This window comes from Wenjunlia tyrosinilytica, assembly GCF_014646055.1.
GTDB lineage: Bacteria > Actinomycetota > Actinomycetes > Streptomycetales > Streptomycetaceae > Wenjunlia > Wenjunlia tyrosinilytica.
Window position 1 is genome coordinate 113484 of record NZ_BMMS01000014.1, and the last position, 55653, is coordinate 169136.

Annotated in this window: 55 protein-coding genes and 1 pseudogene (1 of these 56 cut by a window edge); 31 read left to right on the top strand and 25 right to left on the bottom strand. The window is 70.2% G+C overall.

Translation table 11 applies throughout. The features are described from left to right. On the bottom strand, positions 1-1578 hold the 5' portion of the coding sequence (locus tag IEY86_RS17425; protein WP_189132627.1) for a bifunctional glycosyltransferase/CDP-glycerol:glycerophosphate glycerophosphotransferase. 690 nt of this gene lie to the left of the window's left edge; 1578 of the gene's 2268 nt are visible here — the first part of the coding sequence; it begins with the start codon at positions 1576-1578; the stop codon falls past the left edge of the window. Between the two features lie 436 nt (positions 1579-2014). On the opposite strand from IEY86_RS17425, the gene IEY86_RS17430 reads away from it, so the two are divergent. Continuing rightward, the gene (locus IEY86_RS17430; protein ID WP_189132628.1) at positions 2015-2815 is read left to right on the top strand and encodes a SigB/SigF/SigG family RNA polymerase sigma factor; all 801 of its coding nucleotides are present in this window, start codon (positions 2015-2017) and stop codon (positions 2813-2815) included. Between the two features lie 85 nt (positions 2816-2900). On the opposite strand, the gene IEY86_RS17435 is transcribed toward IEY86_RS17430, so the two are convergent. Beyond that, the gene (locus IEY86_RS17435; RefSeq protein ID WP_189132629.1) at positions 2901-3809 is read right to left on the bottom strand and encodes a glutamate ABC transporter substrate-binding protein; all 909 of its coding nucleotides are present in this window, start codon (positions 3807-3809) and stop codon (positions 2901-2903) included. Between the two features lie 146 nt (positions 3810-3955). Continuing rightward, positions 3956-4516 (bottom strand): antibiotic biosynthesis monooxygenase, encoded by a 561-nt coding sequence (locus IEY86_RS17440; protein ID WP_189132630.1) that lies wholly within the window; start codon positions 4514-4516, stop codon positions 3956-3958. Between the two features lie 235 nt (positions 4517-4751). Here IEY86_RS17440 and IEY86_RS17445 point away from each other — a divergent pair, with 235 nt between their 5' ends. Then, the gene (locus tag IEY86_RS17445) at positions 4752-5906 is read left to right on the top strand and encodes an alpha/beta fold hydrolase (RefSeq protein ID WP_189132631.1); all 1155 of its coding nucleotides are present in this window, start codon (positions 4752-4754) and stop codon (positions 5904-5906) included. Between the two features lie 16 nt (positions 5907-5922). On the opposite strand, the gene IEY86_RS17450 is transcribed toward IEY86_RS17445, so the two are convergent. The 3 genes and pseudogenes from IEY86_RS17450 to IEY86_RS17455 all read right to left on the bottom strand — a co-directional run bounded on the left by IEY86_RS17450 (position 5923) and on the right by IEY86_RS17455 (position 7863). Next, positions 5923-6333, bottom strand: a complete 411-nt coding sequence (locus IEY86_RS17450) for a hypothetical protein (protein WP_189132632.1) — start codon at positions 6331-6333, stop codon at positions 5923-5925. A 61-nt stretch (positions 6334-6394) separates the two neighbouring features. Further along, positions 6395-6550: pseudogene (locus IEY86_RS36530) on the bottom strand (isoprenyl transferase); the annotation flags it as partial. A gap of 221 nt (positions 6551-6771) precedes the next feature. Next, positions 6772-7863, bottom strand: coding sequence for an AraC family transcriptional regulator (locus tag IEY86_RS17455; RefSeq protein WP_189132633.1), 1092 nt, complete (start codon positions 7861-7863; stop codon positions 6772-6774). Positions 7864-8087: 224 nt separating this feature from the next. On the opposite strand from IEY86_RS17455, the gene IEY86_RS17460 reads away from it, so the two are divergent. Further along, entirely contained in the window at positions 8088-8831 is a 744-nt protein-coding gene (locus tag IEY86_RS17460; protein WP_189132634.1) for a LuxR C-terminal-related transcriptional regulator, read from the top strand. Here IEY86_RS17460 and IEY86_RS17465 read toward each other — a convergent pair. Then, positions 8815-10104 (bottom strand): beta-ketoacyl-[acyl-carrier-protein] synthase family protein, encoded by a 1290-nt coding sequence (locus IEY86_RS17465; RefSeq protein WP_189132635.1) that lies wholly within the window; start codon positions 10102-10104, stop codon positions 8815-8817. The two genes, IEY86_RS17460 and IEY86_RS17465, sit on opposite strands and share 17 nt — an antisense overlap. A 396-nt stretch (positions 10105-10500) precedes the next feature. Between IEY86_RS17465 and IEY86_RS17470 the strand changes: the two genes are divergently transcribed. Continuing rightward, the gene (locus IEY86_RS17470) at positions 10501-12357 is read left to right on the top strand and encodes a fatty acyl-AMP ligase (RefSeq protein WP_189132636.1); all 1857 of its coding nucleotides are present in this window, start codon (positions 10501-10503) and stop codon (positions 12355-12357) included. Between the two features lie 87 nt (positions 12358-12444). Beyond that, complete coding sequence (locus IEY86_RS17475; RefSeq protein WP_189132637.1) at positions 12445-14226, top strand: fatty acyl-AMP ligase; 1782 nt, start codon at positions 12445-12447, stop codon at positions 14224-14226. 59 nt (positions 14227-14285) lie between these two features. Here IEY86_RS17475 and IEY86_RS17480 read toward each other — a convergent pair whose 3' ends face one another. The 6 genes from IEY86_RS17480 to IEY86_RS17505 form a co-directional block, all read right to left on the bottom strand. Further along, positions 14286-14633 carry a hypothetical protein gene (locus tag IEY86_RS17480; protein WP_189132638.1) on the bottom strand — a complete coding sequence of 116 codons (348 nt, stop codon included), beginning with the start codon at positions 14631-14633 and terminating at the stop codon, positions 14286-14288. Positions 14634-14647: 14 nt separating this feature from the next. Beyond that, on the bottom strand, positions 14648-16393 hold the full coding sequence (gene ctaD, locus IEY86_RS17485; RefSeq protein ID WP_189132639.1) for an aa3-type cytochrome oxidase subunit I: 1746 nt from the start codon (positions 16391-16393) through the stop codon (positions 14648-14650). 464 nt (positions 16394-16857) lie between these two features. Then, positions 16858-17124 carry a DUF4235 domain-containing protein gene (locus IEY86_RS17490; protein ID WP_189132640.1) on the bottom strand — a complete coding sequence of 89 codons (267 nt, stop codon included), beginning with the start codon at positions 17122-17124 and terminating at the stop codon, positions 16858-16860. After that, on the bottom strand, positions 17121-17528 hold the full coding sequence (locus tag IEY86_RS17495; RefSeq protein WP_189132641.1) for a DUF3618 domain-containing protein: 408 nt from the start codon (positions 17526-17528) through the stop codon (positions 17121-17123). The genes IEY86_RS17490 and IEY86_RS17495 overlap by 4 nt, the downstream gene beginning before the upstream one ends. Next, on the bottom strand, positions 17525-17947 hold the full coding sequence (locus IEY86_RS17500; RefSeq protein WP_189132642.1) for a phage holin family protein: 423 nt from the start codon (positions 17945-17947) through the stop codon (positions 17525-17527). The genes IEY86_RS17495 and IEY86_RS17500 overlap by 4 nt, the downstream gene beginning before the upstream one ends. Before the next feature lie 72 nt (positions 17948-18019). Beyond that, a complete protein-coding gene (locus IEY86_RS17505) occupies positions 18020-19099 on the bottom strand; it encodes a YihY/virulence factor BrkB family protein (protein WP_189132643.1) in 1080 nt (359 codons plus the stop codon). Between the two features lie 144 nt (positions 19100-19243). On the opposite strand from IEY86_RS17505, the gene IEY86_RS17510 reads away from it, so the two are divergent. The 13 genes from IEY86_RS17510 to IEY86_RS17570 all read left to right on the top strand — a co-directional run bounded on the left by IEY86_RS17510 (position 19244) and on the right by IEY86_RS17570 (position 26626). Next, positions 19244-19486: an acyl carrier protein gene (locus IEY86_RS17510; RefSeq protein ID WP_189132644.1), complete on the top strand. Its 243-nt coding sequence runs from the start codon at positions 19244-19246 to the stop codon at positions 19484-19486. Positions 19487-19615: 129 nt separating this feature from the next. Continuing rightward, positions 19616-20344: a VOC family protein gene (locus IEY86_RS17515; protein WP_189132645.1), complete on the top strand. Its 729-nt coding sequence runs from the start codon at positions 19616-19618 to the stop codon at positions 20342-20344. A gap of 189 nt (positions 20345-20533) precedes the next feature. Continuing rightward, the gene (locus IEY86_RS17520; RefSeq protein ID WP_189132646.1) at positions 20534-20866 is read left to right on the top strand and encodes a gas vesicle protein GvpO; all 333 of its coding nucleotides are present in this window, start codon (positions 20534-20536) and stop codon (positions 20864-20866) included. A gap of 14 nt (positions 20867-20880) precedes the next feature. Continuing rightward, positions 20881-21315, top strand: coding sequence for a gas vesicle protein GvpJ (gene gvpJ / locus IEY86_RS17525; protein WP_189132647.1), 435 nt, complete (start codon positions 20881-20883; stop codon positions 21313-21315). A gap of 3 nt (positions 21316-21318) precedes the next feature. Continuing rightward, a complete protein-coding gene (locus tag IEY86_RS17530) occupies positions 21319-22065 on the top strand; it encodes a GvpL/GvpF family gas vesicle protein (RefSeq protein WP_189132648.1) in 747 nt (248 codons plus the stop codon). A gap of 1 nt (position 22066) precedes the next feature. Next, positions 22067-22336, top strand: coding sequence for a gas vesicle protein GvpG (locus IEY86_RS17535; RefSeq protein ID WP_189132649.1), 270 nt, complete (start codon positions 22067-22069; stop codon positions 22334-22336). Beyond that, positions 22329-23243 (top strand): histone protein, encoded by a 915-nt coding sequence (locus IEY86_RS17540; protein WP_189132650.1) that lies wholly within the window; start codon positions 22329-22331, stop codon positions 23241-23243. Before IEY86_RS17535 ends, IEY86_RS17540 begins: the two co-directional genes overlap by 8 nt. A gap of 6 nt (positions 23244-23249) precedes the next feature. Continuing rightward, entirely contained in the window at positions 23250-24254 is a 1005-nt protein-coding gene (locus IEY86_RS17545) for an SRPBCC family protein (protein ID WP_189132651.1), read from the top strand. A 9-nt stretch (positions 24255-24263) separates the two neighbouring features. Beyond that, positions 24264-24614 carry a gas vesicle protein gene (locus tag IEY86_RS17550; protein ID WP_189132652.1) on the top strand — a complete coding sequence of 117 codons (351 nt, stop codon included), beginning with the start codon at positions 24264-24266 and terminating at the stop codon, positions 24612-24614. Then, on the top strand, positions 24611-25441 hold the full coding sequence (locus IEY86_RS17555; RefSeq protein ID WP_189132653.1) for a GvpL/GvpF family gas vesicle protein: 831 nt from the start codon (positions 24611-24613) through the stop codon (positions 25439-25441). The genes IEY86_RS17550 and IEY86_RS17555 overlap by 4 nt, the downstream gene beginning before the upstream one ends. Then, positions 25428-25655, top strand: a complete 228-nt coding sequence (locus IEY86_RS17560) for a gas vesicle protein (protein WP_189132654.1) — start codon at positions 25428-25430, stop codon at positions 25653-25655. The genes IEY86_RS17555 and IEY86_RS17560 overlap by 14 nt, the downstream gene beginning before the upstream one ends. Then, positions 25652-25933 carry a gas vesicle protein K gene (locus IEY86_RS17565; protein WP_189132655.1) on the top strand — a complete coding sequence of 94 codons (282 nt, stop codon included), beginning with the start codon at positions 25652-25654 and terminating at the stop codon, positions 25931-25933. Before IEY86_RS17560 ends, IEY86_RS17565 begins: the two co-directional genes overlap by 4 nt. Before the next feature lie 207 nt (positions 25934-26140). Beyond that, the gene (locus IEY86_RS17570; RefSeq protein WP_189132656.1) at positions 26141-26626 is read left to right on the top strand and encodes an Asp23/Gls24 family envelope stress response protein; all 486 of its coding nucleotides are present in this window, start codon (positions 26141-26143) and stop codon (positions 26624-26626) included. A gap of 83 nt (positions 26627-26709) precedes the next feature. On the opposite strand, the gene IEY86_RS17575 is transcribed toward IEY86_RS17570, so the two are convergent. Both IEY86_RS17575 and IEY86_RS17580 read right to left on the bottom strand, forming a co-directional pair. Further along, on the bottom strand, positions 26710-28815 hold the full coding sequence (locus IEY86_RS17575) for a SpoIIE family protein phosphatase (protein WP_189132657.1): 2106 nt from the start codon (positions 28813-28815) through the stop codon (positions 26710-26712). Positions 28816-28908: 93 nt separating this feature from the next. Next, positions 28909-31287, bottom strand: a complete 2379-nt coding sequence (locus tag IEY86_RS17580; RefSeq protein ID WP_189132658.1) for an ATP-binding protein — start codon at positions 31285-31287, stop codon at positions 28909-28911. Between the two features lie 153 nt (positions 31288-31440). Between IEY86_RS17580 and IEY86_RS17585 the strand changes: the two genes are divergently transcribed. The 3 genes from IEY86_RS17585 (at position 31441) to IEY86_RS17595 (ending at position 34573) form a co-directional block, all read left to right on the top strand. Next, the gene (locus IEY86_RS17585; protein WP_189132659.1) at positions 31441-33525 is read left to right on the top strand and encodes an ATP-binding protein; all 2085 of its coding nucleotides are present in this window, start codon (positions 31441-31443) and stop codon (positions 33523-33525) included. Between the two features lie 287 nt (positions 33526-33812). Continuing rightward, positions 33813-34001 carry a DUF5999 family protein gene (locus IEY86_RS17590; RefSeq protein WP_189132660.1) on the top strand — a complete coding sequence of 63 codons (189 nt, stop codon included), beginning with the start codon at positions 33813-33815 and terminating at the stop codon, positions 33999-34001. 8 nt (positions 34002-34009) lie between these two features. Further along, positions 34010-34573: an ATP-binding protein gene (locus tag IEY86_RS17595; protein ID WP_189132661.1), complete on the top strand. Its 564-nt coding sequence runs from the start codon at positions 34010-34012 to the stop codon at positions 34571-34573. 545 nt (positions 34574-35118) lie between these two features. On the opposite strand, the gene IEY86_RS17600 is transcribed toward IEY86_RS17595, so the two are convergent. From IEY86_RS17600 to IEY86_RS17610, 3 genes are all read right to left on the bottom strand, one after another. Continuing rightward, the gene (locus tag IEY86_RS17600; RefSeq protein WP_189132662.1) at positions 35119-35862 is read right to left on the bottom strand and encodes an HAD family hydrolase; all 744 of its coding nucleotides are present in this window, start codon (positions 35860-35862) and stop codon (positions 35119-35121) included. Positions 35863-36233: 371 nt separating this feature from the next. After that, entirely contained in the window at positions 36234-36701 is a 468-nt protein-coding gene (locus tag IEY86_RS17605; RefSeq protein ID WP_189132663.1) for an SPW repeat protein, read from the bottom strand. A gap of 113 nt (positions 36702-36814) precedes the next feature. Continuing rightward, positions 36815-37783, bottom strand: a complete 969-nt coding sequence (locus IEY86_RS17610; RefSeq protein ID WP_189132664.1) for an NADP-dependent oxidoreductase — start codon at positions 37781-37783, stop codon at positions 36815-36817. Between the two features lie 142 nt (positions 37784-37925). Between IEY86_RS17610 and IEY86_RS17615 the strand changes: the two genes are divergently transcribed. Both IEY86_RS17615 and IEY86_RS17620 read left to right on the top strand, forming a co-directional pair. Next, the gene (locus IEY86_RS17615; protein WP_189132665.1) at positions 37926-38327 is read left to right on the top strand and encodes a winged helix-turn-helix transcriptional regulator; all 402 of its coding nucleotides are present in this window, start codon (positions 37926-37928) and stop codon (positions 38325-38327) included. A gap of 17 nt (positions 38328-38344) precedes the next feature. Next, positions 38345-38830 carry a DUF6328 family protein gene (locus IEY86_RS17620; RefSeq protein ID WP_189132666.1) on the top strand — a complete coding sequence of 162 codons (486 nt, stop codon included), beginning with the start codon at positions 38345-38347 and terminating at the stop codon, positions 38828-38830. A 40-nt stretch (positions 38831-38870) separates the two neighbouring features. On the opposite strand, the gene IEY86_RS17625 is transcribed toward IEY86_RS17620, so the two are convergent. Together IEY86_RS17625 and IEY86_RS17630 are read right to left on the bottom strand one after the other, a co-directional pair. After that, the gene (locus IEY86_RS17625) at positions 38871-39419 is read right to left on the bottom strand and encodes a hypothetical protein (RefSeq protein WP_229698518.1); all 549 of its coding nucleotides are present in this window, start codon (positions 39417-39419) and stop codon (positions 38871-38873) included. A 160-nt stretch (positions 39420-39579) separates the two neighbouring features. Beyond that, positions 39580-40707 (bottom strand): saccharopine dehydrogenase family protein, encoded by a 1128-nt coding sequence (locus IEY86_RS17630; RefSeq protein WP_189132667.1) that lies wholly within the window; start codon positions 40705-40707, stop codon positions 39580-39582. Positions 40708-40743: 36 nt separating this feature from the next. On the opposite strand from IEY86_RS17630, the gene IEY86_RS17635 reads away from it, so the two are divergent. Continuing rightward, positions 40744-41178, top strand: a complete 435-nt coding sequence (locus IEY86_RS17635; RefSeq protein ID WP_229698519.1) for a hypothetical protein — start codon at positions 40744-40746, stop codon at positions 41176-41178. 60 nt (positions 41179-41238) lie between these two features. Here IEY86_RS17635 and IEY86_RS17640 read toward each other — a convergent pair whose 3' ends face one another. Further along, positions 41239-41670, bottom strand: a complete 432-nt coding sequence (locus tag IEY86_RS17640) for a phosphatase domain-containing protein (RefSeq protein ID WP_189132668.1) — start codon at positions 41668-41670, stop codon at positions 41239-41241. 93 nt (positions 41671-41763) lie between these two features. Between IEY86_RS17640 and IEY86_RS17645 the strand changes: the two genes are divergently transcribed. Continuing rightward, positions 41764-42456, top strand: coding sequence for a rhomboid family intramembrane serine protease (locus IEY86_RS17645; protein ID WP_189132669.1), 693 nt, complete (start codon positions 41764-41766; stop codon positions 42454-42456). 22 nt (positions 42457-42478) lie between these two features. Here IEY86_RS17645 and IEY86_RS17650 read toward each other — a convergent pair whose 3' ends face one another. Beyond that, positions 42479-43375, bottom strand: coding sequence for an esterase/lipase family protein (locus IEY86_RS17650; protein ID WP_189132670.1), 897 nt, complete (start codon positions 43373-43375; stop codon positions 42479-42481). 305 nt (positions 43376-43680) lie between these two features. On the opposite strand from IEY86_RS17650, the gene IEY86_RS17655 reads away from it, so the two are divergent. Further along, positions 43681-44388, top strand: coding sequence for a pyridoxamine 5'-phosphate oxidase family protein (locus tag IEY86_RS17655; protein WP_189132671.1), 708 nt, complete (start codon positions 43681-43683; stop codon positions 44386-44388). Between the two features lie 132 nt (positions 44389-44520). Continuing rightward, positions 44521-46560, top strand: coding sequence for an elongation factor G (locus IEY86_RS17660; protein ID WP_189132672.1), 2040 nt, complete (start codon positions 44521-44523; stop codon positions 46558-46560). Here IEY86_RS17660 and IEY86_RS17665 read toward each other — a convergent pair. Next, entirely contained in the window at positions 46472-47452 is a 981-nt protein-coding gene (locus IEY86_RS17665) for an endo alpha-1,4 polygalactosaminidase (protein ID WP_229698520.1), read from the bottom strand. The two genes, IEY86_RS17660 and IEY86_RS17665, sit on opposite strands and share 89 nt — an antisense overlap. Before the next feature lie 591 nt (positions 47453-48043). Here IEY86_RS17665 and IEY86_RS17670 point away from each other — a divergent pair. The 3 genes from IEY86_RS17670 (at position 48044) to IEY86_RS17680 (ending at position 52505) form a co-directional block, all read left to right on the top strand. Then, entirely contained in the window at positions 48044-50302 is a 2259-nt protein-coding gene (locus IEY86_RS17670; protein ID WP_229698521.1) for an ATP-binding protein, read from the top strand. A 245-nt stretch (positions 50303-50547) separates the two neighbouring features. Further along, complete coding sequence (locus IEY86_RS17675; RefSeq protein ID WP_189132674.1) at positions 50548-51267, top strand: dioxygenase family protein; 720 nt, start codon at positions 50548-50550, stop codon at positions 51265-51267. A gap of 74 nt (positions 51268-51341) precedes the next feature. Continuing rightward, positions 51342-52505 carry a hypothetical protein gene (locus IEY86_RS17680; RefSeq protein ID WP_189132675.1) on the top strand — a complete coding sequence of 388 codons (1164 nt, stop codon included), beginning with the start codon at positions 51342-51344 and terminating at the stop codon, positions 52503-52505. 114 nt (positions 52506-52619) lie between these two features. Here IEY86_RS17680 and IEY86_RS17685 read toward each other — a convergent pair whose 3' ends face one another. Beyond that, positions 52620-53834: an alginate lyase family protein gene (locus IEY86_RS17685; protein ID WP_189132676.1), complete on the bottom strand. Its 1215-nt coding sequence runs from the start codon at positions 53832-53834 to the stop codon at positions 52620-52622. A gap of 145 nt (positions 53835-53979) precedes the next feature. Then, a complete protein-coding gene (locus tag IEY86_RS17690; RefSeq protein WP_373287044.1) occupies positions 53980-54792 on the bottom strand; it encodes an SCO2400 family protein in 813 nt (270 codons plus the stop codon). A gap of 176 nt (positions 54793-54968) precedes the next feature. Between IEY86_RS17690 and IEY86_RS17695 the strand changes: the two genes are divergently transcribed. Continuing rightward, positions 54969-55532: a hemerythrin domain-containing protein gene (locus IEY86_RS17695; RefSeq protein WP_189132678.1), complete on the top strand. Its 564-nt coding sequence runs from the start codon at positions 54969-54971 to the stop codon at positions 55530-55532. The last annotated feature ends 121 nt before the right edge of the window (positions 55533-55653 follow it).

The following is a 55653-nucleotide window of genomic DNA, read 5'->3' on the forward strand; positions in this document are numbered from 1 at the left end:
CTCGGCGGTGGCCGTGCAGTACACGTCGTTGCGCGGATAGCCGTAGTCGAGCGAGGTGAACGGGACCGGGACCGGGTAGGCGTGCTCCCAGGTCTCGGTGGAATGGCCGTTGGCGCTGACGCTGAAGTCCCAGCGCCCGCAGCGTTCCAGCAGGGCGTCGTAGTCCTCGCCGCCTGAGATGGCCGGGAAGGCGAGCTGGTCGGTGCCCATCCGCTTGAGCGGGGTTCCGTGATGGGTCATCACATGCACCTGGCCCGGCCGCTTGACCACGAAGTCGGGGAAGTTGACATTGCTGACCAGGTACTTGGCGCGGGCGAGCACCTGGAAGTACCGGCGGGTCCCGGGGACGACGTGGTCGGCGCCGGTCGGCACGAGCGCGGCGTCCGTGCGCCGCAACACCCACACCTGCCGGATGTGCGGGGCGAGTTCGGTGAGCTTGGCGGAGATCGCGGCCGGGTTGCAGGTCACCGCGCGGTCCCAGTAGGCGGAGAAGACGGCGAGGTCGTCGGCGAGGGGGAACAGCAACTGCTCGCGGTAGTAGCCCTCCCGCGCCATCTCGCCGGTCAGGTGCCTGGCCCCGGTCACGAGGTCGCGCACCGCCCGCCGTCTGCGGTTGGCCGTCCGCAGGGCGCGGTAGCCGGTGTAGCGGTCGTGTTCCAGCAACGAGTGGCGGATGCCGCTCAGGCCGGCGGGGCGCCGGTACGTGCTCGGCAGGAAGCGGGTGAAGCGCTCGGAGGCCCGGTGGAAGAAGTCCGCCCGGGCGCGTTCCGGCATCTCGGAGGAGGCCAGTGCCCGCAGATAGCGGTTGACCATGTGGCTGAAGACGGCGGGCCGGAACTGGTCGGCGTCGGGCCGGGAGTCGAGCAGGTCCATCAGGGCGTCGTACTGGGTGAAGAGGTTGGGGTACTCGGCCAGGGCTTCCGGTGCGGGCCGCGTCCCCGCCCGGCGGCGTACGCAGACGCTGTCGAGCACGGCGAGCCGGTCGGCGGCCAGCAGACTGCCCAGCGCGGGCAGGATCTCCTCGAGGGCGTCCTGGGTGAACAGGTCTCGGTGCTCGAGGTAGAAGGCGGTGCGCAGCAGGCGGTTGCTGAGCGTCGCCGTCGTGCGCAGCAGCCTCGGGCGGTCGGCGAGAGAGAACGCCACGGGGCTGGGTGAGCCCAGCAGCCCGGTGTCACGGCTGGGGATCGCCGGGTTCCACCAGCGTGGGACAACGTGGTCGAAGACCAGGACATCGGGTTCCGCGGCCTCCTCGAGCCGATCCGTCAGGGATCGCAGGGCCCCCGGGACCAGTGCGTCCTGACCGCTGAGGAAGAGCAGGTAGGAGCCGTGGGCGAGCGCCGCTCCGGCGTCCCGGGCAGCGCCCGTCGGCAGGCGTCGCGGCAGATGGAGCACCTTGATCGGGCAGCGGTCGGCGTACTCGTCGAGGATGGCCCCGGTCCCGTCCGTCGAGGCGTTGTCGATGCCGAGGATCTCCAGCGCCGGGCCGTCCCCGGCGGGCAGTCCGAGTGCGCTGTCCAGGCATTCCCGAAGGTGGGCCTGGGCATTACGGGCGGTGACGACGACGCTGACCGTGATCATGGCGGAAGCGGCTCCTGGTCCATGGGCGGCGAGGGTGGGACATATGTGGCTTATGACTCTTTTGTGTGCACACAGGATATGTGTCCCCCATGTTTCGCGCGCGGCGGACGGCGGGGCCCGAGGCTTGAGGGGGTGAGGCTTTTCGGTCTGCGCCGGTTGATGCCGGTCGGTGCGGAGTCTTTCCAGGGTGGGGTCGAGGAGGCGGTCGGCCTGCTCGCGCCGTTCGGGGCGTTCCCGACCGCCGCGGGGTCACGGTCATGGCCTCCTCGCGGCCGTGTCGCGGACCGATCGGTTTGGCCCGGGGGCACCGGGGCATGCGGCCAACAGTGCTTGGGACCTAGGCACGCAGAAATCTCCGCCCCTGCGTGAGCTGCGGCCGCCTGTCCCCGGGCAGGGCGGCCGACCCTCTCACCTCGACACAGAGACGGCACCTGCGATGACTCTCACGACTGCGCCCGATCCGGTTCGCTCCCTCCGGCAGCACACGGACGACCTTCCCGACACCGACGACGACTTCGCCCTTCTGGTGCGGCTCGAGGACGGTCCGCGGCGCGATCGGCTGCGCCAGCAGATCGTCTGTGCCTGGCTGCCGGTGGCCGAGCGCCTCGCGCGCCGCTTCCGCGACAAGGGCGAGAGCTTCGAGGACCTGACCCAGGTCGCGGCTCTCGCCTTGGTCAAAGCCGTCGACCGGTTCGACCCCGGCCTCGGTCACGCCTTCGTCTCCTACGCCGTTCCCACCATCACCGGTGAGCTGAAGAGGTACTTCCGCGACCACATGTGGACGCTCCATGTGCCTCGCAGCATCCAGCAGGCACGAGCCCGTGCCCTGGCCGCCCGCGACGCCCTGGAGCAGGACGGCGGCAGCAGTCCGACCGTCGCCCGGATCGCCGAGCTGTCGGGACTGAGCGAGGAGGACGTGGTGCTCGGGCTCGAGGCTGGAGCGTCGTGCGAGCCGCTGTCGCTCGACGCCCCCAGCAGTGTCACCGTGGACCGGGAACTCGCCGAGACGATGGGCGAGCCGGACGCGGGGATCGAGCTGGTGGTGGACCGTGAAGCGCTCAAGCCCCTGCTCGCGAAGCTGCCCGAACGCGAGCGGCGCATCCTGTATCTGCGGTTCTTCCGCGATCTGACCCAGAACGAGATCGGCCGTATGGTCGGCATCTCCCAGATGCATGTCTCGCGCACCATCACCCGCACCTGCGACCGCCTGCGCCAGGGCATGCTCCGCGCGGCCTGAACGGCCCTGAACGTCCCTGACGGCCCTGAACAGCCCCGGGCGCGCGCAGCGCGGGCGGCCCGAAGGCGGCACCGAACCGGCGGCTCTAGTGGTGGTCGATCGGGGGGACCTCGGGGGCGGGGACGCCGGACAGGCCGAGGGTGGCGTCGTAGGCCTGTTGCCAGTCGCCGTTGATCTCGTGGGCCTCGAGTGCGGCGTTGACCGCGGCGCGGAGCACGTGGTCACCCTTCATCAGACCGACGCCGTAGGGCTCCTCCGTGAACGGGATGCCGACCAGGCGCATCTTGCCGGGGGCCTCGGCGAGGTAGCCCGTGAGGATGGCGTCGTCCGTGGTGACGGCGTCGACCTTGCCGGCGAGGAGGTCCTTGACGCACACCTGGTAGCCCTGACGGCCATCGGCGTCCGTCACGCCGTACTCGGTCTTGACGCGCTCGAGCGACGTGGAGCCGACGGCCGAGCAGACACGTCTGCCCCTGAGGCTCTGCGGTCCGTTGATGTCGCTGTTCCTGCGCACCAGCAGGTCCTGGCCGGCGATGTAGTACGGGCCGGCGAATGCCACGACCTTCTTGCGCGCGTCGTTGATCGTGTAGGTGCCCACGTACAGGTCGACGCCGCCGTTGGCTATCTCGGTCTCGCGGTCCCCGGTGGGCACGGACTTCCAGCGGATGTGGTCGTTGTCGAAGCCCAGGTCGGCCGCGATCATGCGGGCGATCTCGATGTCGAACCCTGAGCGCTTGCCGGTCGCCGGGTCCACGTAGCTCAGGCCCGGCTGGTCGGCCTTGGTGCCGATGGTGATCGTGCCGCCCTTGATCCTCTGCAGGACCGGGGAGCCGGCGGTCTTGACCGAGGCCTTCACCTTGTAGGTGGGCGGCTCGGGAGTGTCGCTCGGCTGAGCAGAGACGCTTTCCTTGGGAGCGCTGTCCTGCCCGCACGCCCCGGTGAGGATCGTGGCCGCGGCGGCACAGGCGACGAGGACGGTTCTGCGGTGGTTCATGGCACAGCCTTCAAAGGACCGAGGCCCTCTCGGGCGCGTGGTGGACGACCCTATGAGGTCGTGCCCCGGTTAGTCATCAGATCTGACGCAAGGTAGAATATTACGATCGGGTAAGGCGCCGCGGCGGTGTGCGTAGGGGCACGCCTTCACTCGTAGAGCCAGCGCCGCAGCAGCCTGCTCAGCCAGGGCATGACGATATAGGTCAGCAGGGGCGCGACCACGGCCGGGAACACCGCGGCACGCGCGGGCAGCGGCCACGGGGCGACCTCCGGCGTGACCAGCCACCCCAGAAGCATGGAGAGCGGGTAGACCGCGCAGAACGTGACAACGACCATCTTCCAGCGGGGAGGGGAAGGCGCCGGGCTGCCGGGCAGATGGAACCACGTCTCCATGCCGGTCGTGTCCTGGTACCTGGACGTCTCGACGGCGATGCCCTCCAGCCGGTCCTGCCATTCGGCGCGCTCGGGAGAGGCCATCCAGTCGGACAGACGCTGCGGATCGGCGAACCGCAGCACCGCGTAGTGGTCGCGGCTCTCGCTCTCGGGACGCAGCCAGGTGACGCCCTGATGACCGGGATAGCGCACCGCCCGCCTGGTGATGCCGTGGGCCCAGTGCCGGAAGTCGTTCTCCTTGCCCGGCAGCACCTGCCACGAGAAGACCGCGGTCACCGGCTCGTCGCACCGGGGAGAAGACTCTTCGCTGGACATCGTTCGGCCTTTCGCTCTCCCCCGGGTCGGGCTCTGCCCCGTCGACCATGACGCACGCCCGCACAAGCCCGGAGGGTACTGCCGCCGGGGGAGTATGTGCCACAGGGCGGGATGCCGCCCGCGCAGTACCTGGGGCTCCTTCCGTCGCCCGACGCGTCGGTGGAGGCGATGGGCGAACGTTGTACCGCGGCGGACCTCGCCGCACGACCGGGACGGACGGGTTGATCGGGCGTTCATGAACGAGCAGACGGAAGTGGACGGCGGCAAGGATCCCAGCAGTGGCCGTGCGGGCAGTGACCATCCCGCCCGCGACGAGTCGGGGCGGGATCACGCGGACGGTCAGGCCCAGCGGGGTGAGGACGAGGAAGGTGCGTCGGCGACCGGCCCCTCCGCCTCCCCGCGGCGAGGCCGCCTGGCACGGTGGTCACGGCGGGCGGCCCTCACGGGTGCGGCGCTACTGGTCGCGGTGACGGCGGCCTCGTGCCTGTACAACGTGGTCACGGCCGACCGGGCCGCCCCACCCCCGGGGCTGTCGTACGTCCAGGCGGCCGACATCCGCACCCGCTACCAGCGGTGGGGTGACTCGGGGACGCCGGTCGTCCTCGTGCACGGCGCCTTCGAATCGGTCGACACCTGGTCCCGACTCGCCCCGCTGCTCGCGCGCCACCACCGGGTGTACGCGCTCGACCTGACCGGCTACGGGTACAGCGGGCGCCGTGGTCCCTACACGGTCGACCACTTCACCCGGCAACTGCTGGGCTTCCTCGACGCCATGGGCCTGGGAGGGCCGGGCGAGCGCCCCTTGCTGGTGGGCCACTCCAGCGGCGCCGCGATGGTCGCCGAAGCGGCCCTGCGGGAACCCAGGCGCATCGGCGGGCTGATGCTCCTCGACGGCGACGCCCTGGACACCGGCGCGGGTCCGCCGCCCGCGCTGCGGTATGTGCTGATCGACCCGTACCGCACCAGCCTGCTGCGGCTGGGGGCCGGCTCCGACTGGCTGGTCCGCCGGATCTACCGCGCGCAGTGCGGGCCGGGGTGTCCGGCGCTGGACGGCGCGGGCCTCGACCAGTGGCGCAGGCCCCTTCGGGTGCCGGGAGCCGAGGACGCCCTGTGGAGCATGATGGGCGAAGGCGTCCCAGGACTGCCCCGCGACCGCCTTTCGCGGCTGCGCGATGTGCGCCTGCCCAAGTCGGTCGTGTTCGGCGAGCGGGACGACGTCTTCAGTACCAGCACCCCGGCGCAGACCGCCCGTCGTATCGGCGCCCCGAAGCCGGTACTCATCCCGGAGGCCCGCCATCTGGCGATGATCTCCCACCCGGACGCGGTCGCCGCCGCGGTGGAGGACCTCGCACGCACGATGACGAGCGCGACCGGGAAGGCGGGCCGCTGACCCGCCCCCGCCCCTGCTACCGGTGTTCGGCCGGTGTCAGTGCCGCGACGAAGCGGTCCATGTCCGGGCGCCAGGCGCGGCGGACGTCCATGCGGGTCGCGTGTGGCTCACCGGGCAGGAGGAGATGGAAGGAGCTGAACAGGAATCCCCGGCGGACCCTGCTCAGGGACAGCGCCGCCTGGGCCCGCGGAATGGCGTACTTGAGCTTTTGCGCCCGGTAGTTCATCGCGTTGATCTCGTGGAACAGGACCAACCTCTCGGTGAGGGTGATGAAGTACGTGTCGTTGTCCAGGTCCCACATCAGCGCGCGTACCCATGGCTTGCTCCCGACCGCCACGGACACCGTGACGACAGGAGCGGAGCCCGGTTCGGCCTCCAGGACCTTCTCCGCCACCTGGGCCAGGATCGTCGACTTGCGCAGTGCCATTCACTTGTCCTTTCTCATACTGCCGTCGGGCGCTCCGGGCGTAGCGGCGGTCGCGGGAGGCGCGCTCCTTCGCCCAGCGCCCGTTGCCGTCCATGACGATGGCCGCATGCCGGGGTACGAAGGCCGACGGTGTGCGCGGCGTCCTCGCCCCGCAGATGTTCGGCTGGGGCGGCAGGTATTCGCGACGATGCCGACCGAGGATCCCCCGACACGCCATGCGCTGTCGCTCCATGTGTCCGCTGCGGATGTCGTGGCCAGCGTAGGAACGCGGTGGTCCACAAGGGATGACGGCAGGGACCGTCAAGTTCCACCGGGGCGACCGAAACAATCCCCGGAAGAACCGGGTCCTGGGCTTGGAACCGGGCTCCGGCCTCGGCGTTGCCGCCGTCTTCCGGGCGTTCCGGGCCTGCCGCCCTCTGGCGATGAGCGGTCTCGGTGTCAGCCGCCCCCGGGCAGGCCCACGCGGTAGGCGCCGGGGGTGGCGCCGGTCCAGCGGCGGAAGGCGCGGACGAAGGCGGCGCCGTCGGCGTATCCCAACCTGGCCGCGATCTGCTCGACTCCCAGCCCGGCGGTGGTCAGCATGTCGACGGCGCGGGCGTGCCGTGCCTCGTCCACGAGGCGCCGGTACGACGTACCCTCCGCCGACAGGCGCCGGTGCAGCGTGCGGGTGGACATGTGCAGCGCCGAGGCGGCGGCGCCCATGGCGGGGATCCCCTCCGGCCAGCGGGCGAGCAGGTCGGCCACCCGTCCCGCGGATCCGGTCTCGGCCCGCCTGGCCAGCAGAACGCGGCACTCGCGTTCGCACACCCGCATGGTGTGGTGGTCGGCCTGCGGCAGCGGCCGGTCCAGCAGTGCCGCGTCGGCGACGAAGGCGTTGCGCGGCGCGCCGAACACGATCGGCGTGCCCGCCAGTGCCTCGTACGGTGTGGACGACCGCGGACGGGCGAAGCGCAGATCCACCCTGAGGGGAGTGAACGGCTCACCGAGAATGCTGTCCAGGATGGTGCGGATGACGGCGATCTCACGCTCGATGAGGAAGCGCCGGATCGACCGGGGAACGCAGGCGTCGTCCAGGACGAGGTGGACCTCGCCCGGCCCGTGCTGGAGGTGGATCCCGACCACGGCGAAGGTGAGTTCCAGATAGCGCAGTCCCACCGCCGCCGCGTCGCCCAGCGTCGGGCTGGCGAGCAGGGCGAATCCCCACACGCTGTAGGTCCGCAACCGGATCCGGCGGCCGACCTCCAGACCCAGTCCGGGCGGATCTCCCATGGCCCGGACGAGGTTGTGCGCCACGATGAGCTCCTGGCCGGCGCGGACATGGGCACCCTCGTCGGTGACGGCGGCTTCGCTCAGACCGCTGTTCGCCAGGCACCGCGCCAATGGGACTCCGTGCTCGCCCGCCACCTCCACCATCGCGCGCACGGTGGCGATGCCCCGGGGGAACGGCCGCACCGGCGGAAGGAGCCCGCCGACCACCGCCGAGTGTCCGGAACTGCCAACAGCCTGGCCGCCGTTGCCTAGGGCCGACACTGACCTGCCCCCTAGCGTCGGAAGGGAACGATGCGCCGCTTTCCACGGCGGCCCTGCCCCATCGTAGTGCGGACGGTCCCGCGGGCAGGGACGGCGGCGGCGTTATCGGCCACGGCCACCGCACGGCGTTCCCACGGCGTTCCCACGAACATGCCCACGGCATTCCGAGGCATTTCCGAGGCATTGTCGTGACCACATCTTCGAATCGCACAGGCGGGTGAGCGATGGATGACATCAGCACAGTGGACGTCATGCTGGTCGACAACGAGGAACTTGTGCGCCGCGGTTTCCGTCAGGCTCTCGGGGAAGCGCCAGGAATGACGGTGGTCGGTGAATCCAGGGTCGGCGAGGCGGCGCTTCGCCTGATCGAGGCACGGCGCCCGGGTGTCGTTCTCGTGGACGCCGAGTACGAATTCCTCCAGAGACTGGCCCGGCCGTCGGGGAGGGCCGATCCAGGAATCATCGTGCTCACCAGAACGGAGAGGGACGGCCATCTGTACCGCTCATTGAAAGCGGGAGTGAGAGGATTTCTGCTCAAGAGTGCGGGCCAGGAGGAGCTGACGTTCGCGGTGCGCGCGGTCGCGGGCGGCGAGGCCTATATCTGCCCCACGATGACACGGCGGCTGATCGACCGGTTCGAGATCCTTCCCCCGTCCCAGGAGCGCCCCCACACCGTCGCCCTGGCCGCTTTGAGCGGCCGGGAGACCCAGGTGCTGTCCGGGATCGCCATGGGCAGGTCCAACCAGGAGATCGCGCGCGAGCTCCATCTGACCCCCGCCACCGTGAAGTCCCATGTCTCGCACATCCTGGCCAAGCTCGAACTGCCCAACAGGATGCACGCGGCGCTGCTCGCGTACCGCACCGGTCTGGTGCGCCCGCCCCAGGCCCCCTCCCAGGCCCCCTCCCGGGTCCCTTCCGCCCCGGTGCCCGCCGCCGCGGTCGCTCCCGCCGTCAGCCGGCCCTGGTGAAGGACAGGACCACGTTGTGCCCACCGAATCCGAAGGAGTTGGAGACCGCGGCGGTGACATTCGTACGCCGGGGGCCACCGGTCACGACGTCCAGCTTCACCTCGGGGTCCTTGTCGTGGAGATTGCGCGTCGCCGGAATCACATTCTCGAACACGCTCAGGACGGTGAAGATCGCCTCGACCGCCCCGGCGCCTCCGATGAGGTGGCCCGTCACCGACTTGGTTGCCGTCACCAGGGGGTGCGGGCCGAGCGACTCCAGGACCGCGGCGGCCTCGATCCGGTCACCGACGGGCGTGCCGGGCGCGTGGGCGTTGACGTGCACGATGTCGTGCGGCACCAGCCCCCCGGTGCGCAGGGCATGTCCGATGGCCCTGACCTGTCCCGCCGTCGAGGGCGCCGTCATGGCGTGCGCGTCGGAGGTCATCCCCGCTCCCGCGAGCGTGGCGTACGCCATCGCGCCGCGTGCCCGCGCGAAGTCTGCCCGCTCCAGGACGACGGCACCGGCCCCCTCGGCCATGACGAAGCCGTCACGGCCGCTGTCGAAGGGCCGGGCCGCGGCTTCGGGGTCCTCATGGCGGCCGGAGAGTGCGCCCATCCGGGCGAAGGCGGCCATGGACAACCGGCCGATGCAGGCCTCCGTGCCCCCGGCGAGGACGACATCGGCCCGGCCCGCCCGCAGGATCGCCAGCCCAAGGGCTATCGCCTCCGCCCCCGAGGCGCAGGCGCTCGTCGGCGCGTGTGCTCCACCTCGGGCGCCCAGGGCCATGCTCACCGCGGCGGCCGGTCCGTTGGGCATCAGCATGGTGACGGCGAAGGGGGAGACGCGGTGCGGCCCCTTCGCCAACGACAGGTCGTGCTGGTCGACGAGCGTTGTCCCTCCGCCTAGGCCGGTGCCGACGACCACGGCGAACCGCTCCGGCGCCACCGGGGGATCACCTGCGTCCTTCCACGCCTGCCGGGCCGCGATCAGCGCCATCTGCTGGCAGCGGTCCAGCCGTCTGGCCTCGACCCGGTCCAGCACCTCGGCCGGTTCCTGGCTCAGCCGGCCGGCCAGTCGTACCGGCAGGTCGTGGGACCAGGGCTCGTCGAGCACACGGGTCGCGCAGTCACCGGCCAGGAGCCTGCTCCAGGTTGAGCGGACGTCGGCTCCCAGCGGTGTGGTCATTCCCATTCCGGTGACCACGACCTCGGTGGTGCCGCGGATCTCCTGTTCCGGGAGCCCGGGGAGTTTCGGGTGGCCCAGGAAATAGTCGTCGGAACCTTCGTAGGACATGCGACGTCCCTTCTGGCGCGTGGATTTGGCGGCGCGAATGTCAATTCCGCACCGTTGACCGGCCGTCGGAAAGAGATTAGCCAGCGCCATGCGCGTCCGGCGACGGCCGGTGGTGGGAATCGGTGCGACGAAAAGAGGGGATGCGCCATCGGCCGCCCGGCCGACCGTGAATCCAACCGCAGACGCACCCGGACACCACCGGCGGCGGATATCCCCACGCCGGCACGGGACCTAGCCTTTTGGGGAACGGAATGGAACGGGACCGTTGAATTCCGCGGACGACCGCCACCGCGGAACACCGCCACCGCGGAAAACACCGCCACCGCGGAACACCGCGAGAGATCCCCGTCGCCGAAGTCGTCAGCACGCCCGCAACGGCCGAACAGGAGGCCCGCGATGCCGGTTGATGCCGTCACGCAATCCCCACCGGAGCCCACGACGCTGGTCGAACTGTGCCTGCGACGCGCGGCGTCACAGCCCGACCGACGCATGTTCGCCTTCCTGGGGGACGGAATCGAGGAGTCGGACTCGCTCACCCTCGCCCAACTCGACGCCCGCGCACGGGCGATCGCCACCCGGCTGAGCGGCCATGCTCCGCCGGGCGCTCGTGCCGTACTGAGCTACCCGCCGGGCCTGGAGTTCGTCTCGGCCTTCTTCGGCTGCCTGTACGCCGGCCTCGTCGCGGTACCGGCGCCGCCCGTGCTGCGGGCGGGAACCGACGACCGTTCCACACGATTTCGGGCGATCGTCGGCAACTGCGAACCGGAGCTGGTGCTGTCGAACGCCTCGCGGCTGGACCGCGTCGGCTCCATGCTGAAGGACCTCTCGACACCGCGCGCGGTGACCCCCGTGGCAACCGACGAGATCGACGGGCTCGGCCCATTGGCGGGGCACCGCTGGAGCCCGCCGCGCGTGGACCCGGACACGGTGGCGTATCTGCAGTACACCTCCGGCACCACGGGGCTGCCGCGCGGCGTGGTGCTCACCCATGGCAATGTCCTGCACAACCTGGCGCTCATCCTGGCGAATGGATCCGATGCCGTGGACGACCGGGACCGGCTGCGGTCGACGGTCTCCTGGCTGCCGGTCTTTCATGACATGGGCCTGATCAGCGGCGTTCTCCAGCCGCTGTACGTCGGGTACGACACCGCACTGATGCCGTCGTCGGTCTTCGTCCAGCAGCCGGTCAACTGGCTGCGCGCCATCTCCGACCGCCGAGCGGGGATCGGCTCCTCCCCGGGCTTCGGCTACGAGCTGTGCGTACGGCAGGTGCCCGAGCGGCAGTTGGGATCACTGGATCTGAGCGGCTGGGGGATAGCGGTGGTGGGCGACGAGCCGGTGCGCGCGGACATGATCGACGGCTTCACCTCGAGATTCGCCCCGTGCGGCTTCCGCCGGGAGGCCTTCTTCCCCAGCTACGGCATGGCCGAGTCCACCGTCATGGTCAGCGGTGGGCAGGTGGAGTCCGAGCCCGTGATCCGCCGGTTCGACGCGGTGGCGCTGGCGAAGGGCAGGGTGCAACGGGTCGAGGACGAGACCGAATCACGCCGTCTGGTGGGCCTGGGGCGGTTGCATCCTTCCATGGCGGTGGCCGTGGTCGATCCGGCCACCGGTGAGCCGTGCGCACCGGACGAGGTCGGGGAGATACTGGCCTCCGGCCCCAGCATCGGCACCGGGTACTGGAACGAGCCGGAGGAGAGCGCGCGGGCCTTCCGCACCCGTGTCCGGGGCCACGGCGACCGGTGCTTCCTGCGTACGGGCAGCGTCGGCTTCATGGACGGCGGTCAGCTCTTCGCCCTGTGCCGGGTCAAGGACCTCATCGTCGTCGACGGCACGCAGCACTATCCGTACGACATCGAGACGACCGCGGCGGCGAGCCACCCCTCCGTGCGTGATGGGTGCTGCTGTGCCTTCGTGGTGGAGGACGACCGCGGAACGCGCCTCGTGCTCCTGGCCGAGATCAACAGCCGTCACCGTGTCGTGGCCGGTGCCGCTCCGCAATCCGCGTCGGGCACGCGGGTGACGGTCGGCTCGGACGAGATCGAGCAGGCGATCCGGGAGGCCGTCTTCGCCGAGCACGGCCTGCGCACCGACGACGTGCTCCTGCTCAAGGCCGGATCCCTGCCGTTCACCACCAGCGGCAAGCTTCAGCGCGCGCAGTGCCGCCACCGGTACCGGGCGCGTGCCTTCACCGCGGTCGTGTCCGAGGCACCGCGCACCGGCCTGCCGGAGCACCACTCGGGCCGGTCATGACGTCGGCCGCGGTGGCCGAGTGAGCAACCCCCTGCCCCTCTCCCTCCCGCTTCTCCCTCCCGCCTCCCTCCCGTTTGGAGCGGCCTCATGCGACGCAACCGTCATATCGGTGTCCACCTGCCCGAGAGTGTGCCCGGCAGGAAGGACGCACTGGGGACACTGCTGGAACTGTGCCGGACCCGGGCGAGTGCCGAGCCCGACCGCAAGGGCTTCGGATTCCTCGGCGACGGTTACGAGGAATCCGACGCGCTCACCCTGGGCGAACTGGACCGCATCGCGCGGGCGATAGCGGTGACCCTGCGGCGGCAGGCTCATACCGCCCGCGCCCGCGCTCTCCTGAGCTACCCGCCCGGTCTGGACTTCCATGTGGCGTTCTGGGGATGCCTCTACGCGGGCCTGATCCCCGTGCCGGTGGCTCCGCTCGACGGAACGCGGGGCAACGTCAAATGGACCCGGGTGGAGTCGATCGCGGGCAGTTCCGATGCCCGGCTGTTCCTGTCCACCCGCAGCGCCCTCGACGCCGCCGAGCCCGTACTCGCCGCCGCGGACGGTCTCGCCCGGCTGACGCGGGTGGCCACCGACGAGGTGTGCCTCGACCTCGCCGAGCAGTGGACCCCGCCGGTCGCCAACGGGGAGATGGTCGCCTATCTGCAGTACTCCTCCGGGTCGACCGGCCTTCCCAAGGGCGTCGCCGTCACCCACGCCAATGTGCTCCACAATCTGTCGCTGATCCACGACAGCACAAGCCGGCCCGCCGACGAGGCCGGGCTGCCGCGCCCGCCGTCGGTGTCCTGGCTGCCCCTGCACCACAACATGGGTCTCATCAGCAGTGTCCTCGACCCGCTGTTCTCCGGCAGGGATGTCACCCTGCTGCCGACGATGACGTTCGTCCAGCGCCCCCTCACCTGGCTGAGAGCCATCTCCGCGCTCGGCCGCGCGGACAGCTGCGCACCGAACTTCGCCTTCGACCTCTGCGTCCGCCGGATCACCGATGTGCAGCGCCAGGATCTCGACCTCAGCAGGTGGGAGATGGCCCTGGTCGGCGGTGAGCCGGTACGGGCGGACACCCTCAGCCGCTTCAGCGAGGTCTTCGCACGCACGGGATTCAGGCGCCAGGCGCTGTGCCCGGGATACGGACTGGCCGAGTCGACGGTGATGGTCTCGGCCGGACCGGTCGGAGCGGGGCCCGTGGTGCTGAGGCTGGACGCGGAGTCGCTGGCGGCCGGCACGGCGCGGATCGCGGACGGACGGCGGGAGAGCAGGGAGCTGGTGGGCTGCGGGCGTATCCACCGCTTGAGCACCGTGGTGGCCGTCGACCCGTCCACAGGGAAGCCGCGCGGGGAGGACGAGGTCGGCGAGATCCTGGTGTCGGGGCCGAGTGTCGCGACCGGATACTGGGACGCTCCGGGGGAGACCGCCGAGACATTCTCGGCCTCCCTTCCCGACCTGCCCGGTGAGCGGTTCCTGCGCACCGGTGACCTCGGCTTCCTCCACGACGGGCAGCTGTTCGTGACCGGCCGGGCCAAGGACGTCATCATCATCGCCGGGGCCAACCACTACCCGCAGGACATCGAGGCCACCGTCGAGGCCTGCCACCCGGCCGTCCGTGAGATGGGCGCCTGCGCCGTGGCGGTCGACGACGGCGTGCGGGAAAGGCTCGTCGTGCTCGTGGAGACGACCGACCCGCCGACCGAGGAGGTCAAGCGTGAGATCAGACGTGCCGTCCACGCCAAGCACCGCATCCAGGTGCACGAGGTCGTCCTGCTCGAGCCCGGCACGCTGCCCCTCACCACGACCGGCAAGCTCCAGCGCCGCAACAGCCGGGACCGCTACCTCGGGGGCTCCTTCGAGACCGCGCGCCTCGAGTGAGCCGCCGGGCTCCGGCGCGCGAGCCGGTTGCGACGCACTCGCGATCACCGCCCGCAGTCTCAGCCGACGCGCGTGAACAGCAGAGCGCAGACACATGCCGCCAGTGCCGCGAGGACCGTCGCCACGGTGACGCACAGCAGCCGGGCACGCAGCTGAGCGTAGCGGGCCTCGTACTCACCCCGGAGCGAGCGGCAGCGATCGGCGACACCTCGCAGGACACGGCGGCTGAGCTCGACGCGTTCGCGCGAGTAGAGGGCGACGACCTCCTCGTGCTGGCTCGTGGTCAGCCAGGGCAGCCGGCGGGCGAACGCCTCCGCCTCCGCGCGGGCGTTGGCGATCTCCGTCTGGCACAGCAGGTAGCCCTCCAACTGGGCGATGCCCGCGGCGATCTCCTGTCGGCTGTCCATCGACCGCTGCCGCCTCAGCCCTTGCCCGGGCCTTCGGACATCGGCGCGGCCGAGCTCGGCTCGGGCTCCACCACGTCCCTTTGGGCGGCGCTCTCGGCCTGGTACTTCAAAGCGATATCGGGGTGGTGCAGGTCGAACGCGGGGGATTCGGAGGTGATCTTGGGCAGGGTGAGGAAGTTGTGCCGGGGTGGTGGGCAGGAGGTGGCCCACTCGAGCGAGCGGCCGTAGCCCCAGGGGTCGTCGACCTCGATCCTCGGTGCGTGCCGGGCGGTCTTCCAGACGTTGTACAGGAACGGCAGGGTGGAGATGCCCAGCAGGAAGGCGCCGATGGACGAGACGGTGTTCAGTGTGGTGAAGCCGTCGGCGGCGAGGTAGTCGGCGTAGCGGCGGGGCATTCCTTCGGCGCCCAGCCAGTGCTGGACGAGGAAGGTCGTGTGGAAGCCGACGAACAGGGTCCAGAAGTGGATCCTGCCCAGTCGCTCGTCCAGTCTGGTCCCGGTGAACTTGGGCCACCAGAAGTGGAAGCCGCCGAACATCGCGAAGACCACCGTTCCGAAGACCACGTAGTGGAAGTGGGCCACGACGAAATAGGAGTCGGTGACATGGAAGTCCAGCGGCGGTGAGGCCAGCAGTACGCCGGTGAGGCCGCCGAAGAGGAAGGTGACGAGAAAGCCGATGGCCCACAGCATCGGGGTCTCGAAGGACAAGGAGCCTTTCCACATCGTGCCGATCCAGTTGAAGAACTTCACCCCGGTGGGCACGGCGATGAGGAAGGACATGAAGGAGAAGAACGGCAGCAGTACCGCCCCGGTGCCGAACATATGGTGCGCCCACACGGTGATCGACAGTCCGGTGATGGAGATGGTGGCGCCGATGAGTCCGACGTATCCGAAGATCGGCTTGCGGCTGAAGACCGGGATGATCTCGGTGATCACGCCGAAGAACGGCAGGGCGATGATGTAGACCTCGGGATGGCCGAAGAACCAGAACAGGTGCTGCCACAGCAGTGGACCGCCGTTTGACGGATCGTAGACGAGTGCGCCGAACTTGCGGTCCGCTTCGAGGGCCAACAGCGCCGCGGCCAGAACCGGGAAGGCCAGCAGCACCAGCACACTGGTGAGCAGGATGTTCCAGGTGAAGATCGGCATCCGGAACATCGTCATGCCGGGGGCGCGCATGCAGATGATCGTGGTGGCGAAGTTGACCGCGCCGAGGATGGTGCCGAAGCCGGAGAACGCCAGTCCCATGATCCACATGTCCGAGCCCACGCTGGGCGAGCGGACCGCGTCCGACAGCGGTGTGTAGGCGAACCAGCCGAAGTCCGCGGCGCCTTGCGGGGTGATGAACGCTCCGACCGCGATGAGCGACCCGAAGAGGTAGAGCCAGTAGGCGAACATGTTCAGCCGAGGGAACGCCACATCGGGTGCCCCGATCTGCAGCGGCATGATCGCGTTGGCGAATCCGGCGAACAGGGGAGTGGCGAACATCAGCATCATGATGGTGCCGTGCATGGTGAACGCCTGGTTGTACTGCTCGTTCGAGAGGATCTGGACACCTGGACGCGCCAGTTCGGCACGCATGAACAGGGCCAGTACCCCGCCGAAGAGAAAGAAGACGAACGAGGTGACCATGTACAGCGAGCCGATCTTCTTGTGATCGGTCGTGGTGAGCCAGGCGACCATGATCTGTCCCCGCCGCTGCCACTTCGGCGGCTGTTCCGCCTCGGCCTCGGCCGTGGTCTGCGCCGTCTGCCCGGACATGCCACTCACCTCTCTGGTCCATCCACGTCCGCGGACGGCCGCGCGTCCCGCGGTCGCGGGGAACGCGCACACAACGCTTCTCGGTCGGCGACCTCGTTGGTCGCCCCGACTTTCCTGCGACGTTGATAGCGCGTGGTGAGACGCGTGATCGGCTTTGACTCTTTGGTGGGCGTGTGGCGTTCCCGTGGTTGCCCACGGCGCGATTTCACCCGTTTCCGTCCCGGGCGGTGGGGCAGGCGTCAGTCCGCGCCCGGGGGGCGGGCGTGGTCACCTGTCTGGACGAGGGGCTCCGGGCGGACCACGATCCGAAGGGGCTCGCCGACACCGTGGGCGACAGACTCGGCTTCGACTCCCGCCGGGCCAAGGGCGATCCGCGGCGCCTCAAGTCCTTGCCTCGAGGCCCGGGGGCTGCGCCTGTGTTCGGAGCGGCGGTTGCGGGGACGGTGTCTGCGTCGGGCGGTGATTCAGCCCGGCCAGGTTCCGGTCAGACGACGCACAGCGGTGGCTCCGCCGCGGTCCGCCGCCGCCTTGACCACGGCGAAGATCGCGCCCTGAAGGGCCGCCGCGAGCAGAATCTCGCGCCACGCCCGGTTCTCGTCCATCGAGTCGGGGGTGTCCTGCTCATGGGCGACGGCCTTCCACACCCGCTTGAACAGCGCCCCGGCCACCAAGCCGCTGAAGGCCCCGAGCGCCAGCCCCACCGGTTTGTAGACCAGCTTCGCCGTCTTCATCTGCCCCTCCAACTCCCCCGGGCGCGGTACAGCCTCCCCCGGGTGCGGAACAGCACCAGCGCGGCAGTCGCGACGGCGGCCCCGCCCACGATCAGGACCGTCCGGTTGCGGTGGGCGACCTGCGCGACCTGGCCTGTTCTCTCCTGCACCGGCTCGGGGGTCCTGTCCTGCGCCAGATGCAGAACATGGGCGGTCTGTCCCTGGACCCGGTCCTTCGCATGGGCCGCCCTGTGCTGCATCTGTTCCCTCATTTCGGTCGCCTTGACCTGGGCGCGTGCCTTGATGTCCGTCTTGGCGGCCAGTGCCTCGACCGTCCGTCCGAGTTCGGTGCGGGTGACGTTCACCTGCTCGCGCAGTTCCTCGACGGTGGGCTTCGCCTCGTGCGGTTGGGATGCGCCGGTCATCGATGGACCCTTTCCTTGAGCTCGGCGACGTCGGCCTTGACTCCCGCGATCGCCTGCCGCGGTGCCGGTGGCGTGGCCTGCTTGACCTTCTTCTTCCCCACGGCCGCGGCGATGGCGGCCAGGACCAGGAGGATGCCCATGACGATGAGGGCGGACGCCCACACCGGCAGGACCAGGGCCAACGCGGCGATGGCCGCCGCCGCGGCGGCCTGCAGCGCGACAAAGGCGAATACGGCGGCCCCGCCGAACAGACCGCCGCCGATACCGAACCGTTTGCCCTTCTCCGCCATCTCCGCCTGCGCCAGCCGCAGCTCCTGGCGCACCAGCTCCGACATCTGCTCCGAGGCACGCTTGACCAGCTCGCCCACCGGCTGCTGATCCGCCTTGCGGAGGTGTCCGTTGCCGACGGATCGGTCCATCGCTGCTCACCCGCCCTTCCCTGACGCCCGGCACGGTGCCGGAGCGTGTTCCATTCGACGAAGTCGGCCGACTCAGGCCGCGCCGTCCTGCCGACGCTCTTCCTCGGTCCATTTGTGTGTGTCGCGCGGCTCGACGTAGGGCTCTGCCTTTTCCGGGTGGCCGCCGGTGATCGCCCGTTCGCGGCTCAGCTCCGCGTCGAACTCCAAGCCGAGCAGAATCGCGAGATTGCTGATCCACAGCCACACCAGGAAAATGATCACTCCGGCGAGGGTGCCGTACGTCTTGTTGTAGGAGCCGAAGTTCGCCACGTAGAGCGCGAAGCCCGCCGAGGCGACGCTCCAGATCAGCAGGGCCAGGAGACTGCCGGGCGTGATCCATTTGAAGCCGCGCGCCTTGGCGTTCGGCGACGCCCAGTAGAGGATCGCGATCATGACGGTGACCAGCAGGATCAGCACCGGCCACTTCGCGATCGACCACACCGTCAAGGCGGTGTTCCCGATTCCCAGCGCTGTGCCGACCTGCCTGGCGAGGCTGCCGGTGAACACCACTGTCAGCGAGCTGGCGATCGCCAGGACCATCAGCACCACGGTGATGGCGAGCCGTATCGGGGTCACCTTCCACGCCGGGCGCCCCTCGGGGATGTCGTAGACGGCGTTGGACGCGCGGATGAACGCTGCCACGTAGCCCGACGCCGACCACAGGGCGCCGAGGATCCCGATCACGGCCAGCACGGAGCCGGTGCTCGAACTCGCCTGCAATTGCTCGACCGCGTTGGTGAGGACCTGGCGTGCGGCGCCGGGGGCGAGATGCTTGATGTTGTCGAGCACGGCGTTCGTGGCCGATTCCCCCAGGATTCCCAGCACGGAGACGAGTACGAGCAGCGCTGGGAACAGCGACAGGATTCCGTAGTAGGTCAGAGCGGCCGCGCGGTCGGTGAGTTCGTCGTCCTTGAATTCCGAGAGGGTGCGGCGCAGCACCGCCCGCCATGACCGCTTGGGCAGCTGCGTAGGGGAGTCCGGGGCATCCCGCTCCACCTGCGGATCAGGACCCGCGCCACTGTCGTGCCCAGTGGTCGCCTCCCGCCCTGGATCGCGCTCGTTGGCGTCCTGATGCTGCTCGCCCCCGTGCTTGTGCTGCCACTTGCTTTCCATGGCTCCTCGGGTTACCAGGAGAGTCCGGATGAATCATCTGAAAACATGCTTTGATGGTGGGTGTATTGGCGGTTTTCCGGCCCGAGCGCCGGGTACTCACTGGCTTCATCGGAGCAGGGCGAACGAGTGTGCCGAGGAGGGATCATGGCTACGGGCGAAACCGGCTTCAGCGACATCGTGTACGACCTCATCTCCGTGCAGTACCACGCGCTCAAGGGCGGGCACGACTACGGCCAGTACGTGCGCGACGCCGAGAAGGCGGGCAAGAAGGACCTGGCGCAGTTCTTCCGGGAGTCCATGGACGAGGACTCCCGGCGAGCGGCTCGCTGCCACCAGTTCCTGACGCAGTTGTCGGGAACGAAGGAGGCAGGCCCGGCCGCCGGGTAGTCGGGAAGGGCACGCCGGCCAGGCCCTGGTTTCAAGGGCCCTGGCCCGCGGAACGCGGTGGAAGCGAGGCAGCAGACCATGGCGCCGTCGGGCAAAGCCGTGTTGGGGACCCCGTGCTGGGTGAACCTCATGGCCCGGGACCTCCACGCCACCGAGGACTTCTACGGTGCCGTCATGGGCTGGACCTTTCGCCCGGGAAGCCTGGGGGAGAAGTTCTCGGTGGCGCTCAAGGACGGTGCCGAGGTGGCCGGCATCGGAGCTCTGGCTCCCAGCCTCCAGGTCGCGGTCTCCTGGACCCCGTACTTCGCTGTCGGCAGCGCCGATATCGCGGTGGCCCGCATCCGGGAGCGCGGGGCCACGGTGGCAGTGGGTCCCTTGGCCCTCGGCGGGGTGGGCCGGGCCGCCCTCGCCGCGGACCCCGACGGCGCCGTCTTCGGGGTGTGGGAGGGCGCGGCCCTGTCAGGTTGGTCCGTGGGATGGGGCAGCGCGCCCGCCTGGCTGGAACTGCGCACCCGTGACGCCTTTGCCGCAGCCATCTTCTACGGGGAGGTCCTGGACTGGGTCTCCGAGAAGGAGGGGGGCGGCTGCGAGGCCGCCTACGAGGACGACCGTGTGGTGCTCCGGGAAGGCGGGCGCACGGTGGCCGCGCTTCGAGGCGGCGGAGTCGAGGCCGATCCGGACCCGCGGGTCCGGCCCCGCTGGGATGTCCACTTCCGCGTCGACGACGTGGACGCCGCGACCGAGGCAGCCGTCGACGCCGGAGGGGTAGTTGTCTCCCCCTCGGTGCGGACAGGCCCCGGCCGCCAAGCCGCCATCCGCGATCCCGACGGCGGACTGTTCACCATCACCACCTCGTGACCCTCGCCCTCGCCGGCGAGCGCGAGGCGGGGGCCGTCGAGTCCGACGTCGGTGATGGTCGGCCGTCCATTCCCACTGGCCGCCTCCTCGCGGCGCCGATGACAGCCACGGGGCAGGCGTGTGACGCGGTGTGCCCGTTTGGCGTCTCTCGGCATGCGGTGTGCGGCAGCCTTGATCAGACTTCGCGGTATGGCAGAGCAACGTCAGGCGCGACCTCGCTCCTCCTCCGCGACCGCCCGTCCCCGACGGAAGCCTTCTCGCGGGCCGCTCAAGGCGGCTCAGCGGGCGGCTGAGCTGCTCGAGCACCTGATCAGCCACCCCGCCGAGGGTGTCTGCGCCGTGCAGCGCACGGAGAACGGCTGGTGTGTCGGTGTCGACGTCCTCGAGGTACCGCGCATCCCGGACACCACGAGCCTGCTCGCCACCTACGAGGTGGAGCTCGACGAGGACGGCGAGCTTCTCGGATACCGCCGGGTCCGCCGATACCGCAGAGGGGCGTCCGACGATCACCTCCCCACCTGAGAGGACCCTCTCCGATGACCACAACGCGCTACGCAGATGAAGTCGTCTGCCGACCCCGATCGGGCAACCTGTACGACGTCCTGGAGCTCATTCTCGACCGGGGCATGGTGATCGACGTCTTCGTGCGGGTCTCCCTGGTGGGTATCGAGATCCTGAAGATCGATGCCCGCATCGTCGTGGCCAGCGTGGACACGTACCTGAGGTTCGCCGAAGCCTGCAACCGCCTGGACCTGGAAGCCGACACCCGGAGCACCACGGTGCCCGAGATGTTCGGGGGCGCCGCCGCGAGGAGCCTCGGCAAGCGGAAGGTCAAGAAGAGCGCGGAAACACTCGGGGGAACCCTTCGCAAGGCGGTGACGGGCGGAGAGGACGAGGAAGAGGAAGAGGAGACCCGCCCGAGGCGGCGCACCACGGCCCGCACGAGCCCCCGACGCCGGTCGAAGGAGTAAGGCATGACAGGGCGAGGCATCTACATCTACGGGTTCGTTCGTGCGGCGCATCGCCTGCCGGCGGACAGTGTCGGTGTGGGCGCCCCTGCCTGCGTTCCCAGGATTCTGCGGCAGGGGTCGGTGGCCGCCGTCGTGAGCGGAGCGCCGGCGGACCTGCGGGCCAGGCGGCGCGATCTGCTCGCCCACCAGAACCTTCTCCTCGGGCTTTCCGACGCGGGCCCGCTGCTGCCCATGCGCTTCGGGACGGTCGCGTCGGACGAGGACGCCGTGCGCAGGGAACTCGCGGTCCGTGAGGCCGGTCTCCTGGAGACCTTGGACCGGCTGGCAGGCATGATCGAGGCGAACCTCAAGGCCATGCCCTCCGGTGACGGCTTGGCGCGGCTGGTCCGCGAGGACGCGCGAATCCGGCGCCTGCGGGACGATGCGCGGCGCCGTCCGGGATACGAGGCCGACATCCGGCTGGGCGAGGCGGTCGCCCGTGCGCTGTCACAGCGGGCCGCCGGGCAGGCGCGTCGTGTGCTCGCCGAACTGACACCGCACGCCGTCGCGACCTGCCCCGGAGCCGATGTTCCCGGATGCGTCATGAATGTGTCGTTCCTCGTGGGCAGGGAGGGGTACTCGTCCTTCGTGTCGGTGGTGAACCGTTTCGCCGATCGTTGCGGTGATCTCGTCGACCTGCGGCTGACAGGGCCGCTGCCCTGCTACAGCTTTGTGGCCCCCGAGGCACACATGGCCAGGGTGGATGGATGACATGGGACTGATCTCCGCCGTACTCACCTTGCCGCTGGCCCCCGTGCGCGGCGTCGTGTGGATCGCCGAGCAGTTGGCCGACGCGGCGGAGCGCGAGCTGCACGATCCCGGGGTGATCCGAGGTCGCCTGGCTGAATTGAACCAAGCACTGGAGGACGGAGAGATCGACGTCGAAGAATTCGAACGCCAGGAGGAGCGACTGCTTGACCTGCTGGAACAAGGACTCCAGCCGGTCGACGGAACGAATCGAAGGGAATGCAGTCATGGATGACACGGAGAAGGTGGTCCTGGCCGCGGCAGTGGCCGGCGGATACATCCTGGGGCGGACGAAGAAGGGCCGACTCGCGTTCACCCTTGCCACCTACCTTGTGGGACGCCGGTTCGGTCTCGACCCGCGTTCCCTGGCGACCGAGGGCGCCCGCAAACTGCTCGAGGCACCTCAGGTGGCCGAACTCAAGGAGCAGTTCGGCGGGGAGTTGCTGGAGAGCGGCAAGAAGGCGGTCGCCGCGATGGCCGACCGTCAGTTGGACTCCCTCACCGAATCGCTGCAGCAGCGTACCCGGGCGCTCAGGGCGCCGGAAGGCGAGGAGGAGGAAGAGGAAGACCTCTACGAGGAGGAGCCGGAGGAGGAAGAGGAGGAGGAAGAAGAGGAAGGGCCCGAGGCCGAGGAGGAGGAAGAGGAGGAAGAGGAGGAAGAGGAGGAAGAAGAAGAGGAGGAGGAAGAGCCCGAGGAGGAGGAGCCCGAGGAGGAGGAAGAGGAAGAGCCCCAGGCCGAGGAGGAGGGAGAGGAGCCCAAGGCCGAGGAGGAGGAAGAAGAGGAGCCGGAGGAGGAGCGTCCGCGCAAGCGGCGTCCCGCCGCCCGGAAACCGGGGCGTCCGCGACACCCACGCAGGGCGGAGAAGGCGGCTCCCGCGAAGAAGAGCGCCAAGAAGGCGCCCTCGCCCAGCAAGCGGCCTGCCAAGAAGGCTTCCGCCAAGGCGGCCCCTTCGAGAGCGGCGGCGAAGAAGGCCCCCGCGAAGAAGGCTCCGGCGAAGAAGGCCCCGGCCAAGAGGTCCGCCCCGCCGTCCAGGGCATCTGCCAAGAAGGGGGCCGCCAAGAAGGCGCCGGCGAAGAAGAGGGCCGACGCCGGGAAGCGCACCGCCAAGAAGACGTCCGCACGATCACAGCGTCGGCGGTGAGCGGGTATGGCGAAGACGAACAAGGATGTGCCGCAGGACGGTGGTTCCAGCCTGGACCGGCTGCGGGAAGGGCTCGGTGAGTTCGTCGGTGCTCAGGTCGGCCACTGGGTGGAGTCCGCGGGGGACAAGCTGACCGATGTCACCGGACGCCTCACCGATGTCGCGGAGAATGGCGGCACCCTCGCCCGTACCGGCGGTCGGATCATGAGCGGCGAGTCGCCGATGCGCGCGGCTCTCACGGAGAAGGCCAAGGGTGTCAAGGACTCGGTGGTCGGCAAGGTGAAGGACGCCGTGGGCGGCGGTGGCGGCCGCAAGCCCGGAGACGTCAAGGTGACGAACATCGTGGAGTCGATCCAGATCGGCCTCCCGATTCGAACGGTCTACGACCACTGGACTCAGTACGAGAAGTTCGGCAGCTTCACCAAGGGCGTCAGCAATGTCTCGCAGAGCGATGAGGTCACCAGTGACTGGAAGGTCAAGGTGGGACCATCCTCCAGAGGCTGGAAGGCCACGGTCCAGGAACAGGTGCCTGACGAGCGGATCGTGTGGACCTCGGAGGGGGCCAAAGGCTCGACCCGCGGCGTGGTCAGCTTCCATGAGCTGACGCCCACGCTCACCCTTGTTGTCGCCCTCGTCGAGTACTACCCGTCCGGGTTCTTCGAGAAGACGGGAAACCTGTGGCGTGCGCAGGGCCGGCGTCTGCGCCTCGATCTGAAGCACTTCCAGCGATACGTCACCCTCACCGACGAGGAGCCGGAGGCCTGGCGCGGGGAGATCCGCGACGGCGAGGTCGTACGCAGCCATGAGGAAGCGATGGAGGACGAGGAGGGCGGCGAGGACGAGGGCGACGAGGGCGACGAGGGTGACGAGGGCGAGGAGGACGAGGACGAGGAAGGCGGCGAGGACGAGGACGAGGAGGACGAGGACGGCGAGGACGAAGGCGAAGAGGACGAGTACGACGAGGACGAGGAAGACGAGGACTGGGATGACGACTACGAGGAAGGGCGCTGAGGTGACCCTGTGACCGAGTCCGCCGTCTGCTACGAGACCCGCCCCGGCCCGAGCACGACCAATCTGGCCGACATCCTCGAACGCGTCCTCGACAAGGGCATTGTCATCGCGGGAGACATCAAGATCGACCTGCTGGACATCGAGTTGCTCACCATTCGCCTGCGTCTGTTCATCTCCTCCGTCGAGACGGCGAAGCGGGCCGGGATCGACTGGTGGGAGACCGACCCGGCACTCTCGTCCCGCGCCGCTCGATCGGAACTGCTGGAGGAGAACCGGCGGCTGCGCGAACAACTGGAACTCATCGCCGGCGATGCCCCGTCCTCGGCGCCCTCCGGCCGCAAGGGGCGGGAGCGCGGATGACAGCGCCTGTGGAATCCGGGACCGGTCGAACCACCGTGCCGCCCACGGCCACCTATGTCTTCGCGATCTGCCGACGGCCGGACAAGGACGTCGTGAGCGCCTTGCCCGGCCTCGTCGACGGGTCGCCCGTACGGATGCTCGCCTTCGGCGCACTGGCGGCGGTCGTGCAGGACGTGCCGACGGAGGACTTCTGCGCCGAGGCATGGCAGAGGAGACTCAATGACCCCACCGATCTCGAACGCTGCGCCCGGGCACACCACCAGGTGGTCTGTGCGGTGGGGGCGGTCGGGCCGACCCTTCCCCTGGCCCTGGCCACCCTCTATCACGACGACGAGCGGGCTCGCAGAAGACTGACCGCGGACACCGCCCGCTTCGAGGCGGCTCTCGGCCATGTGGAGGGGCGTGTCGAATGGGGGGTGAAGGTGTACGCACCTCACACATCGGCCGAACCGACCGCGGCGCAGTCGACCACCGCCCCCGGGCCCGGTTCGGGACGCGCCTATCTGGCGGGCGTGCGTCGCCAACGTGACGTCCGCCGACAGCTGTACGACGAGGGCCTGCGGGCCGCGGAGCAGGTTGACTCGGCGATGCGCGAGCTCGCCGTCGAGGGGCGCCGTCTGCGCTGCCACGGGGAGGAGCCCACTGCGACGGGAGGCCGCCGCACACAGGTGCTCAACGCCGCCTACCTCGTGGAGGACCCACTGCGTCGGGAGGTCGCCTCCACTGTCGAGTCCCTGCGGCGGCGTACCGGGATGGAGATCGAAGTGTCCGGGCCGTGGATTCCCTATTCATTCGCGGGAGCAGGAGGCGGCGATGCCCGCGACTGAACCGGTTCCGTGGGACACCGACGAGTTCGTCGCCCCTGTCGGTGTACCGCTGGTGGACCTGCTGGACCGATTGCTGGCCACCGGGGTCGTGGTCAGCGGGGATCTGGTCATCGCCATCGCCGAGGTCCCGCTGATCAGGCTGTCCTTGCACGCGTTGCTGTCCTCGGTCAACAAGAAGGTCCCGGCGCCGTGGGCGGACGGAGGTCCGCTGTGAAGGAGCCGTCACTTCTGGATGTGTCGCCCGAGAAGGCCGGTCAGGACCTCGTGGGCCTGGTGCTCACCGTCGTCGAGCTCCTGCGCCAGCTCATGGAGCGGCAGGCGATCCGGCGTGTGGACGAGGGCGACCTGACCGATGAGCAGGTGGAGCGGATCGGTACGACGCTCATGATGCTCGACCAGCGGATGACCGAGCTGTGCGATCAGCACGGCCTTCGCCGCGAGGACCTGAACCTCGACCTCGGCCCTCTGGGGAGCCTGCTCCCCTACGGGTGACACCGGCGCCGGGTTCGCCGAGCCCTGTACGAGCCGAGCTCCCTGTGGTCCGGCAACCGTCACCACCGCGGGTCCTTCGGGATGTCTGTTCACTTGGAAATATTTCATGCGAATTACGCCATAAGTGGGAGGATTGGGGTACCCGGGGGTCCGAACAAGTCACGGACGCCGCAGGGGCGTCCGTGCGGTCCTCAAGGAGATCCCCTCATGACGGACACCATGAGCCGCCCTGCCGGGGCGAAGGCCGAGCCCAGTGAGACCGACAAGGCACTGCAGAGCCGCAAGAGCGCAGGTGCCGCACCCGAGAGCCGGGGGCGGACCAGCATCGCCGACGGTGTGGTCGAGAAGATCGCCGGGGTCGCCGCCCGCGAGGTGACCGGCGTCCACGCCCTGGGAGCCGGGATGTCCCGCACGATCGGGGCCATGCGCGAGCGGGTCCCCGGTGGACGTCCCAGTGTCACTCGCGGGGTGAAGGTGGAGGTCGGAGAGCGCCAGGCGGCCGTCGACCTCGACCTCGTCGTCGAGTACGGCTCCTCCATCGAGGACGTCTCGGGCGAGGTGCGCGCCGAAGTCATCTCCGCCCTCGAGCGCATGACCTCACTGGAAGTCGTCGAGGTCAATGTCGCCGTCGACGACGTCCACCTGCCGGAGGAGGACGACCAGGACGAGGAAGCCGAGGAACGAGTGCGCTGATTCGACGGCGCTGATCCGACGGCGCTGATCCGACTGCGCTGATCCGACTGCGCTGATTCGCTTGGGCGCGGATTCTGCGGGTTCTACTGAGTCACGCGATCGGTGGCCGCGGCGTCCGGCGGACCAGCCGTCGTCGTCCGGGCCAGGAGAAGGGCCACGTCGTCCTCGGTGCTGTGGTGCAGTGTGTCCAGGATGCTGTCGCACATGGCCTCGAGGGGGCGTGCGGGCCCTTCCAGCAGGGAGAGCAGGGCTTCGAGACCGGTGTCGATGGACTCGTGGCGGCGCTCGACGAGTCCGTCCGTGTACAGGGCGATCAAGGCCCCCTCGGGAAGCACGCTGGTCACGCTGGTGAACGGCACGCCGCCGACTCCGAGTGGGGCGGCGGGCGGGAGCGCCAGCAGTTCCGCCCGGCCGTCCGAGTGGACGATCGCCGGGGGAAGGTGGCCCGCCGTGGCGAATTCGCACTCACGGGTCCGAGGGTCGAACACGGCGTAGGTGCAGGTGGCGAACGAGTCGCCCAGCGTCTCCGCGAGCGCGTCCAGATGTCCCAGGAGCGGGGCAGGGGGCAGGTCGAGGGTCGCGAAGGCGCGAATCGTCGTCCGCAGTTGCCCCATGATCGCCGCGGCCCTTACACCGCTGCCCATCACATCCCCGATGACCAGCCCCACCCTGCCTCCCTTGAGCGGCAGCACGTCGAACCAGTCGCCGCCGACCTCGGCCGCGGACGCGGCGGGGCGGTAGCGCGAGGCGATCTCCATGCCGTGCAGTTCCGGTGGCGGGGCCGGGAGCAGGCTGCGCTGGAGGGTGAGGGCGGTCTCGCGTTCACGGGCGTACAGGCGGGCGTTGTCGATGCCCACCGCCGCGCGGGCCGCGAGTTCCCCGGCGAGCAAGAGGTCCTGCTCGTCGAACGGCCGAGGGGTCCCGGTGCGGAACAGGCTGAGCGCGCCCAGGACGTTCCCGCGGGCGATCAGCGGCAGCGCCATGCAGGAGTGGAGCCCGGCACCGCGCAGCACCCGCGCGGCCTGCTCGTTCCCGGCGATCCGGGGAAGCCAGGCGTCGGTGACCCGCGGGACGAGGATCGGCCGGGCCTGCCTCACACTCTGGGTGATCAGCCGTTCCGGACCGTACTGCGTGAGCGCGCCGACCGGGTCCGCGTCGCGGACGGCCTCGAGTGTGTCCCCGGTCGCCTTCCTGGCCAGCGCCCGGAAAGCCGCGGGACCGTCCGCCGTGGAGTGCGGGCTGATCTCCCCGACAAGCACGGAGTCCAGGACGTCCACCGCCGCCATGTCGCCGAGCCGGGGCACGGTCACCTCCGCCAGTTCCTCGGCCGTGCGCCGCAGATCCAGGGCGGTGCCGACCCGGGCACTGGCGTCCGCGACGAGCGCCAGGCGCTCTCGGGCCTGCGCCGCCTCCACCGCGGCACGGTGGCGGTCGGTGATGTCGACGACCCAGTCGGCGACACCGAGGACTCGGCCGCTCGGTTCTTGAAGCCGGTAGTACGACACCGACCAGACGTGCTCGTTGCCGGGGTCGGCCGGTGTGCTGCCCGAGCCCTGCACGTCGACGAGCGGCTCACCGGTCACCAGTACCCGCCGCATGGCGGCCGAGATCTCCCCGACGTCCAGTCCGGGCACCGTCCCCATCGGCAGTCCGACATAGGCCTGCGGCGGCATGCCGACGATGCCGTCCATGGCCTGATTGGCGCGCATGCACCGCAGGTCGGTGTTGAAGAAGGCCATGCCCACCGGGGCCTGTTCGACCAGGTAGTCCGACACCGCGAGTCTCGTCTCCACGTCGTGCAGGGTGGAGCGGTCGGCGGCCAGCCCCAGGGCCAGGATGTTTCCCGACTGGTCGCGCAGGCGCATGGTCCGGAACTCCACCTGCCGCACGGAGCCGTCCTTGTGGCGGATCGGGAACACCCCCGCCCATGACCTGCCCGTCCGCACTCCCTTGAACAGTTCGATCGCACGTGCGCGGCCCTCCGGTGTGAGGACGAGTTCGCCCGCGTACTGGCCCAGTGCCTCCTCGGCGGTGTATCCGAAAAGCTCCTCGGCTCCAGGACTCCACAAGGCGATCCGGCCCTTGGTGTCCACGACGACCGCCGCCACGCGGAGGAGATCGAGCAGTTCTCCCGGCGGTGCCGGCCCCCAAGCCGGTTCGAACGTGCCGTTCACGTCAGGTGCGCTCATGGTGGCGGCTCTCTTGCGGGTGGCGACTCTCTTGCGGCGGTGCGAGACGTTTCCGCCCATCTTCGTACGGCTCGTACCGGTCGCGCACTCGGATCAGCGCGGGCCGCGGGAAGCGCCGTCCTCGTCCCCCGCGGAGGAGCGGTTCCTTTCCGCGACCCAGACCGCGATCTGCGCCCGGGAGGAGCAGCCGAGCTTGCTGAGGATGTGCTCGATGTGCCCCTCCGCGGTGCGCTGGGCGATCACGAGGGCAGCCGCGATCTCCTTGTTGCTCAGACCTTCGGCGACAAGGCCCGCGATCTCGGTCTCCCGGCGGGTCAGCGGCGAGGGCCGGCCGGCTCCCTCCGCGAGCTCTTCCTGCGGCATGCGTTCCTGGAGCCCGTACGCGAGCGCCTCCTGGTAGGACAGCCGGGTGCCCTCCTTGAAGGCGGTACGGAAGGCCGACTCGCTCAGCGCCTTGCGGGTCTGCGCCTCGCACGCGTCGTGGTAGCGGACGAGGTGCCCGTAACCCGACAGGGGCGCGCCGATCGCTTCCCAGACCGTCCGCAGGATGCCCAGCAGGGTGGCCGCCCTTCGGTGGTCGCCCTCGGTGGAGGCGATCCAGGCCAGGACCTCCAGATTGACCCCGACGCCCAGGGGGTCGTTGAGCGAGCGGTTGAAGTGCAGGCTCTCCTTCTCCAGCGCGGTCGCACGAGCGGTGTCACCCTGCCGCCAGACCTCCACGCCGAGCGCCATCATCGTGTACGCCTTGTGCCACCCCTCTCCATGGGCGTCGCAGACCGTCAGGCACTCCTCACCGATCGCGATGGCGCGGGCGGAGTCCCCGAGGAAGGAGTGCGCGAGGCACAGCCTGATGAGGGCGGAGGCGTGCCCGACCGGGTCGCCGTTGGTGCGGTGGCGGGAGGCGGCCTCCTCGTACAGCTTGATCGCCGAGTCGGTCTCTCCCCGGCACATGGCGACCATTCCGGAGTAGAGGGCGACGTAGGCCCGCGCGGGCTCGGCGTCCAGCTGCTCGGCCATGGCGCGGCACTCCTCCAGCATGGCCGCGGCCGAGGTGATGTCGGCCTGGATGATGGCCAGCCAGCTGTTGGCCCACAGCGCCCGGGCCCGGTCCGCGCTCGCGGTCGTGTCGGCGGCGAGACCGCGATCCAGCCAGCGGCGTCCCTCCCCGAGGTAGTAGCTGGTGATCCAGTGGTACAGCAGGTCGGAGGACATGCTCAGACCCGCCCTGGTCTCCCCGGGTTCCGTGAAGCAGTAATCCAGGGCGGTGCGGATGTTCGCGTGCTCCTGCTGGAGCCGGGTGAACCAGCCCACCTGAGAGGGGCCGAACAGCTCGGCATTGGCGGTGGCCGCGAGGCCCTGGTAGTAGTCGCGGTGCCGCCGTTGCAGCGTGGACTCCTGGCCGGAGGCGGCCAGCTGTTCCCTGCCGTACTGGCGGATCGTCTCCAGCAGCCGGTAGCGCACCGCGCACGACTGCTCCTCGCGGAGCAGCACCGACTTGTCCACCAGTCCGCTGACCAGGTCCAGGACCTCGTCGCGTTCGATGCCGTCCCCGGCGCAGACCGCCTCCGCCGCCTCCAGGTCGAGCCCGCCGCTGAACACGGAGGTTCGCGCCCACAGCAGCTGTTCGTGCTCCGTGCACAGGACATGGCTCCAGTCGATCAGCGCGCGAAGGGTCTGGTGGCGGGGCAGCACGGTCCGCGACCCGGAGGTGAGCAGCCGGAACTGGTCGTCGAGCCGGGCGAGCAGCTGCTCGGGGGAGAGGACCCTCAGCCGTACCGCGGCCAGTTCGATGCCGAGCGGGATGCCGTCCAGCCGCCGGCAGATCCTCTCCACGACGTTTCGGTTCGTCTCGGTGACGGCGAATCCCGGCAGGATCGCGCCCGCCCGCTCGGTGAACAGCCTCACCGCGTCGCTCTGGGCCAGCGATGTGGCGCTGGGCCGCGGGACGTCCGAGTCCGGCAGGGACAGCGTGGGCACGGCCAGGGTCTGCTCACCGGTGATGTCCAGCGGCTGGCGGCTCGTGGCGAGGATCCTCAGATCCGGGGTGGAGCGCAGCAGCGCCTCCGCCACCGTGGCGCACTCGTGGAGGAGGTGCTCGCAGTTGTCGAGGATCAGCAGGACCTGCTTGTCCCGCAGATACTCGGTCAGGACCTCCATCGCCGGCCGGGAGGAGTAGTCGCGGACCTCCAGGGACTCGGTGACGGTCTGGACGAGCAGGTCGGGGTCCTCCAGCGCGGCCAGCTCGACCATCCATACGCCGTCGAGGAAGGCCCGGCGCACATCGGCCGCCACTCGAGAGGCGAGCCGGGTCTTGCCGACCCCTCCGACGCCGGTCAGTGTCACCATGCGTGATGCGGACAGCAGTTTCTTGACCTCGGCCACCTCGTGCCGACGTCCTACGAAACTGGTCACCTCGGTGGGCAGCCTGCCCATCCGCTGCCGCTTCGAGGTGTTCTGTGCAACCGCACTCATCAGTGCCTCGCGTCGGCCTCGCCGGCGGGTCACCATGCGCTGGCTGGGGCTGGGCCGACGAGAAACAGCCTATGCCCGCGCCGACCGCGGTGCACCCGGTCGGCGCGGCGATCGTTTGACCACTGTCCGGTGCCACCATAGTGTGAGTCTGTTATGGCGGCATATGCGCCGTTTATTCGTAGGAATGCCCCTGTCGGTGAGTCCGCGTTCGTCGGCCGCCGACGGGAGGTCTCCCAGGCCAAGCGGCTGCTACGAGGCACTCGGCTGCTCACGCTCGCCGGGGTCGCCGGTGTGGGCAAGACCCGGCTGGCGCTGCAGGTCGCCGACGACGTGTCCCACGCGTATCCCGACGGTGTGCCGCTGGTGGAGCTCGCGGCCCTGGAGGACGAGGGACTGCTCCCGCAGACAGTGGCCGCGGCGCTCGGGTTGCGGGACCAGGCCGCCCGGCCCCCCGAAGAACTGCTCTGCGACCGTCTGCACGGCTCGCGGTTGCTCCTCGTCCTGGACAACTGCGAGCACGTGCTCCCCGGATGCGCGGAGCTCGCCGAGCACCTGCTGCAAGCGGCTCCGGGGGTGCGCATCCTTGCGACCAGCCGCCAGCCGCTGGGCGTGTACGGGGAGTCGGTCCTCACCGTTCCCACCCTGTCCGTGCCGGACCTGAAACGGGCGCGTGGCACCGGCTCCCTGGACCGCTACGAGGCGGTCAGGCTGTTCTGCGAACGCGCCGCCGCGGTGTGGCCCGGTTTCACGCTCGACGCCGGCAACCGTGAAGCCGTGGTCCGGCTGTGCGGACGCCTGGACGGGATCCCCCTGGCCATCGAACTGGCGGCGGCGCGGCTCGCCTCGCTCCCGCTGGAGGAGATCCTGGACCGGCTCGACGAACGCTTCGAGCTGTTGACCGGGGCGGGTACAACCACGCTGACCCGGCACGAGACGCTGCGGGCTTCGATCGACTGGAGCTACGACCTGTGCTCACCGGGCGAGCAGGCCCTGTGGGCCCGGGTGTCGGTCTTCGCCGGCGGCTGCGACCTGGACGCGGTCGAGGCCGTGTGCGCCGACGGGGACATCGCGGGCGAGGACGTCCTCGAGCTGGTGGCCGGGCTGGTCGACAAATCGATCCTGTTGAGGGAGGAGCAGGGGGGCAGGGTGCGCTACCGGCTGCTGGACACCATCCGGCAGTACGGCAGGGAGCGGCTGGAGGCCACGGGAGACAGAACGGCGTTCCAGCGGCGCCACCGCGACCGGTACCGGCAGATCGTCGACCAGGCGGAGGCCGAGTGGATGAGCCCCCGCCAGGAGGAGTGGCTGGGCTGGCTGCAGATCGAGCACGCGAACATCCGCACCGCCCTCGACTTCTGCGCGACCGAGCCGGGGGAGGCCCGGACCGGGCTGGCCATGGCCGCGGCCCTGTGGCCCCACTGGCTGTGCGGTGGATCGCTCAGCGAGGGACGCCACTGGCTGGAACAGGCGCTGGCGCTCGCGCCCGAGGCGGGAATCGCCCGGGCCAACGCGCTGTGGGTGGACTGCTGGCTCGCACTCCTCCAGGGAGACTCGGACTCCGCCACGAGGCTGATCGAGCAGTGCCGTCGGCTCGCTCTGGAACTCGGTCATCCCCCCACCCTGCTGCGGGTGACGCAGTACCGGGGGGCGCTCGCGCTCTACCAGGGAGACTTCGACTCGGCGATCGGACTCCTGCAGGAGGCGGTGGAGGGCTACCGCGCCGCGAACGACCGCAACGCCATGATGGCTGCCCTCTACCAGCTGACCATGGCGTGCGCGCTGCGCGGCGATCCCCGGGCGGCGGCCATCGGTGAGGAGTGCCTCACCCTGTGCGAGGGCGCGCAGGCCCACTGGTCGCGCTCGTACGCGCTGTGGGCCCTGGGCCTGCATGTCTGGCGGCAGGGCGAACCGCGGCACGCGGCCGAACTGCTGCGGGACGCCCTGCGGACCAGACTGGCGATGCACGACGGCTGGGGCACCGCCCTGTGCCTGGAAGTGCTGGCCTGGACCGCCGCGTCGGACGACCAGGGCAAACGTGGTGCCGAGCTGCTGGGCGCGGCCGAGGAGATGTGGGGCTCCATCGGCATCTCGCCGTCGGGGTTCCGGCATCTGGCTCCCGGGCACAAGGAGACCGTCGCCCGGCTGGAGGCGGACCTGGGCGGGCGTGCGTTCGCCTCCGCGTTCCGCCGGGGAGCGAAGCTGCCGCTCGACGCGGTCGGCTCCTACGCCCTGCAGTAGTGCCCCTGCGCCGCCGATGGGGACAAGCCCTCCCATGGACCCGCTGACCAGGTATTTCGCGAGTCCGGCAACGCGCCGACGATGAGGACGCGCCTCCGCGCGGCCCGATCGTCCGGGCCGAAGCCGCTTTCCCATCCGCCTCGGGTCCCCAAACGTCCGGGGGTACCTATTCACCCAGGACAGGTACTCATGCGGGGATATCTCCCGTCCCCACCCCGCGAGGTGCGGCACATGCTGATCAGGTCGGACGAAGCCGCCGAAACCGGTGAGGATCGAAGGTACGAGACATGTGTGATCACCAGCCTCCGTGTCCCCTCGCGGATGCCCCGGACCACGACGCCGCCCACCTCGTGGCCTTCCACCCCGAGCAGGGCTGGGGCCTGCTCTGCAATGGGGTGGTGATCTTCGAGGACACCGGTGAGCTCATGCCGGACGGAAGCGGTGTCCCCCGCTCCTGCTACGGACGGATCGCATGAGGCCGTACATGGCTCTGCCGGTCACGCAGAGCCTGCCGCGCGCGCCGGGACCGCGGCTGACGCTGCCGACCCCGGCCGCCCCTCCCGCCGTCCGGGCGATCAGCCGCAAGCGTGCCCTGCAGAGCCTTCAGGCGGCACGCCGGCTTCTCGCCGGGTCGTCGGGCCGAAGCGCGTCGGAGCACACGTGTTTCTGGCTGCTCCCGCCGGAGCCGTCGTCGGTACCGAGGGCACGGCGTCTCGCACGCGGCCGACTTGCCGACTGGGGACTCGACGAGCAGGGCGAGGTCACCGAGCTCCTCATCAGCGAACTGGTCACGAACGCTGTGCGCCACACGGAGGGACCCCTGCGTCTGACTCTGTCCGCGCGCCGCGGCACACTGCGGTGCGAGATCGAGGACACCCACCCCGCCCTGCCGCTGATGTGCCGCGCCGACCCCCACGAGGACGAAGGGGGGCGCGGGCTGCACATGGTCGACCTGCTCTCCCGCCGCTGGGGCTGCGGCCGCACGGCCATGGGCAAGGTCGTCTGGTTCGAGGTGTCCACCGCGATGCCGGACAGGGGTACGTCCTGACGGGCACGTCCTGACCGAGCGTCCTGACTGCCAGGTCCGGACCGGCAGGTCCTGACCGGGACCGCTCGACCGGGACCGCCCGACCGGGAGGAGGAACCGGGAGGAGGAGGTGAGACCGGGCACGCCGGGGCCGACGAGGTCACCACAAGCATCGGCCCCGGCTCCACCCCGTGAACGGCCCGTCGTCATGGGGTGCGCCACCGGTGACGGGCCGCACTCTGGATGCACGGACGAGCACGACCGGCCACCCGTCGTCGTCCATCCGTCGCTGGCGGAGCTCGACGCGTGATTCGTTCGCGGAGAGGACGCGGGCCGGGCGCACCGCCCGGCGGACCTCGCCGAGTTCCCACGCCGCGCCGGGACGGCGGACGCCGACCTGTCCGACCCCGAACTCATCGAGTGGCGCGGTGGCGGCATCGAGGTCTGGCCGTAGCAGACCGAAGGCACCCGAGACGCCTGAGCCACCTGAGACACCTGAGTCACCTGAGGCACCCCGGCAGCCACCGGAGCGCGCGAAGCCCGCGCGAGCGCGGTCGCGGCGCGACCTATCCCTTCGCGGGGTGAGTCAGGTCGCCGGTCACCTCGTCCGGGTCGGCGCAGCGCGGTGTCTGGCGGGGCACCCGGTCACCCGCCCATCTGCGCACGTCCGGCTGGTCCAGGGTGCGGACCCACAGATCGACCAGTCCGAGCTCCCGCTCAGCGGGACGGGGGCCGACGCCCATGACACGCATGCCCGCCCGTGCGGCCGACTGGATGCCGCAGTAGGAGTCCTCGACGGCGAGCGTGTCGGCGGGGTCGGCGCCGCAGTGCCGGGCGGCGGTGAGGTAGACGTCCGGGTGCGGCTTCGGCCGGGTCTCGGAGTCCGGTACCGCGATATGGGCGAAGGAGTCGAGCAGGGCCGCCCTTTCGAGGCAGTCCTCCACCACCTCCTTGGGGCAGTTGCTGGCGACGGCCAAAGGCGCGAACTTGGCGCCGGCCAGGACGAGTTCACGGGCGCCCGGCATGGTCACGGGATTGTCGGCGACCCGGTCCCGGAAGTGCTCGAGGAGAAGCCCGGTCATCTCTGCTGTGAGGTCCGGGCGCCCCGCCTCATCGGCCATGAGGCGGCCGCACTCGGTGTAGTGCAGGCCCTTGGCCCGCTCGGCGAATCCGGGGGCGGGCGCGAAACCGTACTCGCGTAACACGAGGTCCCGTGCGTCCTGCCAGTGGCGTTCGGTGTCCATGAGGGTGCCGTCGCAGTCGAAGACGATGGCCGCGGGCGTCCAGGAAAGAATGCGGTGAGCTGTCATCCGATGGATTTCCGTTCGGGAGAGCCCTTGGAAAGCGGCAGTTGGGCCGCAGTGGTGTCGAACACCGGGGGGCTGATGGTCACCTGCCGTTTGGGCAGGTGAGGTCACCCGAGGCGGACGCAGCCTCGCGAATCAGGGCTTTCGGCGACTGCCGAAGAAACGTAGCAAGCGCTACGTTAGGGATGGCGACTCAAAGTGGTCAAGTGACTTCGGAATGTACCTATGATCTGCTTATTGGTCGGGGGAGTGCTGACCGCCGCTTTGACGGTGGCGTGAACAGACTCGTTGCACGGGCGAGGAAAAGCGGGCCCTGGCCGGCGTCGAGGAGCATGTCCCGGCGCGGCCAGGGCCTTGGGGGCGATTCGCGGTGCTCAGCCGCTCAAGGGGGCTGTCCTCGAGGCCGGGCCGGGCGCCACGCGGTCGCGGCGGCGGTCCCTCATGCCCGCCATGGCGAGCCCGAGCAGGCAGGCCACCGCGCCGACGACGCAGTTGTTGACGATGGTCCGGGTGGTGTCGACATTGCCCGCCACCACCCACGGGGCCACGATCGTCCAGGTCCCCATCGCCGTGGCCGCCCACGCCATGGCGTGAGTGCGGTCGTACGCGGAGATCAGACCCGACATGATCAGTGCGTATGCCACGCCGACGATCAGGTTGTTCACCGTCAGCGTGGACAGGCCGTTGAAGCCGACCACCCATGGTGAAGCCGCCAGGTACAGGCCGGTGAGCAGTGCCATGGCCTCAACGGCCTGTGCGGTGGGTGTCGCCGTCACTCGTTCGAAGCGGGAGCGCATCTCGGCGAGATCGGGGTGCTGCTCGATGGGCGTGTGGGTGGTCATCACTCCACCTCCGGAAGGGGTTGTACGTCCCAAGAGCTCTTTCACCCTTGTATTCCTATACAGCCCAAATGTCTACCCCCTTCCCGCGGGCGCACTCGGGGCACACCGGTGGATCAGGAGGTGACGCGCAGGACGAGCTTGCCGCGGGTGCGGCCCTTCTCGCCGCGGGTGTGGGCCTGCGCGGCCTGCTCCAGCGGGAAGACCTCCTCGACCTCCACCCGCACCTCGCCGGAGTCGATGAGCCCGGCGATACGGGTCAGAGCGGGAGCGTCGGGCTCGACCAGGAAGGCGGTGGAGCGCACCCCCCGGGCCCGGGCGGCCTCCAGCAGTTCGGGAGAGACGCCGGAGGGGACCGGGATGATCAGGCCGCCGGGGCGCAGGACGTTCAGCGAGCGTGTGCTGGTGTTGTCGTGCTCCTCGCCGACCAGGTCGAGCACGACGTCGATCTCCTTGACGGCGTCCTCGAAGCGGACGGCGGTGTGGTCGACGACCTCGTCGGCGCCGAGTCCGGTGAGCCAGTCGTGCCGGGAGCCGCGGGCGGTGCCGATGACATGGGCGCCCAAGTGCTTGGCGAACTGGACCGCGAAGTGGCCCACACCACCCGCGGCCGCGTGGATCAGCACGCGCTGGCCGGGCCGGACGTCGGCGGTGTCCACCAGGGCCTGCCAGGCGGTGAGGGCCGCCAGCGGAACGGCGGCGGCCTCCTCGTGGCTCAGGCTCGCCGGCTTGCGGGCGAACTGCCGCGACGGCGCGGTGGCATACTCGGCGTAGCCGCCGGGTGCGCGCGGGAACCACGGCATCCCGTACACCTCGTCACCCGGCTCGAGCGTGGTCACCCCGAATCCGGTCTCCTCCACCACTCCGGAGACGTCCCAGCCCAGGATGAACGGCGGATCGCCGAGCACCCCGGCCATGCCCCCGCCGGTTCGGGTCTTCCAGTCGACCGGGTTGATCCCGGCGGCGTGCACCCGTACCAGGACCTCTGTCGGCAGTGGCTCGGGCCGAGCCACCTCCTCCACCCGAAGGACTTCCGGGCCGCCGAAGCCGTGCTGCACCACCGCGCGCATCGAGGATGCGGACATGAGTCGTCTCCCTGGGATGAGTGTCGGAAAAGGCCGTTGTCCGGCCTTTCGCTCAGGTGGCGTTGACCGTACCCGGGGGGTGGTAGTTACCATCAAGGGATCCTACTTCCCAATGGGAAGTTTCCTGTTGAGGGGCGCGCCGATGAGCACCGTCTGCACCAACGGCCGACATGCCGGCCACGATGTCTACTCGGCCCAGTGCCCCTGCCGCTCCATGCTCGACCTGCTCGCGAACAAATGGGCGGCCCTGGCCATCGGAGCGCTGGAGGAGGGTCCGCGGCGCTTCGGAGAGGTGCGGCGAACCCTGGAGGGCGTCAGTCCCAAGGTGCTCACTCAGACGCTGCGGCGTCTGGAGGACGCCGGACTCGTCGACCGCACCATCCACCCCGCCGTGCCCCTGCACGTCGAGTACGCCCTCACCCCGCTGGGCCAGGGCGCTGCCCTACCGCTGCGTCAGCTGCGCGTGTGGGTGGAGGAGAACATCGACAGGACCGCCGCCGGATCATCCGACACCCACGCGCCGCATGGCGTAAAGCCCCGGTAGGCGGCAAAACGTGCTGCATGACAGACACTGGACGGCACGAGACTCCTCTCGAACGGGACGATCGCAACTTTGCGGAGCTCCTGCAGGAACTGCGGGTGACGCAGACAGGCGTACAGATCCTCTTCGCGTTCCTCCTGGGCTTGGCGTTCACGCAACGCTTCACGCGGCTCGACGACTTCCAGCGGGCGACCTACGTGGCCTCGTTGTTGCTCGCCGTCGTGGCCGCGGCTTTGTTCACCGCACCGGCGGCGCTGCATCGCGTGCTCTTCCGCCTCCGGGTCAAACGGCGGGTGGTCGAGGTGTCCGCGCGCTTCGCCGGCTGGGGACTGCTCGTGCTCGCGCTGGCGCTGACCGCTTCCGTCCTGCTCATCATCGACTTCGTCCTCGGCCGCGCAGCGGGATTCACGGCGGCAGCCGGAACGGGGGCGGTCTTCGCGGGGCTGTGGCTGGTTGTGCCAGTCCTGCTGCGGCACGAGCGTGTGGAGGACGAAGAAGAGGGATGAGCGATGCGGCAAGGGCTGTCCGCTCCGTCCCGGCCGGGTGTCAGCGTTCCGCGAGCTCCTGAAGAACCCAGGCAGTGGTGACGCCGTAGGCCGCGTGGGGCACCAGGTCGCTCACCCAGTCCGTGGCCGACCAGGTTTTGGGGTCTGTCACTCCCAGCACGGTCATCGGGCCGTTTCCCGCGGCGAGAACCAGGGCTGTGGCGGCCAGACCCAGCATGAACCGGCGGGGACGCCAGCCGGCGGACTGCGTCAGACCGAGCACGGCTCCCACACCCACTCCCGCGAACAGCCCTGTCAGGGCGCCGAGGCCCGCGACGCGGTTCGCTCGCGTCGCGTCGTCACCCGGTACGGGAATGTGCGACGTCCTCGACAGGGCCTCTATCGAGTCCTCCGGCGTGCTACTGGTCGGTCGGCCTCGCGTCACCATGTCGAGATAGGTGACCACGTCGAGCGCCGTGGTGCCGACGGCCCCGGCGGCCGCTCCGCTCAGCAGTCCCCTGCGGAGCCGGTGGGAAGTCCTTCGGCGTCGGCCGACCCGGGTCGCGACCTTCGCCAGTGTGATAGCGGGCTTGATGTCAGTCACCTGCATGGCTGCGTCTCCTTCCGGAGAACGTCGCTGGGGGCGGTCGTTGCGGACGGGGCCTTGCAGCCGGTCCTTGCAGCCGGTCCATGCGGAGGGAGACGAATGAGTACCCAGCGGACGACCGTCCATGCCGCACAGCGGCGCGGACGGGGTCACCGTTGGTCGCTCACCCCTCGTCCGAGCCGCGCCACAGCCGTACACCGCGCTCGACGAGGGCCGTGTGGAGCTCGGCGGGCGACAGCCAGGAGTCCAGGGGAACGACCCCGGACCCGTCGAGCCCGCCCGCGAGCAGCCGTTCCACCGCGATGCCGGCCAGCAGCGACGGGATACGGCCGCCGTGCTCCAGGGCGGTCATACCCACGCTCCGGGTCACGGTCCGGCCGCCGCGTTCGCCCGTCACCGACACCATGAATCCGCCCGCCTCGTCACCGGCCCGTCCCGCGAGCCAGGACGCCCCTCGTACCACCGGAGTCCAGTGATGCGCGTGACGCGGCAGGCCGGTGCGTGCGCGAACCGCCGCGAAGGCGCCCAGGGCGCGGTTGAGCACGGTGAACTCGCTGCCCGCCTTGAAGCTGACCGTTGCCGCTCGGAACAGCTCGGGCAGCACGTCCAGGTCGGCCATCTCGTACACCTGGTGCACCAGCCGCCTGCCGATGGGAGGCGGGAAGGTCACCCACTCCGGCTCCGACCAGCCGTGCACCACCGTCGGCACACCGGCGCGGGGCGCGGTGAAGCGCAGCCCCGCACCGTGGAGCATGGCCTCGAACATCGCGGGTCCCCGATGCCGCCGGGTGTCGGGGGCGGCCGCACACCGTATGGAGTGCACGCCGTCCAGACCGCGCGCGAGGTCGGCGACGAGCAGCGCCTGCATACCGGGTACGACGGAAGCCCCGGTCAGGACCGGTGCCTTCGCCGACTCCGCCAGGGCCACGGCGTTGCGGCGGAATGCCCGGTCCTCGCAGATGTCGATGTACGGAACCCCTGCGGCGAGTGCGGCACGCAGCGGACCCAGGGGGTCGCTGTCGGCCCTGTCGATCGACTGGAAGGGGCCCGCGCAATGGACCACGGCCGCCGTCCTGCCGGCCGCGGAGTCCTCGACGATGCGGGACAGTTCGATGACGTCGCCGCGGTCGGCGATCGCCCAGTCGACACGGTCGGCCGGGAACGCGTTCCTCGGGGGAGCGTGCCGGGCGACGACCGTCACCCGCACCCGCGGCCGACGCAGCAGGTCGGCCACAACGTACCGCCCGTAGAAGCCGGTTCCCCCAACGACGACCACGCGTGATTCCCCCATGCCGTGGGACGCTAGCACGGCCGATACGCTCGCACCGTGCCGATCAAGCGTCGACGCCAGCACCGGGCCGTGTTCCTCGCTGCGGGCGTCTACAACCTCGTATGGGGCTGCTACGCCGCCATCGACCCGCAGTGGGTGTTCCGCTTCGCCGGCATGTCCCCCCAGAACCATCCGCAGATCTTTATGACCCTCGGTATGGTCCTGGGCCTCTACGGAGTGCTGTACCTCGACGTCGCGCTGCGCCCCGAGCACGGCTTCCTCGCCGCTGCCGTGGGCCTGATGGGCAAGGTCCTCGGTCCGCTCGGGTGGCTGTGGCTCTGGACCACGGACCAGTGGCCGTTCGCCTCGGGGATCATCCTGGTCACCAATGACCTGATCTGGTGGATCCCCTTCGCCCTGTACCTCCGTGACGCCTGGCCGCTGTGGTCCCGCGCGATGCGCGCGATACGCGAAGTCCGCGACACGCCGTAGGCCGCCACACGCGGGTCGGGCGAGGTCCGGGCCGCCCAAGCGGAGGGTCGGCGGAGGCGGTCAGTCCGCGAAGTGGCGGACATAGCGCCGCTGCCAGGGGGTTTCGACGGCGTGTGCGTCGTACTCGCGGCGCACGAAGGCCACCGCCTCTTCGGCCGGCACCCCGTCGAGGACGGCGAGGCAGGCAAGCGCCGTGCCGGTTCGTCCCCGCCCGCCGCCGCAGGCGATCTCGACGCGTTCGGTGGCCGCGCGCTCCCATGCTCCGCCGAGGACCAACCGGGCCTGCGAGCGACTGCTGGGCAGCCAGAAGTCGGGCCAGCGCAGCCATTTGGCGTCCCATGGCACGTCGGGAGGCCGACGGCCGAGCAGATGGACGGCGTAGTCGGGTGTCGGCCCGGGGGGAAGGGGGCGGCGGAGCCCTCTGCCGCGGACCAGTCGCCCGGAAGGCAGCCGGAGGACACCGGCGTCGGTCGGCCTCCATGTCTCGGTCATGCGTTCACCGTAGTCGCCGGCGTGCGTCCGAGGCTCCGAGCTCGCGACAGGGGTCCCTGTAGGCCGCCGGTCCGCTCGCGGCAAGCTGTGATCATGGACATGCACACGGGGATCCTCTACGGCTGCTCGGCAGCCGTTGTCGTGCCGGGGACTCAACTCCTGCGGGCACTCGCCGTCCCGCCGTCGGACGACGGCGGCGGGCGGGCGATCCTGCGGGCCGTCAGGCGCGAGCCCGCCCCCGTGGTCTCGGTGGCCATGGTGTCCCTCATGGCCGCGGCGGCGGTCGCGCAGTCCGTCTTCCCCGCCCTCGTCGACCACCTCGAGCCCGCTCCCGGCGCCCCCTGGTGGCGGCTGCTGACCGCAACTCTGGTGCAGTCCTCCGGCGGGTTCCAGACCCTCTTCAATCTGGCGGCCCTCATCGCCGTCGCCCCGGTGGCCGAGTGGCTCCTCGGTCCGGCGCGCCGGCTCCTCGTGTACGTCGCGAGCGGGCCGGCCGCCAATGTCGTGAGCGCGGTCGGCTGGAGTCCGCGCGGTGCGGGCGACTCGGTCGCGATATGCGGGCTCGTCGGCGCCATGGCCACGCTGTACGCGCTCACCGGCGGCATTCCCGCGCTGCGGCGCCTCGTCCTGCTCATCCCCACCGCGGGTGCGGTGCTGTGCCTGCTCGCCAACAACCACGGCGTGGGAGTGCTGGCGGGCTGCGCGCTGGGGGCGGTTCTCGTCATGCGCCCCGGACCGGGGACCGCGACGAGCGGTCCCCGGCGGTTCGAACGGTTGCCATCGTGAAGCACTGGGCATTCGCCGGCCGTCAGCTGAGGACCGAGGCGCAGGTGGTCGGGGTGGCGTGGGCGGGGTCGAGGGCGTTCGCGGTCTCGTGGAAGGCGATGCGGTCGATGGTGCCGATCGCCACGTGTTCGGACAGGTCGACCGGGCACAGGTCCTGGAGGAGGACATTGTCCACGTCGGGGCCGGACAGGAACTGCGACCGGTAGGGGGTGACGACCTCGTCGTACCGGGTGGCGATCACCGTGTAGTGCACCCCGGGGACGGTGTCCCCTCCGGCGTTGAGGCGGTTGAGGAAGTCGGAGCCCGCGACCTGGTCCGTCAGGCCGGGGGGGAGTCCGGAGACGGCGTCCGCCGCTCCGGGGAAGTGGTCGAGGAGGGCGGTGAGACCGAGCAGGGTGGTGCCGTGGTTGTCGGGGGCGATCCCGACGAGGGTGTGCACCTTCGCGGCCCCGCCGAGGAACTTCATGTACTGACGGGACATCATGCCGCCCTGCGAGTGTCCGACGATGTCGGTCTCGGCGACGCCCGTGGCGGTGAGCACCCGGTCCACGAACGTGGACAGCTGCTTGGCCGACTCCTCGATCGGGCCGAGGCCGTGGAAGATCGGCACGCCGGGCAGTTGCCCGTAGTCGAGTGAGTAGACGCAGTACCCCCGGGCGACCAGGTAGGGCGCCAGGCCCAGCCAGTTGTCGACGGAGTTGCCGAGGGTGCCGTGTACGAGGACGACCGGGCGGGGGTGCCGGGTCGAGGGCTTGCACGAGTAGTCGTTCCACCCGCGGGAGGTCGACTCCGTTCCTTCGGTCGCCGCGTGCGCGGCTGTCGGCATGGTGCTCAGTCCCGCGGCGAGCAGCGATGCCGACAGCAGTGCGAGCAGGCGCCTCCAGGGCGTGTGGGTGTTGCGCCGTGTCCAGGGCAGCATTCGGTGATCTCCTTGCGGCTCAAGGGGAAGATCAGAGTGGCAGGCAGAATGTGACCCGGATCACGTAATGCGGTGCTCATGTCAAGTTACGGGCCAGTAGGGAAGCCGACCAGTCAAGTGACGGTAAAGAAAATTCCGCTGTCCGGCGCCCTGCTGTCAGCGCCGTCAATCATTCCCGCCCCGCCTCCGTGTCCGGCCGATGACGCGCTCCGACCGCCCTTGCCTGCGGTGACCACTCTTGTCATCGACCCTCGGCGACTGAAATAGTCGCGATGTCGTAGTCAAGCAAGTGAATCGGTTGTTCCATGGCCCATGAAGAACTGAATCGGCAAGTCCGGCAGGATCTGCGTGTCACTGACCGCACCAGCCACCGGCGCCTGCGCGAGCAGGGCAGCACCTCGCGCGAAGACCTCGACGCGGTCCTGCGCGCGGGCTTCGTCTGCCATCTCGGCGTCATTGTCGACAACGCACCGATGGTGGTACCGACCGTGTACGGCGTTGACTTCGTCAGCCGGACGCTCTACTTGCACGGCTCGGTGGCGAGCCGGAGTCTGGTGCGGGCCCCGGAGAGCACGGTGTGTGTGACGGTGACTCACATCGACGGCCTGGTGCTGGCCCGCTCCGTGTTCGAGCACGGTGTGAACTACCGCAGTGCGATGGTCTACGGCGTCCCCCGCCTGCTGACCCACCGCACCGACCGCCGCGGCCTTCTCACCGGGCTGCGCGTCCTCACCGAGCACTGCGCGCCGGGCCAATGGGAGTACGCCCGAAGGCCGTCGGCCAAGGAACTCGCGGCCACCACTGTGCTGGCGCTGCCCTTGGACGAGGCCTCGGTCAAGCTCCGCTCGGGTCCTCCGGACGACGGTGACGGGCCGGACGCCCAACTCGGGCTGTGGGCCGGCGTGCTCCCGCTGCGCACGGTGTGGGACGACCCCGAGCCCGATCCGGCGCTGACCGCCGGCGTCCGCGTTCCGCCCCACGTCAGCGGCCGGGGCCATCGGACAGCCCCGTAAACCGGTTGCCCACCCGAGGGGTTTCCTGCTGCACTTCCGGACGACGAACAGACCGGCCAAGGAGACAGCACATGCGCGCAGCGTTCATGTCCACCCCGCGAGGAATTTCCACTCACCTTGAGGACATGACGCTTGAAGAGCACGCTGAACCTTGGAATCCTGGCGCACATCGACGCCGGTAAGACCAGCCTGACCGAGCGGCTGCTCCACACCGCCGGTGTCATCGACGAGATCGGCAGCGTCGATGACGGCAGCACTCAAACCGATTCCCTGGCGCTGGAGCGACAGCGCGGCATCACCATCAAATCCGCCGTCGTGTCCTTCTCCGTCGAGGACATGACGGTCAATCTGATCGACACCCCGGGGCACCCGGACTTCATCGCCGAGGTGGAGCGGGTGCTGGGCGTGCTCGACGGCGCGGTGCTGGTCGTCTCCGCCGTGGAGGGCGTGCAGGCGCAGACCCGGGTGCTGATGCGGACACTGCAACGGCTGCGTATCCCCACGATCGTCTTCGTGAACAAGGTCGACCGTCGTGGCGCGGACACCGAACGGGTGTTGACGATGATCGCCGAGAAGCTGACCCCCGCGGTCGTCCCGATGGGGTCGGTCGCCGGTCAGGGGACCCCCGCCGCTGTCTGCACGCCGTACACCGCCGCCGACACCGGATTCACCTCACGGCTGGTCGAACTGCTCGCCGACCACAATGACGCCTTCCTGTCCGCGTACGTCCACGGCGACAACACGCTCTCCTACCCGCGGCTCCGCGGGGAACTGGCGGCCCAGACCCAGCAGGCGCTGGTTCATCCGGTCCTCTTCGGCTCGGCGATCACGGGTGCGGGCGTCGACGCGCTGACCGCCGCCCTGAAGGAGTTGCTGCCCTCGGCGCGAGGCGATGCCGACGGGCCGGTCTCGGGCACCGTGTTCAAGATCGAGCGCGGTCCCGCCGGGGAGAAGATCGCGTATGTGCGCCTGTTCTCCGGAACGGTGCGCACACGCGACCGACTGCCGTTCGGCCGGGACCAGGGGCGCAAGGACCAGGGGCGCAGGGACCCGGAGGTCGGGGGCCAGGAGGGCAAGGTCACCGCGATCAGCGTGTTCGACGAGGGCTCGGCCGACCGGAGCGCGTCGGTGAGTGCGGGCCGGATCGCCCGGATCCGGGGCCTCGGCGACATCCGCGTCGGCGACACGGTCGGCATCCCCTGGACGAAGGGCCCGGAGCACCGCCACTTCCCGCCGCCGACGCTGGAAACGGTGGTCGTGCCCCGCCGTCCGGAGGACAAGGGCGCGCTGCACACGGCCCTCACCCAACTCGCCGAGCAGGACCCTCTGATCAATCTGCGTCAGGACCGTGTCCGGCAGGAGATCTCGGTCTCGCTCTACGGCGAGGTGCAGAAGGAGGTCATCGAGGCGACGCTGGCGGACGAATTCGGTGTCGATGTCACCTTCCGCGAGACCACGACCATCTGCGTCGAGCGGCTGACCGGTACCGGCGCCGCCGCGGAGATCATCCACAAGGACCCCAATCCCTTCCTCGCGACCGTCGGCCTCCGCGTCGAGCCGGCACCGGTCGGCTCCGGAGTGGAGTTCCGGCTCGGGGTGGAACTCGGTTCGATGCCCTACGCGTTCTTCAAGGCCGTCGAGGAAACCGTCATGGAAACGCTGAGGCAGGGCATCCACGGGTGGCAGGTGCCTGACTGCACGGTCACCATGACGCACTCCGGCTACGCGCCGCGGCAGAGTCATGCCCATGCCGTCTTCGACAAGAGCATGTCGAGCACCGCCGGGGACTTCCGCAATCTGACACCGCTGGTCCTCGTCAGCGCGCTGCGTCGGGCCGGCACCGTGGTGCACGAGCCGATGCACCGCTTCCACCTGGAGGTCCCGGCCGACTCCTTCGGGGCACTCCTGTCCCTCCTGGCACGGCTGAGGGCCGTTCCGCGAGTGGACCCGGTGATGCGGGGGACTTCGTATCTGCTGGAGGGGGACATCCCGGCCGCCCAGGTGCACGAGCTGGAGCAGCGGCTGCCGACGCTGACCAGTGGAGAAGGAGTCCTCGAGTCGGCGTTCGACCACTACCAGCCGGTCACCGGCGCCGTCCCGGCCCGGCCGCGCACGGACCACAATCCCCTCGACCGCAAGGAGTACCTCCTGCATGTCGTGCGGCGAGTGTAGGGCCCGTGCCCCGTGCTGCCGCTGCTCGGGAGGGTGTCCAGCAGGTCCGGAAGACGTGCTTGCTGCTCCCGGCAGGGGTGACATCGCGGTCGCGCCGGACGATGCCCACCTTGTCGCCCCATCCGTCGCACGCCCGGCGCATCCCGGCGTCGGTGTACTCGATGTCGACGATGCGGCGGCCGAACGACTTGGTGTAGTCACCGCACTCCCGGTACTGCCCGCACTCCTCCGCCACGGCGAAGTCCAGGCCCAGGGCCTTGGCGGCCGGGGCGAGTTCGACGGTGTTCTTCTGGCCGACGGCCAGGCGCCGGGCGTGGGAGTGGTCGGCGAGAAGCTTGATGTACCGCTTGGCGTCGTCCTTCTTCAGCAGCTTCTTCGAGCGGCTGAAGCTGTCGTAGTTGTCGGGTTCGACGGCGTCGAAGCCCTTGGCTGCGCAGCCGTCGATCCAGCCGTTGACCTTCTTCGCGATCCGTCGGCGCTTGTCGGCGGTCCTGATGTCGAGCAGCGGCTCGTTCCAGTCCTCGTCGATCACCAGCTTGCCGTCGGCGTCCCTGAGCAGGAGGTCACGGGCCCATTTGTGACGTTCACCGGGCTGCACCTGGAACGCGTTGACGTAGCAGATGTTGTACAGACCGGACGCGGGCGCCGCCTCGCGGTCGCGGCTGACGATCCGCACACCGGTGGGCGGACGATAGGCACCGCCGATCTGGTAGTCGAAACGGGCGTGCCGCGGCGGCAGGGTGACCGACGGAGCTCCGGCGGACCTGTGCGTGTGCGATGCCTTGGTGACAGGCCCCGCCTCGGCCCAGGCGACTCCGAGGACCGCGACGGTCGTGAATGTGGCCGCCGCAGTCAGGGTCTTGTGGGATGTGGGGACCTGCTTGACAGCCACCGCTTCGACTCCAACGGTCCATGGACACGACCCGCTCCGGGCCCTCACAGTCAATCGACCGGCGTCGGCACACGTCAAGCGAGACCAACCGCCGCCACAGGCCGAGGCCCGCTCGAACGGCCGCCTGTCAGGCGGCCGACAGGACCACCGTGCTGCACTCCTCCCGCTTGCCCTTGAAGACCTCGTAGCCGTGCGGGTGCCTCGTCCAGCGGCAGACGGTGCGAGACGGCGAAGCCGGGGTCGATCTCGCCCTCGGTGATCCGGCCCCCGGTCTGCCCGCTCTCCCGTGGCGTCCGGGCCGCACAGGATCGGGCGCTACGGTGGGCGGCTCGCACAGCAGGGTTACGACTTCGAGTGAGGTTTCCGCGAGTGGCAGCGACGATGCGGAAGTGTGAGGTGTGCGGCGGCCGAACGGCCGCCGACGAGCGAGGAGGACAGCGCGAGCGGTCCCGAGGCGGCCGACCCGCCAGATACTGCTCCAACGCCTGTCGGCAGCGAGCCTTCCGCGAGCGCACCGCGGCCCGTCGGGTTCCGGCGGATCAGCGGTCGCCGGGGCCTTCTGCCGACTCCGCGGCAGGAGCGGCGGGACTTGTGCCGCCCCTGGACCGGTTCGTGGGACGCAAACGGGAGTTGGCACGGCTGCGGCCGCTGCTGCGGTCCTCGCGCCTGCTCACCCTCGTCGGGCCGGGAGGGGCCGGCAAGACACGGCTGGCGCTCGAACTGGCGGGCACCTCACGCGGCGGCCGCCAACGCCGCGTCCGCATGGTGGAGTTGGACTCGCTGCGCGACGGCGCACTCCTCCCGCAATTCGCCGCCGCGGTCCTCGGCGCGGGGGAGCGCGGACACCGCACCGTCATGGAATCGCTCCAACGCGCCCTGAGCGGCGATGAGTCGCTGCTCATCCTGGACAACTGCGAGCACGTGATCGAGCCCTGCGCCGAGCTGACCGCACGGCTGCTGCGCCTGTGCCCGTCCTTACGCATCCTCGCCACCAGCCGGGAATCGCTCCGTGTCCCCGGCGAAGTGCTCTTCCGGGTCGGTGAACTGGGGCTTCCCGCCCGCGACACCGCGGGCGGCGTCGCCGAGATCCTGCGCTCCGACGCCGTCCGGCTGTTCATGGAACGAGCCAAGGCCCGCGACCCCGGTTTCGAGCTCAGCACGGACTGCCCCGAGAACGCGGACGCGGTGGCGAGAATCTGCCGCCGACTGGACGGCCTGCCCCTGGCGATCGAACTCGCGGCGCGCCGCGTCGGCACCCTTCCGCTCGGCGACATCCTGTCGGGTCTGGACAACCAGCTGACCCTGCTCACGGACGGCAGCCGCATCGGGCCGTCCCGCCACCGCGAACTCCGGGCGGCCACCGAGTGGAGCTACTCCTTGCTGGACTCCGTCGAACAGGCCCTGTTCCGGCGGGTTTCGCTCCTGGTGGGCGACTTCGGCATCGAGGGCGCCGCAGCGGTCGGCGCCGTCGAGCCGGACACGGCACTGGGACTGGTGTGCTCCCTGGAGGCCAAATCACTCGTCGCACGGGTCGCCGGTCATGACGGCGAGGCGCGGTTTCGGCAATTGAGCTCGATTCGGGCCTACGGACTCGACCGGCTGGCGGCAGCCGGTGAACTCGATGCCACCCGGGAGCGGGCCCTCGACTGGCTGACGACGCTGACGGAGCGCGTGTCCGTGCCCGTGCCCACGGAGGACGCGGTCCGGCGCCTGGACATCGAGCAGGAGAACCTGGCGGCGGCCGTGAAGTGCTCGGCTTCCCGGGGCGGTGACCGGCATTTGCGGCTCGCGCTGGGGATGGCCAGGGTGCGGCTGCGGCAGGAGCAGCTCACGGCGTGCCGCGAGTTGCTCACCGGCGCCCTGCGGACAGTGCCGAAGTCCCGCTACCGCAGTGAGGCAGTGGCCCTGGCCGCTCGGACCGCCTCTATGCAGGCGGACCACGAGGAGGGGCTGCGGCTGGCCGAGGAGGCAGTGGCTGCCGAGCGGGCCGGAGACCGTCCCGCCGAACTCGCCGACGCCCTGGACTCGCTGGCCGTCGCTCTGGTGTGCCGACAGGACTTCACCGGTGCGGTGTCGGTGTACCGCGAGTGCCTGGACATCACCCGGGGGCTCGGCAGGCCACTGGCCACCGCGGTGTCCGGCCACCGACTGGCCTGGGGGCTCCTGCACCTCGGCGCGGTGGCCGAGGCCCGGCGTCTGATGGCCGAGTGCCTGCCGGTCCTGCGAACGCTCGCCGACTGGCGTCATCAGGCCGCCGCCCTCCACACCGCGGGCGCGCTCGCGCTCGCCGCGGACGATCTCGACTCGGCGTCGCAGGCCTTCGAGGAGGTGCTCCACCGGGCGCCCCCGGACAGCTACCACGCGGTCTATCCCATCGAGGGGCTCGCGATCGTCGCGGCCGCGCGGGGCGGGATGGACCGGGCCCTGCGCCTGGCCGCGGCCGCCGCCGTGGTCCGTGCACGGATCGACGTCCCGCCCGAGGAGCAGTGGCAGCGGCAGGTGGACGCCGCCGTGAGCCGTGCCCGTGTCCGGCTGGGGCGCTCCGCGGCGCAGGCGGCGACCGCCGCCGGGCGCAGGCTTGAGGGGGACCGGCTGATGGCGTACGCGCTGGGGGACGGCGACGGGGAGCCAGCGGGTGCGGGGCGGGACTGCCCGCTCACCGGGCGGGAGTGGCAGGTCGCCGCACTGGTGGCCGAGGGGCTGACCAATGCCCAGGTGGCCGGGCGGCTGCGGCTGTCGACCAGCACCGTGGCGGCGCACCTGAACCGGATCCGCGACAAGCTCGGCCTGCGGTCGCGCACCCGGATCGCGGTGTGGGTCGCCTCCCATGGAGGTCCCGCGAGCCCATGACGCCCGGCGCGGACGGATGACGCCGACGTGCTCTCGTCACGTCGACGTGCTCTCATGACGCCGGCGCATCCATGACGCCTCGCCAGGACGCGGCTGCGTGCCCGGAGGGTTTCGTAACGCCTTCGGATCGTCGGTCGTCCGGTCGATGTGCCGTCGCGGAGGGCTGAAGCACGCTGACCGCACCGGCTCGAGCCCTCGACCGCGGGGGCCGGCAGGTGAGCCGGCACCGTCCGCGAGGAGCTGCCATGCCGCACGAGTACGACGATCCGCACGACAGGACCCCCCCACCCCCGGAGGCGAACTCCCGCCGCTCCTTCATCCGGGCCGGATCCCTCGGAGTGACCTCCGTCGCGCTGACGGCCGCCGGCATGACCGCGGTGACCCCCTCGGCCGCGGCCGACCGGTCACCGGCCTCGGCCCGCGCGCCACTGGCCGTCACTCCCGCCTGCTCCGGCCATGAGACGCCGGCGGCCACCGAGGGGCCGCTGTTCAAGCCCCGGTCCCCGGAGCGGACCAATCTCGTCACCCCCGCCATCCGGGGTGTCCGCCTTCACCTGCGCGGCACCGTCCACGACCCGGACTGCAAGCCGCTGGCGGGCTGCCTGATCGAGTTCTGGCAGTGCGACCAGAACGGGGACTACGACACGACGGGCTTCTCGCTGCGCGGGCACCAGCACACCACCTCGAGGGGCGCCTACGAGCTGGAGACCATCATCCCCCGTGACTACTGGGGCCGTTGGGGTCAGCGGGCACCGCACATCCACACCCAGGTCCAGGCCCCCGGCGGACCGGTCCTCGTCACGCAGCTGTACTTCCCCGACGACACCGAGGCCTACGGCCGGGACTTCGCCGCCCTCAACGCCAGGGACGGACTTCTCAACCGCGCCTGCACCATCACGCTCAACAGCTCCGGCGGCGGCGCGTACAGCGGGACGTTCGACTTCGTCGTCAAGACCACCGCCTGACGGCAGCTCATCCGCGGCCGCTCATCGCAGCACGCTCATCGACGACCGCTCATCGACGACCTGAGGAATCCCCTATGTCAGTGAGAACAGCACGCGAGGTCGACAAGCCCCGGCGTCGCTTCGTACGGGCGGCGCTGCCGACCGCCCTCGCCGCTTTGGCCCTGGCGCTCGCCGGGCTGGTGGGGGTGGTGCCGGACTCGGGCGCCGGCCCGGCGCCGCCCAAGGCTTCCACGGTGGCGCGGGCGGGGACCTGGCAGCAGACGCCCGTTCCCGTGGAGAAGGGCGACATCACCGCGGTGGCCGCGCTGGGAGAGGACCGGGCCTGGGCGATCGGCTACCGCCTCAAGGGCATCTCGGAACTCGAACCCCTGGCCCTGCGCTGGGACGGCGCCTCCTGGACCCAGGAGTCCACCCTGCCCGCGGGCAGCTTCCCGCAGGTACTCGCCGTACGGTCGGCCGACGACATCTGGGCCGCCGGAATGGACACCGCGCACTGGGACGGCAGGAAATGGACCACCCGCACCCTCCAGCAGGACACGGCCGGCCGGCTGTACCCCGATGCCATGGCCACCGGGGCCGACGGCAAGGTGTGGCTGGCGGGCCGGGCGGTGCCGGGCTCGGTGAAGAACGGTGTGCCCGCGATCCAGTCCTGGGACGGGACCCGCTGGCAGAAGCAGACCCTTCCCGACGTCGGCAAGGGCGAGCTCAGCAGTGTCGTCGTGGTGTCGTCGGACGACGTCTGGGCCGCGGGTGCGACCTACGCGACCGATGACGAGGCCCAGACCGCGCTCCTGCTCCACTGGGACGGAACCAGTTGGAAGAAGGTCGCTGCCCCGCCGTCCACGGGCAGGGCGGGGACCTGGTTCGGTGCGATGACCGCGCTCGGGCCCGATGACGTCTGGGCTGTCGGCGGCGCCACCTCGGAGGGCTCCGATCGCCCGTTCGCCGCTCACTGGGACGGCAAACGCTGGCAGGTGACCCCGACACCGGACGTCGCGGACGGCCGGCTGCGCTCGGTCGGCCGGACCAAGGACGGCGGCCTCTGGGCGATCGGCGGCAAGGGGAATGTCTCCACCGCTCTGCGCTGGGACCGGGCCGCCCGGAAGTGGACCAAGGCGCCCGCACCGGATGTCGTCGTCAGGGCGTCCGCCGTGGTGCCGGACACCTCCGCCCTCTGGACGGTCGGCATCGCCAAGAAGGGCGACCTGGTGCCGAGGATCACCCGGTTCACGGGCTGACGAGGGTTGTCCGATCCTCCGGGTCCGGGCGGCGCAGGGCGGGTCCGGTCGGCGCAGGGCACTGCCGCCGACCGGACCCGGAGGCGCTGCCGGGCACGGAGTGCGCGGATGTGCCTACGGCGTTCCGGCGTGGGTGAGGGTCTCCCAGGCGAGGAAGTAGTTCGCCCCGGCCGGCCGCCTGGCCTCGACCAGTTTCTGGGTCTTGGGCATCGCGACGCCCAGACGGCCGTGGTAGTGGTTGAACACGATCTCCTGCGTCGGGCCGAGGCCCTTGTGCAGGGTGCCACCGCACAGCCACGACGGGGCAGTGGCGCCGAGTTCGTAGGCCGCGTGGAACTCCAGGGCCTTGGTCAGCCTGGCCCTGCCCTCCTTGTACAGGTCGACTCCCTGGAGACGGGCGGTCTCGGCGGCGTGCACGGCGGCGTCGAGGCCCCAGCCGGTGTGGCCGAAGTCGCGGCAGGTCTCCTGAGCGAGACCGTCGGCAAAGACCTTCTGGCCCTGCCAGTAGGCGATGAGCTTGTCCTTGGTGTTCTTGTTGCCGCCGGGCGGGGGCTTGGGCAGGTCACCGTCGGACTTGAGGTAGACATAGGCGGGAAGCCGTCCCCGCCACAGCTTCACGGCCTTGTCGAACGAGGTCCTGTCGTCGAGGAACACGGCGATGCCCATCGCCGCGTCCGTCATGATCAGTTCCCAGTTGCCGTTCTTGTTCGGCTGCCCCGCGACGAGGATCGGCAGGTAGACCTCGCGCAGCACCTTCTTGAAGCGGTCCACCCGGGAGGCCGGCCAGCCGCCGTTGGTGTGCCGGACGATCTCGGCGGCACGGGAGAAGGAGGCACCGGCCCAGCCGGTCTGCAGCGGGGCATTGCTGTTGCTGTGCCGCTTGATCGTCGCGGACCAGGCGTCCATGATCTCGATCGACTTCTTCGCGTAGCGCTTGTCACCGGTGACCGTCCACATCAGGGCGTCGGTGTAGGCCGCCAGCGCGTCGTCGCGCTCGTCCGAGCAGCCGTGGTTCGGATTGGATCCGGAACCGCACTCGACGTCCGCCCGAGGCCTCGGCTTCCACGACAAGGACGCGTACCGGCTGGTGCGCATGGCGTCGTACGCCGACTTCCACGGCTGCGATCCCGCCTGGACCTTCGTCCGGACGAAGTCCAGCTGCCCCTTGCCGACGAGCACTCCCGGGTGCTTGAACGCGGCGGACGGCGCGGCCTGAGTCCGCTCGGGTTCGGACTTGGCGGGTTGCGTCGCCAACGCGGCGGCGCCGGTGCCCAGGAGGCCCAGGGCCAAGCTGGTGGCGAGGGTCAGTCGTATCCGGCTTGGAATCATGACCGGCATTGGAGCAGTCTCGATGCTGCCCCGTCAATGTTGTCCGTAAGGTTTCCTTACAGTGCCGGGTGACCCGGATCGGCGCCCCGATCGCGGGGTGACCCGGGATCGGCGGCCCGGGGCCCGAAGTGACGCACATTCGGCACTAACCCGTGCACCACAGCAGCAGGCACGTCTGGTTGTGGGAGTGGGTGGGGCTGGGCTTGGGGGGTGGCGGCTTCTGCGTCCGGGTGGGCGCGGGCCGGGGGGTGCTGCCCTGCGCGGGTGGCGCGGGGGCGGTGGACGCCCCCGCGGGAGTGGGGTTCCCGGACGTCCTCGTGTGTGTCGGCGCGGGGGAGTGGGACGCCTCGGCGTCCTTGGAGGAACTCGCGCCGACCGACGACGTCGGGTCGGCGGACGAGGCGTGGTCGGCCCTTGCGGGTGAGGACGCCGCCGGCTCGGTCGACCCGTCGTCCACCGGCACCGTCGCGGTCGCCTTTGCCGCGTTGTCCCCGGCCGAGCCGTCGTGGAGCAGCGCCACGGTGACACCCGCGAGCACGAAGCCCCCGGCGAGACCCGCGACGACCTTGCGCGTGCGCCTGTTCGGCCCGCCGCGGCGGCCTCCCGCCCTCCTGCGCCCGCCGTGCGAGGCCCGGCGCGACGCCGCGGGAGCGGGGGTCTGCGGCTCGTCCGCGGGCGGGTCCGGGTCATCCTCCCGCCCGCCCTGCGGCCGGTCCGGGAAGGACTCGTCGGCCGGGAAGGGTTCCGGAGCCGGTTCGTAGCTGTATGTCGCGCCCGGTTCGTACTGGTAATCCAGCGGAGGCTGGAATGCCGGCGGCTGTGTCCCGGAACAGGAGGGGAATTGGTTTCCATGGGCATGGGAGGCGATTCCCGCACCCATGTCCGACACGGGTGTACCGCAGCCCGGGCAGGCAAGGGCTCCATTGAGATTTCGCCGGCATCCATCGCAATAGTCCATGGGGACGGCCTCCACTGCCTCCGCTCGCCGGTACACGGCGGCCCACCGTATCGGTGCCGGGTGACCGGCGGGCAGTGGCCCCTCGTGTTTCGTTGCCGTCGGGTGGGTACTCGTTCGCGACGGCGATCGGCGCTCCGGTCGCCGAGACGAACGGAAAGGGAAAGGGGCTGTGCGCCATGGGGCACGGCGGGAACGTCATAGAGGAGCTCACCGCTGATCACCGGGAGGTGGAGGAGCTGTTCGCGCGGATCGAGATCCAGCCGGTCGGTGACAAGCGGCGGCGGGAACTGGTGGATGAACTCACCATCGAACTGGTACGGCACTCGGTGGCCGAGGAGCAATACCTCTATCCGGCGGTGCGTGAGCATCTGGAGGGAGGAGACGCGTTGGCGGACAAGGAGATCGAGGACCACGCCAAGGCCGAAAGGATGCTCAAGGATCTCGAAGGGCGTGAAGCGGACGACGAGCGGTTCGACTCCCTGGTGGCCCTGCTGAAATTCGAAGTGACCGATCATGTGCGGGACGAGGAGGGCCGACTCTTCCCGATGCTGGCATCGGCATGCGGTCCGCAGGTGCTCGACGAGCTCGGTGACAAGGTCCGAAAGGCGAAGAGGACGGCCCCCACGCGTCCGCACCCCGCGGCCCCCGACACCCCGCCGGCCAACAGACTCCTCGGGCCCGGCGTGGGCCTGGTCGACCGCGCCCGCGACATGATCACCGGCCGCGGCCGGCACGGCTGACCGGCACGTCCGCGCCCGCGCCGCGCCTTCTGGAGTGCAGGCCGAGCCAAGACGCTCCTTTCGGCACCCGTTCGAGGTCGTCCTCGGCGGGTGCCGCGGCATGCCGCCGAACAGGCGTCAG

Coding starts and splice junctions, on each gene's coding strand:
- IEY86_RS17430 (WP_189132628.1), top strand. CDS start 2,015: ATGACTCTCACGACTGCGCCCGATCCGGTTCGCTCCCTCCGGCAGCAC.
- IEY86_RS17435 (WP_189132629.1), bottom strand. CDS start 3,809: ATGAACCACCGCAGAACCGTCCTCGTCGCCTGTGCCGCCGCGGCCACG.
- IEY86_RS17440 (WP_189132630.1), bottom strand. CDS start 4,516: ATGTCCAGCGAAGAGTCTTCTCCCCGGTGCGACGAGCCGGTGACCGCG.
- IEY86_RS17445 (WP_189132631.1), top strand. CDS start 4,752: ATGAACGAGCAGACGGAAGTGGACGGCGGCAAGGATCCCAGCAGTGGC.
- IEY86_RS17450 (WP_189132632.1), bottom strand. CDS start 6,333: ATGGCACTGCGCAAGTCGACGATCCTGGCCCAGGTGGCGGAGAAGGTC.
- IEY86_RS17460 (WP_189132634.1), top strand. CDS start 8,088: ATGGATGACATCAGCACAGTGGACGTCATGCTGGTCGACAACGAGGAA.
- IEY86_RS17465 (WP_189132635.1), bottom strand. CDS start 10,104: ATGTCCTACGAAGGTTCCGACGACTATTTCCTGGGCCACCCGAAACTC.
- IEY86_RS17470 (WP_189132636.1), top strand. CDS start 10,501: ATGCCGGTTGATGCCGTCACGCAATCCCCACCGGAGCCCACGACGCTG.
- IEY86_RS17475 (WP_189132637.1), top strand. CDS start 12,445: ATGCGACGCAACCGTCATATCGGTGTCCACCTGCCCGAGAGTGTGCCC.
- IEY86_RS17480 (WP_189132638.1), bottom strand. CDS start 14,633: ATGGACAGCCGACAGGAGATCGCCGCGGGCATCGCCCAGTTGGAGGGC.
- ctaD (WP_189132639.1), bottom strand. CDS start 16,393: ATGTCCGGGCAGACGGCGCAGACCACGGCCGAGGCCGAGGCGGAACAG.
- IEY86_RS17490 (WP_189132640.1), bottom strand. CDS start 17,124: ATGAAGACGGCGAAGCTGGTCTACAAACCGGTGGGGCTGGCGCTCGGG.
- IEY86_RS17495 (WP_189132641.1), bottom strand. CDS start 17,528: ATGACCGGCGCATCCCAACCGCACGAGGCGAAGCCCACCGTCGAGGAA.
- IEY86_RS17500 (WP_189132642.1), bottom strand. CDS start 17,947: ATGGACCGATCCGTCGGCAACGGACACCTCCGCAAGGCGGATCAGCAG.
- IEY86_RS17505 (WP_189132643.1), bottom strand. CDS start 19,099: ATGGAAAGCAAGTGGCAGCACAAGCACGGGGGCGAGCAGCATCAGGAC.
- IEY86_RS17510 (WP_189132644.1), top strand. CDS start 19,244: ATGGCTACGGGCGAAACCGGCTTCAGCGACATCGTGTACGACCTCATC.
- IEY86_RS17515 (WP_189132645.1), top strand. CDS start 19,616: ATGGCCCGGGACCTCCACGCCACCGAGGACTTCTACGGTGCCGTCATG.
- IEY86_RS17520 (WP_189132646.1), top strand. CDS start 20,534: ATGGCAGAGCAACGTCAGGCGCGACCTCGCTCCTCCTCCGCGACCGCC.
- gvpJ (WP_189132647.1), top strand. CDS start 20,881: ATGACCACAACGCGCTACGCAGATGAAGTCGTCTGCCGACCCCGATCG.
- IEY86_RS17530 (WP_189132648.1), top strand. CDS start 21,319: ATGACAGGGCGAGGCATCTACATCTACGGGTTCGTTCGTGCGGCGCAT.
- IEY86_RS17535 (WP_189132649.1), top strand. CDS start 22,067: ATGGGACTGATCTCCGCCGTACTCACCTTGCCGCTGGCCCCCGTGCGC.
- IEY86_RS17540 (WP_189132650.1), top strand. CDS start 22,329: ATGGATGACACGGAGAAGGTGGTCCTGGCCGCGGCAGTGGCCGGCGGA.
- IEY86_RS17545 (WP_189132651.1), top strand. CDS start 23,250: ATGGCGAAGACGAACAAGGATGTGCCGCAGGACGGTGGTTCCAGCCTG.
- IEY86_RS17555 (WP_189132653.1), top strand. CDS start 24,611: ATGACAGCGCCTGTGGAATCCGGGACCGGTCGAACCACCGTGCCGCCC.
- IEY86_RS17560 (WP_189132654.1), top strand. CDS start 25,428: ATGCCCGCGACTGAACCGGTTCCGTGGGACACCGACGAGTTCGTCGCC.
- IEY86_RS17570 (WP_189132656.1), top strand. CDS start 26,141: ATGACGGACACCATGAGCCGCCCTGCCGGGGCGAAGGCCGAGCCCAGT.
- IEY86_RS17575 (WP_189132657.1), bottom strand. CDS start 28,815: ATGAGCGCACCTGACGTGAACGGCACGTTCGAACCGGCTTGGGGGCCG.
- IEY86_RS17580 (WP_189132658.1), bottom strand. CDS start 31,287: ATGAGTGCGGTTGCACAGAACACCTCGAAGCGGCAGCGGATGGGCAGG.
- IEY86_RS17585 (WP_189132659.1), top strand. CDS start 31,441: ATGGCGGCATATGCGCCGTTTATTCGTAGGAATGCCCCTGTCGGTGAG.
- IEY86_RS17590 (WP_189132660.1), top strand. CDS start 33,813: ATGTGTGATCACCAGCCTCCGTGTCCCCTCGCGGATGCCCCGGACCAC.
- IEY86_RS17595 (WP_189132661.1), top strand. CDS start 34,010: ATGGCTCTGCCGGTCACGCAGAGCCTGCCGCGCGCGCCGGGACCGCGG.
- IEY86_RS17600 (WP_189132662.1), bottom strand. CDS start 35,862: ATGACAGCTCACCGCATTCTTTCCTGGACGCCCGCGGCCATCGTCTTC.
- IEY86_RS17605 (WP_189132663.1), bottom strand. CDS start 36,701: ATGACCACCCACACGCCCATCGAGCAGCACCCCGATCTCGCCGAGATG.
- IEY86_RS17610 (WP_189132664.1), bottom strand. CDS start 37,783: ATGTCCGCATCCTCGATGCGCGCGGTGGTGCAGCACGGCTTCGGCGGC.
- IEY86_RS17615 (WP_189132665.1), top strand. CDS start 37,926: ATGAGCACCGTCTGCACCAACGGCCGACATGCCGGCCACGATGTCTAC.
- IEY86_RS17620 (WP_189132666.1), top strand. CDS start 38,345: ATGACAGACACTGGACGGCACGAGACTCCTCTCGAACGGGACGATCGC.
- IEY86_RS17625 (WP_229698518.1), bottom strand. CDS start 39,419: ATGCAGGTGACTGACATCAAGCCCGCTATCACACTGGCGAAGGTCGCG.
- IEY86_RS17630 (WP_189132667.1), bottom strand. CDS start 40,707: ATGGGGGAATCACGCGTGGTCGTCGTTGGGGGAACCGGCTTCTACGGG.
- IEY86_RS17640 (WP_189132668.1), bottom strand. CDS start 41,670: ATGACCGAGACATGGAGGCCGACCGACGCCGGTGTCCTCCGGCTGCCT.
- IEY86_RS17645 (WP_189132669.1), top strand. CDS start 41,764: ATGGACATGCACACGGGGATCCTCTACGGCTGCTCGGCAGCCGTTGTC.
- IEY86_RS17650 (WP_189132670.1), bottom strand. CDS start 43,375: ATGCTGCCCTGGACACGGCGCAACACCCACACGCCCTGGAGGCGCCTG.
- IEY86_RS17655 (WP_189132671.1), top strand. CDS start 43,681: ATGGCCCATGAAGAACTGAATCGGCAAGTCCGGCAGGATCTGCGTGTC.
- IEY86_RS17675 (WP_189132674.1), top strand. CDS start 50,548: ATGCCGCACGAGTACGACGATCCGCACGACAGGACCCCCCCACCCCCG.
- IEY86_RS17680 (WP_189132675.1), top strand. CDS start 51,342: ATGTCAGTGAGAACAGCACGCGAGGTCGACAAGCCCCGGCGTCGCTTC.
- IEY86_RS17685 (WP_189132676.1), bottom strand. CDS start 53,834: ATGATTCCAAGCCGGATACGACTGACCCTCGCCACCAGCTTGGCCCTG.
- IEY86_RS17690 (WP_373287044.1), bottom strand. CDS start 54,792: ATGGACTATTGCGATGGATGCCGGCGAAATCTCAATGGAGCCCTTGCC.
- IEY86_RS17695 (WP_189132678.1), top strand. CDS start 54,969: ATGGGGCACGGCGGGAACGTCATAGAGGAGCTCACCGCTGATCACCGG.